This window comes from Methylobacterium sp. Leaf89 (genome assembly GCF_001422215.1).
GTDB lineage: Bacteria > Pseudomonadota > Alphaproteobacteria > Rhizobiales > Beijerinckiaceae > Methylobacterium.
On record NZ_LMML01000028.1, the window covers coordinates 249,850 to 305,840 of the forward strand.

Annotated in this window: 54 protein-coding genes and 1 pseudogene (1 of these 55 running past the window's edge); 38 read left to right on the top strand and 17 right to left on the bottom strand. The window is 70.2% G+C overall.

Features of this window, described 5'->3' with window-relative positions; genetic code table 11:
• Positions 1-218: 218 nt before the first annotated feature.
• Together ASF18_RS12440 and ASF18_RS12445 are read right to left on the bottom strand one after the other, a co-directional pair.
• Positions 219-497, bottom strand: coding sequence for a hypothetical protein (locus ASF18_RS12440; RefSeq protein WP_056351965.1), 279 nt, complete (start codon positions 495-497; stop codon positions 219-221).
• 194 nt (positions 498-691) lie between these two features.
• Positions 692-1,711, bottom strand: coding sequence for a gamma carbonic anhydrase family protein (locus ASF18_RS12445; RefSeq protein ID WP_056351972.1), 1,020 nt, complete (start codon positions 1,709-1,711; stop codon positions 692-694).
• 240 nt (positions 1,712-1,951) lie between these two features.
• Between ASF18_RS12445 and ASF18_RS12450 the strand changes: the two genes are divergently transcribed.
• Positions 1,952-2,428 (top strand): molybdenum cofactor biosynthesis protein MoaE, encoded by a 477-nt coding sequence (locus ASF18_RS12450; RefSeq protein ID WP_056211581.1) that lies wholly within the window; start codon positions 1,952-1,954, stop codon positions 2,426-2,428.
• A gap of 163 nt (positions 2,429-2,591) precedes the next feature.
• A complete protein-coding gene (locus ASF18_RS12455) occupies positions 2,592-3,848 on the top strand; it encodes an AI-2E family transporter (protein ID WP_056351975.1) in 1,257 nt (418 codons plus the stop codon).
• Between the two features lie 66 nt (positions 3,849-3,914).
• Here ASF18_RS12455 and ASF18_RS12460 read toward each other — a convergent pair whose 3' ends face one another.
• Together ASF18_RS12460 and ASF18_RS12465 are read right to left on the bottom strand one after the other, a co-directional pair.
• Positions 3,915-4,856, bottom strand: coding sequence for a site-specific tyrosine recombinase XerD (locus ASF18_RS12460; RefSeq protein ID WP_056352788.1), 942 nt, complete (start codon positions 4,854-4,856; stop codon positions 3,915-3,917).
• Between the two features lie 83 nt (positions 4,857-4,939).
• A complete protein-coding gene (locus ASF18_RS12465) occupies positions 4,940-5,092 on the bottom strand; it encodes a hypothetical protein (protein ID WP_055946764.1) in 153 nt (50 codons plus the stop codon).
• A gap of 235 nt (positions 5,093-5,327) precedes the next feature.
• Between ASF18_RS12465 and ASF18_RS12470 the strand changes: the two genes are divergently transcribed.
• From ASF18_RS12470 to ASF18_RS12495, 7 genes and pseudogenes are all read left to right on the top strand, one after another.
• Entirely contained in the window at positions 5,328-5,972 is a 645-nt protein-coding gene (locus ASF18_RS12470) for a shikimate kinase (RefSeq protein WP_056211803.1), read from the top strand.
• A complete protein-coding gene (gene aroB, locus ASF18_RS12475; protein WP_056276207.1) occupies positions 5,969-7,087 on the top strand; it encodes a 3-dehydroquinate synthase in 1,119 nt (372 codons plus the stop codon). The genes ASF18_RS12470 and aroB overlap by 4 nt, the downstream gene beginning before the upstream one ends.
• Positions 7,084-7,242, top strand: coding sequence for a hypothetical protein (locus ASF18_RS23700; RefSeq protein WP_156394042.1), 159 nt, complete (start codon positions 7,084-7,086; stop codon positions 7,240-7,242). The genes aroB and ASF18_RS23700 overlap by 4 nt, the downstream gene beginning before the upstream one ends.
• Positions 7,243-7,362: 120 nt before the next feature.
• Positions 7,363-7,704: a PAS domain-containing protein gene (locus ASF18_RS12480; RefSeq protein ID WP_056351976.1), complete on the top strand. Its 342-nt coding sequence runs from the start codon at positions 7,363-7,365 to the stop codon at positions 7,702-7,704.
• An 86-nt stretch (positions 7,705-7,790) separates the two neighbouring features.
• Positions 7,791-9,966 (top strand): annotated as a pseudogene (locus ASF18_RS24275) (PAS domain S-box protein); the annotation flags it as partial.
• A gap of 64 nt (positions 9,967-10,030) precedes the next feature.
• Positions 10,031-11,326: an HlyC/CorC family transporter gene (locus tag ASF18_RS12490; protein ID WP_056276201.1), complete on the top strand. Its 1,296-nt coding sequence runs from the start codon at positions 10,031-10,033 to the stop codon at positions 11,324-11,326.
• 152 nt (positions 11,327-11,478) lie between these two features.
• A complete protein-coding gene (locus tag ASF18_RS12495; RefSeq protein WP_056351979.1) occupies positions 11,479-12,654 on the top strand; it encodes a GGDEF domain-containing protein in 1,176 nt (391 codons plus the stop codon).
• A 44-nt stretch (positions 12,655-12,698) separates the two neighbouring features.
• Here the strand turns inward: ASF18_RS12495 and ASF18_RS12500 are convergent, their stop codons facing one another.
• Entirely contained in the window at positions 12,699-13,628 is a 930-nt protein-coding gene (locus ASF18_RS12500) for a peptidylprolyl isomerase (protein ID WP_056352789.1), read from the bottom strand.
• Positions 13,629-14,246: 618 nt separating this feature from the next.
• Here ASF18_RS12500 and secA point away from each other — a divergent pair.
• The 3 genes from secA (at position 14,247) to ASF18_RS12515 (ending at position 18,499) form a co-directional block, all read left to right on the top strand.
• Positions 14,247-17,141, top strand: a complete 2,895-nt coding sequence (gene secA, locus ASF18_RS12505) for a preprotein translocase subunit SecA (protein ID WP_056351982.1) — start codon at positions 14,247-14,249, stop codon at positions 17,139-17,141.
• Positions 17,138-17,551 carry a GNAT family N-acetyltransferase gene (locus ASF18_RS12510; protein WP_056352791.1) on the top strand — a complete coding sequence of 138 codons (414 nt, stop codon included), beginning with the start codon at positions 17,138-17,140 and terminating at the stop codon, positions 17,549-17,551. Before secA ends, ASF18_RS12510 begins: the two co-directional genes overlap by 4 nt.
• Positions 17,552-17,743: 192 nt before the next feature.
• Complete coding sequence (locus ASF18_RS12515) at positions 17,744-18,499, top strand: cell wall hydrolase (RefSeq protein ID WP_348271399.1); 756 nt, start codon at positions 17,744-17,746, stop codon at positions 18,497-18,499.
• Between the two features lie 576 nt (positions 18,500-19,075).
• Here ASF18_RS12515 and ASF18_RS12525 read toward each other — a convergent pair.
• Positions 19,076-21,025, bottom strand: coding sequence for a potassium transporter Kup (locus ASF18_RS12525; RefSeq protein WP_056211597.1), 1,950 nt, complete (start codon positions 21,023-21,025; stop codon positions 19,076-19,078).
• A gap of 215 nt (positions 21,026-21,240) precedes the next feature.
• Complete coding sequence (ispG, locus tag ASF18_RS12530) at positions 21,241-22,548, bottom strand: flavodoxin-dependent (E)-4-hydroxy-3-methylbut-2-enyl-diphosphate synthase (RefSeq protein WP_056351993.1); 1,308 nt, start codon at positions 22,546-22,548, stop codon at positions 21,241-21,243.
• Between the two features lie 353 nt (positions 22,549-22,901).
• Between ispG and ASF18_RS12535 the strand changes: the two genes are divergently transcribed.
• The 6 genes from ASF18_RS12535 (at position 22,902) to ASF18_RS24150 (ending at position 27,627) form a co-directional block, all read left to right on the top strand.
• Positions 22,902-24,014 (top strand): patatin-like phospholipase family protein, encoded by a 1,113-nt coding sequence (locus tag ASF18_RS12535; protein WP_056351996.1) that lies wholly within the window; start codon positions 22,902-22,904, stop codon positions 24,012-24,014.
• 57 nt (positions 24,015-24,071) lie between these two features.
• Positions 24,072-24,692 carry a sigma-70 family RNA polymerase sigma factor gene (locus tag ASF18_RS12540; protein WP_056276178.1) on the top strand — a complete coding sequence of 207 codons (621 nt, stop codon included), beginning with the start codon at positions 24,072-24,074 and terminating at the stop codon, positions 24,690-24,692.
• A 111-nt stretch (positions 24,693-24,803) separates the two neighbouring features.
• Positions 24,804-25,598, top strand: coding sequence for an anti-sigma factor (locus ASF18_RS12545; protein WP_244472684.1), 795 nt, complete (start codon positions 24,804-24,806; stop codon positions 25,596-25,598).
• 257 nt (positions 25,599-25,855) lie between these two features.
• Positions 25,856-26,716, top strand: a complete 861-nt coding sequence (locus ASF18_RS12550; protein ID WP_056352001.1) for a phosphatase PAP2 family protein — start codon at positions 25,856-25,858, stop codon at positions 26,714-26,716.
• Between the two features lie 436 nt (positions 26,717-27,152).
• Positions 27,153-27,428: a hypothetical protein gene (locus ASF18_RS24145; RefSeq protein ID WP_162239173.1), complete on the top strand. Its 276-nt coding sequence runs from the start codon at positions 27,153-27,155 to the stop codon at positions 27,426-27,428.
• Positions 27,429-27,456: 28 nt separating this feature from the next.
• Positions 27,457-27,627, top strand: a complete 171-nt coding sequence (locus ASF18_RS24150) for a hypothetical protein (protein ID WP_162239174.1) — start codon at positions 27,457-27,459, stop codon at positions 27,625-27,627.
• 161 nt (positions 27,628-27,788) lie between these two features.
• Here ASF18_RS24150 and ASF18_RS12560 read toward each other — a convergent pair whose 3' ends face one another.
• Together ASF18_RS12560 and ASF18_RS12565 are read right to left on the bottom strand one after the other, a co-directional pair.
• On the bottom strand, positions 27,789-28,538 hold the full coding sequence (locus ASF18_RS12560) for a TerC family protein (protein WP_056352008.1): 750 nt from the start codon (positions 28,536-28,538) through the stop codon (positions 27,789-27,791).
• A gap of 103 nt (positions 28,539-28,641) precedes the next feature.
• Complete coding sequence (locus ASF18_RS12565; RefSeq protein ID WP_056352011.1) at positions 28,642-29,565, bottom strand: lipid kinase; 924 nt, start codon at positions 29,563-29,565, stop codon at positions 28,642-28,644.
• 562 nt (positions 29,566-30,127) lie between these two features.
• On the opposite strand from ASF18_RS12565, the gene ASF18_RS12570 reads away from it, so the two are divergent.
• The 5 genes from ASF18_RS12570 to ASF18_RS12590 all read left to right on the top strand — a co-directional run bounded on the left by ASF18_RS12570 (position 30,128) and on the right by ASF18_RS12590 (position 35,283).
• Positions 30,128-30,895, top strand: a complete 768-nt coding sequence (locus tag ASF18_RS12570) for a hypothetical protein (RefSeq protein WP_244472685.1) — start codon at positions 30,128-30,130, stop codon at positions 30,893-30,895.
• 122 nt (positions 30,896-31,017) lie between these two features.
• On the top strand, positions 31,018-32,169 hold the full coding sequence (locus tag ASF18_RS12575; protein WP_056352017.1) for a hypothetical protein: 1,152 nt from the start codon (positions 31,018-31,020) through the stop codon (positions 32,167-32,169).
• Between the two features lie 103 nt (positions 32,170-32,272).
• Positions 32,273-33,253 (top strand): SPFH domain-containing protein, encoded by a 981-nt coding sequence (locus tag ASF18_RS12580; RefSeq protein ID WP_056211619.1) that lies wholly within the window; start codon positions 32,273-32,275, stop codon positions 33,251-33,253.
• Positions 33,250-33,684 (top strand): NfeD family protein, encoded by a 435-nt coding sequence (locus tag ASF18_RS12585; RefSeq protein WP_056211621.1) that lies wholly within the window; start codon positions 33,250-33,252, stop codon positions 33,682-33,684. Before ASF18_RS12580 ends, ASF18_RS12585 begins: the two co-directional genes overlap by 4 nt.
• 135 nt (positions 33,685-33,819) lie before the next feature.
• On the top strand, positions 33,820-35,283 hold the full coding sequence (locus ASF18_RS12590; RefSeq protein WP_056352018.1) for a phosphomannomutase: 1,464 nt from the start codon (positions 33,820-33,822) through the stop codon (positions 35,281-35,283).
• 61 nt (positions 35,284-35,344) lie between these two features.
• On the opposite strand, the gene ASF18_RS12595 is transcribed toward ASF18_RS12590, so the two are convergent.
• On the bottom strand, positions 35,345-38,260 hold the full coding sequence (locus tag ASF18_RS12595) for a phosphoenolpyruvate carboxylase (protein ID WP_056352793.1): 2,916 nt from the start codon (positions 38,258-38,260) through the stop codon (positions 35,345-35,347).
• Between the two features lie 330 nt (positions 38,261-38,590).
• Here ASF18_RS12595 and ASF18_RS12600 point away from each other — a divergent pair, with 330 nt between their 5' ends.
• From ASF18_RS12600 to ASF18_RS12610, 3 genes are read left to right on the top strand one after another with little or no spacing between them, the layout of a single operon-like run.
• Entirely contained in the window at positions 38,591-38,902 is a 312-nt protein-coding gene (locus ASF18_RS12600; protein WP_056352021.1) for a hypothetical protein, read from the top strand.
• Positions 38,902-39,720: a hypothetical protein gene (locus ASF18_RS12605; RefSeq protein WP_156649790.1), complete on the top strand. Its 819-nt coding sequence runs from the start codon at positions 38,902-38,904 to the stop codon at positions 39,718-39,720. Before ASF18_RS12600 ends, ASF18_RS12605 begins: the two co-directional genes overlap by 1 nt.
• 22 nt (positions 39,721-39,742) lie before the next feature.
• Positions 39,743-40,192: a cupin domain-containing protein gene (locus tag ASF18_RS12610; protein ID WP_056211625.1), complete on the top strand. Its 450-nt coding sequence runs from the start codon at positions 39,743-39,745 to the stop codon at positions 40,190-40,192.
• Between the two features lie 3 nt (positions 40,193-40,195).
• On the opposite strand, the gene ASF18_RS12615 is transcribed toward ASF18_RS12610, so the two are convergent.
• Positions 40,196-41,086, bottom strand: a complete 891-nt coding sequence (locus tag ASF18_RS12615; RefSeq protein WP_056352024.1) for an EamA family transporter — start codon at positions 41,084-41,086, stop codon at positions 40,196-40,198.
• A 253-nt stretch (positions 41,087-41,339) separates the two neighbouring features.
• Here ASF18_RS12615 and ASF18_RS12620 point away from each other — a divergent pair, with 253 nt between their 5' ends.
• Positions 41,340-41,900: a c-type cytochrome, methanol metabolism-related gene (locus tag ASF18_RS12620; RefSeq protein WP_056352027.1), complete on the top strand. Its 561-nt coding sequence runs from the start codon at positions 41,340-41,342 to the stop codon at positions 41,898-41,900.
• 91 nt (positions 41,901-41,991) lie between these two features.
• On the opposite strand, the gene phbB is transcribed toward ASF18_RS12620, so the two are convergent.
• A complete protein-coding gene (phbB, locus tag ASF18_RS12625; RefSeq protein WP_056211631.1) occupies positions 41,992-42,720 on the bottom strand; it encodes an acetoacetyl-CoA reductase in 729 nt (242 codons plus the stop codon).
• A 134-nt stretch (positions 42,721-42,854) separates the two neighbouring features.
• On the bottom strand, positions 42,855-44,036 hold the full coding sequence (locus tag ASF18_RS12630; protein WP_056276136.1) for an acetyl-CoA C-acetyltransferase: 1,182 nt from the start codon (positions 44,034-44,036) through the stop codon (positions 42,855-42,857).
• Positions 44,037-44,353: 317 nt separating this feature from the next.
• Between ASF18_RS12630 and phaR the strand changes: the two genes are divergently transcribed.
• Positions 44,354-44,977, top strand: coding sequence for a polyhydroxyalkanoate synthesis repressor PhaR (gene phaR / locus ASF18_RS12635; RefSeq protein WP_056352029.1), 624 nt, complete (start codon positions 44,354-44,356; stop codon positions 44,975-44,977).
• A 157-nt stretch (positions 44,978-45,134) separates the two neighbouring features.
• The gene (locus ASF18_RS12640) at positions 45,135-45,383 is read left to right on the top strand and encodes a hypothetical protein (protein WP_056352032.1); all 249 of its coding nucleotides are present in this window, start codon (positions 45,135-45,137) and stop codon (positions 45,381-45,383) included.
• Positions 45,384-45,513: 130 nt separating this feature from the next.
• On the opposite strand, the gene rpmF is transcribed toward ASF18_RS12640, so the two are convergent.
• On the bottom strand, positions 45,514-45,702 hold the full coding sequence (gene rpmF, locus ASF18_RS12645) for a 50S ribosomal protein L32 (RefSeq protein WP_055946842.1): 189 nt from the start codon (positions 45,700-45,702) through the stop codon (positions 45,514-45,516).
• A gap of 389 nt (positions 45,703-46,091) precedes the next feature.
• Here rpmF and ASF18_RS12650 point away from each other — a divergent pair, with 389 nt between their 5' ends.
• From ASF18_RS12650 to ASF18_RS12690, 9 genes are all read left to right on the top strand, one after another.
• A complete protein-coding gene (locus ASF18_RS12650; RefSeq protein ID WP_056211638.1) occupies positions 46,092-46,454 on the top strand; it encodes a helix-hairpin-helix domain-containing protein in 363 nt (120 codons plus the stop codon).
• A 168-nt stretch (positions 46,455-46,622) separates the two neighbouring features.
• A complete protein-coding gene (locus ASF18_RS12655) occupies positions 46,623-47,249 on the top strand; it encodes a ribonuclease D (RefSeq protein ID WP_056276125.1) in 627 nt (208 codons plus the stop codon).
• A 242-nt stretch (positions 47,250-47,491) separates the two neighbouring features.
• Positions 47,492-48,289: a hypothetical protein gene (locus tag ASF18_RS12660; RefSeq protein WP_056211642.1), complete on the top strand. Its 798-nt coding sequence runs from the start codon at positions 47,492-47,494 to the stop codon at positions 48,287-48,289.
• Positions 48,286-49,059, top strand: a complete 774-nt coding sequence (locus ASF18_RS12665; RefSeq protein ID WP_244472686.1) for an LptA/OstA family protein — start codon at positions 48,286-48,288, stop codon at positions 49,057-49,059. Before ASF18_RS12660 ends, ASF18_RS12665 begins: the two co-directional genes overlap by 4 nt.
• A gap of 83 nt (positions 49,060-49,142) precedes the next feature.
• A complete protein-coding gene (gene lptB / locus ASF18_RS12670; RefSeq protein WP_244472721.1) occupies positions 49,143-49,931 on the top strand; it encodes an LPS export ABC transporter ATP-binding protein in 789 nt (262 codons plus the stop codon).
• 368 nt (positions 49,932-50,299) lie between these two features.
• Positions 50,300-51,862 (top strand): RNA polymerase factor sigma-54, encoded by a 1,563-nt coding sequence (gene rpoN / locus ASF18_RS12675; protein ID WP_082487469.1) that lies wholly within the window; start codon positions 50,300-50,302, stop codon positions 51,860-51,862.
• A 236-nt stretch (positions 51,863-52,098) separates the two neighbouring features.
• Positions 52,099-52,710 carry a ribosome-associated translation inhibitor RaiA gene (gene raiA, locus ASF18_RS12680; protein ID WP_056211646.1) on the top strand — a complete coding sequence of 204 codons (612 nt, stop codon included), beginning with the start codon at positions 52,099-52,101 and terminating at the stop codon, positions 52,708-52,710.
• Between the two features lie 118 nt (positions 52,711-52,828).
• The gene (gene ptsN / locus ASF18_RS12685) at positions 52,829-53,296 is read left to right on the top strand and encodes a PTS IIA-like nitrogen regulatory protein PtsN (protein WP_055946855.1); all 468 of its coding nucleotides are present in this window, start codon (positions 52,829-52,831) and stop codon (positions 53,294-53,296) included.
• 2 nt (positions 53,297-53,298) lie between these two features.
• Positions 53,299-53,637: a hypothetical protein gene (locus ASF18_RS12690; RefSeq protein WP_056352035.1), complete on the top strand. Its 339-nt coding sequence runs from the start codon at positions 53,299-53,301 to the stop codon at positions 53,635-53,637.
• Between the two features lie 27 nt (positions 53,638-53,664).
• Here ASF18_RS12690 and ASF18_RS12695 read toward each other — a convergent pair whose 3' ends face one another.
• The 3 genes from ASF18_RS12695 to ftsE all read right to left on the bottom strand — a co-directional run.
• The gene (locus ASF18_RS12695) at positions 53,665-54,474 is read right to left on the bottom strand and encodes a YdcF family protein (protein WP_244472687.1); all 810 of its coding nucleotides are present in this window, start codon (positions 54,472-54,474) and stop codon (positions 53,665-53,667) included.
• Between the two features lie 142 nt (positions 54,475-54,616).
• Positions 54,617-55,630, bottom strand: coding sequence for an ABC transporter permease (locus ASF18_RS12700; protein ID WP_082487473.1), 1,014 nt, complete (start codon positions 55,628-55,630; stop codon positions 54,617-54,619).
• Positions 55,630-55,991 carry the 3' portion of a cell division ATP-binding protein FtsE gene (gene ftsE / locus ASF18_RS12705; protein ID WP_156394047.1) on the bottom strand. Its footprint extends 337 nt past the window's final position, so 362 of the gene's 699 nt are visible here — the last part of the coding sequence; its start codon lies off the right edge, out of view; the stop codon is at positions 55,630-55,632. Before ftsE ends, ASF18_RS12700 begins: the two co-directional genes overlap by 1 nt.

Sequence of the window (55,991 nt, forward strand, 5' to 3'; positions counted from 1 at the left end):
CATCAGCCAGATCCAGGGCTCGACGGGCCAGGCGGTGGGAAGAGACCGGCGCGGCCGCCGCCCAGGTGCTGGGCGCCGCCTCCGAGCTCTCGCGCCAGTCCGAGCACCTCAGCGCCGAGGTCCAGCGCTTCCTGGCCACCGTGCGCGCCACCTGAGCGGTGCCCACGATCGCCAGGACACGAGAAGGGGCGCGTTCCGGGCCCTTCCCGATTTCAGAGTCAGCGGCTGCCGGCGCCGGACTTCATGCCGGTGCTGCCCGACGCGGTGCTGGCCCCGGTTTCATGGGACCCCATGCCCGAGTGGCTGGTCGAGCCCGTGGTCGCGCCCTTCTCCTGGCCGGGCGCGTAACCCGAGGCACCGGGGGAGCCGTACTGAGACCCGTTCTGCTGCATCTCCTGTCCCGGTGCGTTGTTCGCGGATCCCGGACCACTGCCGGCAGCGAAAGCGATCGTGGTCAGGGCGAACGTGCTGGCGAGGGCGAGCGTGACGGCTTTCATGAAGAACTCCTTGCACCACTGCAACTGGGGCCGAACAACGTCGGCTCGGTGCAAGGCGTTCCCAAAAACTTCGATGCGTCCCTGTACCCATTTTTCATGTGATGCAGGGATGAGACCGGTCGCCGATCTTGTCGCGGCGGCCTGAGCACCGCGGCAATACCTGCCACGGTGCCGATCTTCTCGGCCTGGAGGGGCTATGGCAGCGCCGCTTCCGCCTGCCGATAGGCCACGCCGTGGGCCACATAGCCCTCGACCACCCGGGCCATCATGGCGCGCTTCTCGGCATCGAGGGGCCCGAGGATGCGGGCCGGGCGCCCGCCCCAGAGATGGCCGCCCTCCAGGAGCTGGCCCGGGTCGGTGGTGGCGCCGGCGGCCAGCAGCACGTCGTCGGCGATCACGGTGCCGGGGGCGACGACGCAGCCGATGCCGATGAGGCCGCGCGCGCCGATGCGGCAGTCGGACAGGCGGACATTGTGCCCGACCGTGGTGTCGCGTCCCAGGACGACGCCCTCGCCCCGGGTCCGGATGACCGTGTTGTCCTGGATGTTGGTGTTGGCTCCGACCACGATGGGACCGACCTCGGCGTGGAGGTCGCAGGAGAACAGCACCGTGGAGCCGGCCCCGAGGGCGATCCGGCCGCGCAGGCGCGCGGTGCGGGCGACGTAGACGCTGGGATCGTGTTCCGGCTCATCGGCGGCCGGCGGGGCCGGCAGGTCGCCGGAGGCCTCGCGCAGGCGCTCCGCCTGCTCGGCGATCTCCGGCAGGCTGATCGCCCGCACCGGCTTGGCGGGGCTGCCCGCATAGGCGAAGCCGGCGGCGAGGTGCGCCCGCGGGAAGACGGTGGCCCCCGCCTCGATCAGCACGCCACTCTCCACGCTCGCCCCGTCGAGCACGATGGCGTCGTCCTCGATCACCACGTCCGAGCCGACGGTGCAGGCATGCACCACGGCATTGCGGCCCACCGTCACCCGGTCGCCGATCAGGGTCGGATGGGTGTTGGTGGCGATGTGGACGGTGGAGCGGTGGCCGAGCCAGAAGCGCTCGCCGATGACGATCCGGTCGCCGTCGGCGCGGATCACGCTGTGGTCGCCGAGCCAGGCCTGGGCGCCGAGGGTGGCGTCGCCGATCACCGTGCTCGCGCGGCCGCACCAGACCGGACGGGCCGAGAACACCGGCAGGACGCCGTCATGGGGCAGGATCAGCTCTGGGGTCACAGCGAAAATGTCCTTCGCATCCCGGTGGTGTCGCCGGGCGTTCGGGGGCATAGAGCGCCCGTGCCCGTGAGGGCAGGTTCGCCGGGCCTCGTCAAGGGTGTACCGCCCGAACGCGGTCCGCCCAAGCCCCGGTTCCCGACCCCTGGTTTCGACCGCCTGTTTCCACCTCCCTTCTTCACTCTCCTTGTACCCACCCGCTCTGTTCCCACCCGCCGTTCCGAGACCAGCCCGGGGAAGCCCATGTCCGATGTCAGCATCCAGAGCGCACCCTTCGACGCGAGCGCCGAGATCGCCCGGCTCACCCGCGATCTCGGCGGCAGCGCCGGAGCCATCGTCACCTTCACGGGCCTGTGCCGCGACGAGGGCGGTCGCCTCACGGGACTCGAGCTCGAGCACTATCCCGGGATGGCCGAGGCGGAGATCGGCCGGGTGGTCGAGACCGCCCGCGCGCGCTGGCCGCTCCAGGGCGTGTGCGTGATCCACCGCCACGGCCTCGTCGCCCCGGGGGAGGGCATCGTCCTCGTGGTCACCGCGTCCAGCCACCGGATCGCCGCCTTCGAGGCCGCGAGTTTCCTGATGGATTACCTCAAGACGCGGGCCCCGTTCTGGAAGCGCGAGCACCTCGCCGACGGCACCACGGGCGGCTGGGTCGAGGCGACGGAGGCCGACGACCACGCCGCCGCGCGCTGGGATCAGGAAGCCGGCGCCCCGCGCTAGCGGTGCGCGGATGCCGGCCGGTCGCGGCACCAAGCGGCGGAACCCAAGCTGAACTGGCGACATCCTCCCGCAGGATGGGCCGGGCGCAGCGCGGCCGGGCCTGCCCGGAGACCCGTCCGACATCCGCGTGCCAGACCCGGCATGCCAGGAGCTCACACCGTTCATGGCCATTCCCTTCCTCAGCGAGGAGCCCGCCCGCCCGCGCCCGCGCCGCTGGTCCCTCGCCGTCTCCGGCATCGCCGTCGTGGCCTTCATCGCCGTCCTGGCGCTCGCCTGGATGGCGGCCTCGACGCTGCTCCTCGTCTTCGCCGGCATCCTGCTCGGCGTCTTCCTCGACGGCCTGACGCGGCTTCTCGGCAAGGTCCTGCCGGGAAGCCGGGGCCTGCGCCTCAGCCTCGTCAGCCTCGTGCTCGCCGGCCTGACCCTCGCCCTCATCGCCTTCGGGGGCGCCACGATCGTGCAGCAGGGGCGGGATCTCGGCCAGACCGTGGCGTCCCAGGCCGGCACCGTGCGCGACCGGCTGAAGGATTACGGCATCGACGTGCCCGAGATCGCCCCGGGCAAGGGCGGCGAAAACAAGGGCGGCGAAAACAAGAGCGGTGAAAACAAGGGCGGCGAGAGCAAGGCCGTCGCCCCCGGCGGCGGTGATGCGAAATCCGGCGGCGGAGGGGATTCGGGCCCTCAGCGCAACGACGATTCCGTGGCCTCCGGCCAGAAGTCGGGCGGCCTCGCAGGCCTCGCCTCGGGGGCGATGAAGAGCCCCGGCTCGCTGCTGTCGGATGCCGGCAGCGTGCTCGGGCCGGCGGCCACCGTGGTGATCGGCCTGTTCAGCGCGCTGGGCAACGCCCTCGTCATCATCTTCCTCGGCCTCTCGGTGGCGGCGGATCCGGGCGCCTACCGGGACGGGCTCGTGCGCTTCGTGCCGCCGCCGCACCGGGACCGCGCCACCGCCCTCCTCGACGGCATGGGCGAGACCCTGCGCCACTGGCTGTTCGGCCAGCTCATCACCATGGCGGTGATCTTCGTCTGCACCTGGGCGGGCCTCGCCTTCCTGGGCATCGGCGGCGCCCTCATCCTCGGCCTCCAGGCCGGGCTGCTCGCCTTCATCCCGACCATCGGACCGCTGATCGCCGGCGTCGTGATCCTGCTGGCCTCCCTGGCCTCGGGAACCACCGCGCTCCTCGGGGCCCTCGGCGTCTACCTGGCGGTGCAGACCCTGGAGAGCTACGGGCTGACGCCCTTCATCCAGAAGCAGGCCCTCGACATCCCCCCGGCCACGATCTTCGCCGGGCAGCTCGTGCTCGGCGTGATCTTCGGCCTGTGGGGCATCGCCCTGGCTCTGCCGCTGATGGCGGTGGCCAAGGTGCTGCTGGCGCAGCTCTATATCGAGGACACCCTGCATGAGGAGGCGGAGGGCTGAGGCGCCCTTCCGGGTCGTCAGCCAGGCCTGGGGTGTCCGGCGACGGCCCCGTGCCGCCGCCGGGTCTCACGCGTCCATCAGCGGATGCAGGTCGCGGACCATGCTCTTCAGGCGCTCGTCGAGGACGTGGGTGTAGATCTGCGTCGTCGAGATGTCGGCGTGGCCGAGAAGCTCCTGGACGATGCGCAGGTCCGCGCCGTTCTGCAGGAGGTGGCTCGCGAAGGCGTGGCGCAGCACGTGCGGGCTGACCCGGTCCGCCCGGAGGCCGGCCGCCGTCGCCACCGTCTTCAGATCGCGGGCGAACGACTGCCGGGTCAGGTGCCCGCTCTCGCTGTCGGCGGGGAACAGCCAGGGGCCATCGGCGCGCAGGTGGGCGAGGTGGTCGCGCATGGCGCTCCGGGCGATCTCCGTGAGGGGCACCAGCCGCTCGCGTCCGCCCTTGCCCTTGACCACCAGGTAGCGCTCCTTCGTGGAGGCCGCCGCCCGGGGCAGGGCGACGAGTTCCGAGACGCGCAGGCCCGTCGCGTAGAGGAGCTCGATCAGGCAAAGCAGGCGCGTGCCCCGCGCACGCGCCGCCGCCCAATCACCGGCCGCGCCATCTTCTGTCGTCCCTTGGCCGGTCGCCCCTTGGCGCGCCACCGCCAGCAGCCGGTCGACCTCCGCCACCGAGAGCACCTTGGGCAGGGCCCGGACCCGGCGCGGGCCGCCGATCGGGGCGCTGGGATCGTCCTCGGCCAAGCCCTCGGCGTAGAGGAAGCGGTGGAAGCCCCGGATGCAGGACAGGCGTCGGGCCGCCGAGGCGGCCGAGAGGCCGCGCGTCTCGAGGTCGGCGAGGTAGGCCCGCACGGGAGCCGCCTCCATCGCGACGGGGTCGTGCCCGCCCCGCGCCAGGGCGGAGAGGTAGTCGGCGAGGTCGCGCCGGTAGGCCGCGAGGGTGTTGGCGGCCGCGCCCCGCTCGGCGGCGAGCATATCGAGGTAATCGCGGATCAGGACGTCGCCCGCGGACATTTCGCCCGCGGGGATCTCGCCCGCAGGCATCTCGGCCGCAGGAATCTTGGCGGCCCGGTTCGGAAGAGGGGTCGGTGCCCGCGTCACCGGTTCGGCGGCTGGAGCTTCGAGGCGGGGATGGTCACGCTCATCTCGCGCGGCGTCGGCACCACGAAGGTCGCCAGCGCGAACATCCCCGCGAAGGCGAGCCCGGCCAGGATGGCGAGGGTGGCGAGGAAACGGAACAGGGTCGGCACTCGGACGAACCTCGATCGTGCGGCGCTGGGAACGTGAGCGCGCCTCGGGGGCCAGACGGCTTCAGGTGCCGGATGTGGCTGACGACAAGCTTGGGGTTGCATCACGGGCCGACGCCGAAGGCAATGACTTCGCGGCCACAGGCGGCGCGGCATTCCGGTGCGCGCGCCGTCCCGGGTGCTTCGCCCCCACCGGAAAACACGCTAAGACCCGCCCAACGATGTGTAGATGTCCCTGATGACCGAAGTCCCTCCTCAGGGCGGCGTCCCGCCCCCGGGTGAACCGCCGGCCGCCGCCGCCGGCGAGCCGATCGAACTGCGCCTGCGCCGGGCCCTCGGTCACCGGTCGATCGTGCTCGTCGGCCTCATGGGCGCCGGCAAGAGCACCGTCGGCCGGCGCCTGGCCACGCGCCTCGGCCTGATGTTCAAGGACGCCGACAACGAGATCGAGACGGCGGCCAAACTGACGATCCCGGACATCTTCGCGATCTACGGCGAGCCGAGCTTTCGCGATGGCGAGGAGCGGGTCATCGCCCGCCTGATGCGCGAGGGGCCCCTGGTGCTCGCCACCGGCGGCGGCGCCTTCATGCGTGAAACCACCCGCGCCCGCATCGCCGAGGGCGGCGTCTCGATCTGGCTCAAGGCCGAGCTCGACGTGCTGATGCGCCGGGTGCGCAAGCGCGGCGGGCGCCCGCTGCTCCAGACCGAGGACCCGGAGGAGACCCTGCGCCAGCTCATGGCCCAGCGCCATCCGGTCTACGCCACGGCCGACGTGGAGGTGATCTCCCGCGACGTCGCCCACGACCGGGTCGTGCAGGACGTCATGGAAGCACTCGACGCCTACCTGAACCGCCCCTCGCAGACCGGGATCGCAGCCCAGTGACCGACCGCCTCACCGTGGCCGTTCCCCTCGACCAGGGGCGCGCCTACGACATCCTGATCGGACGCGGCCTCCTCGACGAAGCCGGCCGGCACGTGGCCGCCCTCGGGGCGAAGGCGGCGGTGATCGTCTCCGACACCAACGTGGCCGCCCTCTACGGCGCGCGCCTGCAGGACGGCCTCGCGGCGGCGGGCCTGCGCTCGGGCCTCGTGACCGTCGCCCCGGGCGAGGCCTCGAAATCCTACGCCACCTACGCGGCGGTCTGCGACGGGCTCCTCGCCCACAAGGTCGAGCGCAACGACCTCGTGGTGGCCCTCGGCGGCGGCGTCGTCGGCGACCTCGCGGGCTTCGCGGCCGCCACCCTGCGCCGCGGCGTGCGCTTCGTGCAGGCGCCCACGAGCCTCCTCGCCCAGGTCGATTCCTCAGTCGGTGGCAAGACCGGGATCAACTCGCCCCACGGCAAGAACCTCATCGGCGCCTTCCACCAGCCCCGCCTGGTGCTCGCCGACACCGCCACCCTCGACACCCTGTCGGAGCGGGAGATGCGGGCGGGCTACGCCGAGGTGGCCAAGTACGGCCTCATCAACGACGCCGCCTTCTTCGACTGGTGCGAGGCGCACTGGGCCGGCATCTTCGCGGGCGGGCCGGAGCGCGACGAGGCGGTGGCGATCTGCTGCCGCTCCAAGGCCGGCGTGGTGGTGCGCGACGAGCGCGAGGACGGCGAGCGGGCCCTGCTCAACCTCGGCCACACCTTCGCGCACGCCCTGGAGCGCCTGACCGGCTACGAGTCCGCCCGCCTCGTCCACGGCGAGGCGGTGGCGATCGGACTGGCGCTGGCCTTCCGCTTCTCCGCCCGCCTCGGCCTGTGCCCGGGCCAGGACGCGGGCCGGGTCGCCAACCACCTGGCCCTGGCCGGTCTGCCGACCCGGCTTCAGGCGGTGCCCGGCGGCTGCGGCGACGCCGACGCCCTCGTGGCGGCGATGGCGCAGGACAAGAAGGTCCGCGACGGCGCGCTGACCTTCATCCTGGCGCGCGGCATCGGCCAGAGCTTCATTGCGCCCGGCATCGACGGCGCCGAGGTCCGCGCCTTCCTGAGTGCCGAACTGAGCGCCGCTTGAGCGATCCCGGGACCGAGGACCTGCATCGCCGTATCGCCGCGCTGGAGGCCGAGCTCGCCCGCCTGCGCGGCGCGCCGGCGGCACAGCGCGAGGCGGAGCTGCGCCTCATCACCGACGCGCTGCCGGTGCTCGTGGCCTATCTCGACCGCGACTAAACCCACCGGTTCAACAACCGCGCCTACAAGACCTGGTTCGGGCGCGGCGTCGACACCCTGGTCGGTCGCCCCGCCCGCGAGGTGCTCGGCCCCGAGATCTTCGCGTAGCACCGCTCCGACATGGACCGGGCGCTGGCCGGCGAGACCATCGCCCGCGACGGCGTCCTGCCGGACGGCCACGGTCGCCTCCGAGCCTGCGCCATCCAGTACATCCCGCGCCGGACCGAGGGCGGCGCGGTGGAGGGCTTCTTCGTCCTCGCCATCGACGTCGAGGAGCGCCGCGCCGCCGAGGCCCGGCGGATCGCGGTGGCCGAGTTCGGAGACCGCCTGCGCGACCTCGACGACACCGCCCCCATCGCGTACGTGGCCGCGGAAATCCTCGGAACCACCCTCGGCGTCAGCCGGGCCGGCTACGGCACCATCGACGCCGTGGCGGAGACCATCCTGATCGAGCGCGACTGAACGCCCCCGGCATCCGGAGCCTCGCCGGGACCCTGCACTTTCGCGATTACGGCTCCTACATCGAGGATCTGAAGCGCGGCGAGACCGTGATCTGCAGCGATGCCGACGCCGACTCGCGCACCGCCTCCGGCGCCGAGGCCTTGAAGGCGATCAGCGCGCACTCTTTCGTCAACATGCCGCTGACCGAGCACGGCGGCTTCGTCGCGCTTCTCTATCTGAACCATGCCACCGCCCGGTCCTGGTCGCCCGAAGAGCTCGCCTTCATGCGCAATGTCGCCGAGCGCGTGCGGGCGGCCACCGAGCGCAGCCGCGCGACCTCCGCGCGACCTCCGCGCGACGGGCGAGCGACGCGCAGTTCCACGCCTTCGCACAGGCGGTCCCGATCCACGTCTGGGCGGTCTCCGCCACCGGTGCCCTTGATTGGTTCAACGCCGCCTGCGCCGCCTATTGCGGTCCCGCCCTCGACGGGGTCCGGAGCGCGGCCTGGGCCGCCCTCGTCCACCCCGCGGACCGCGCGGCGGCGGAGGCCTGGGAGGCCTGCCTCGAAGACGGCCGGCCCTACGCCGACGAGTTCCGCATCCGCCGCGACGACGACGCCTATCGCTGGTTCCTGGTGCGGGCCGAGCCGATCCGGGCGGCCGACGGCACCATCCTGCGCTGGGTCGGCACCAGCACCGACATCGACGACCAGAAGGTCACGAGCGCCGAACTGGCGCGCCTGAACAGCAGCCTGGAGCGCCAGGTCGAGAGCCGCACCCGCGAGCGCGAGCGCATCTGGGAGACCACCACCGACCTGATGGGGACCGCCGGGCTCGACGGCTACCTGAAGACCATTAACCCGGCCTGGGGCCGCACCCTCGGCTGGGACGAGGACGCCCTGCTCGGCCGGCCCTTCGCGGCGCTGATCGATCCGGCCGACCATGCCGAGACGGCCGAGGTGGTCCGCCGTCTCGCGCGGGGCGAGACCGTGACCGGCTTCGTCGACCGCGTCTTCACGAAGGCGGGTGACCGGCGCACGGTGATGTGGACGGCGGCTCCCGACGGAGAGACCTTCACCGTCATCGGACGGGACATCACCGACCAGCGCCGGACCGAGGAGGCCCTGCGCCAGGCGCAGAAGATGGAGGCGGTGGGCCAGCTCACCGGCGGACTGGTCCACGACTTCAACAACCTGCTCACGGGGATCTCCGGCAGCCTCGAACTGCTTCAGGTCCGCATGGCGCAGGGACGGATCACACAGACCTCGATCGCTACATCAACGCGGCGCAGGGCGCGGCCAAGCGTGCCGCCGCCCTGACGCACCGCCTCCTCGCCTTCTCGCGCCGGCAGACCCTCGACCCCAGGCCCACCAGCGTGAACGGCCTCATCGCCGGCATGGAGGAGCTGGTGCGCCGCACGGTCGGGCCGGCGGTGACCATCGAGATGGTCGGCGCAGCCGGTCTCTGGACCGCCCTGGTCGATCCGAACCAGCTCGAGAACGCCCTCCTCAACCTCTGCATCAACGCCCGCGATGCCATGCCGGAGGGCGGCCGCATCACCATCGAGACGGCCAACAAGTGGCTCGATCTCCGCGCGGCCCGCGAGCGGGACCTGGAGCCGGGGCAATTCCTCTCCCTGTGCGTCACCGATACCGGCACCGGCATGACGCCGGAGGTGATCGCCCGCGCCTTCGATCCGTTCTTCACGACGAAGCCCCTGGGCGAGGGGACCGGCCTCGGCCTGTCGATGATCTACGGCTTCGCCCGTCAGTCGGGCGGCCAGGTGCGGATCTATTCGGAGGTCGGCCAGGGCACGACGGTGTGCCTCTACCTGCCCCGCCACTACGGGGAGGCCGAGGCCCGCGACGGCGAGGCCGACCTCGCCTACGCACCCCGGGCCGAGCAGGGCCAGACCGTTCTCATCGTCGACGACGAGCCCACCGTGCGGATGCTCGTGACCGAGGTGCTGGAGGATCTCGGCTACACCGCCATCGAGGCGGCGGACGGGGCGGCGGGCCTTAAGGTGCTCGAATCGGACGTGCGGCTCGACCTCCTGGTGACGGATGTCGGCCTGCCCGGCGGCATGGACGGCCGCCAGATGGCCGATGCAGGCCGGGTCGTACGCCCTGGCCTGAAGGTGCTGTTCATCACCGGCTACGCCGAGAACGCCGTGCTGGGCAACGGATACCTCGCGCCCGGCATGCAGGTGCTGACCAAGCCCTTCTTGATGGAGTCGCTCGCCGGACGCATCAAGGAACTCATCGCCGGGACCGACGGGGCGTGAACGGCCCGGCCCGCGCCGTGGTAAGCACCGGCTCGACCTGACGACATCCTCCGGCATCGCACGCATGGAACCCCATACCGATCTCTGGCTGGCCGCGAGCATCGTGGTCATCTCGCTCCTGCTCTCGGCCTTCTTCGCCGGCGCCGAGACCGCCTTCACGGCGGCGTCCCGGGCCCGCATGCTGGCCCTGGAGAATGCCGGCGACGCGCGCGCGCGCCTCGTCAACGCCATCATGGCGAGCCGCGAGCGCTTCATCGGCGCCATGCTCATCGGCTACAACATCGTGGCGATCGGCGCCTCGGCCTTCACCACCGGCGTGCTCACCACCCTCTTCGGCAAGAGCGGCATCCTCTACGCCACCGGGGTGATGTCGGTCCTGGTCATCATCTTCGCCGAGGTGCTGCCCAAGACCCTCGCGATCAACAAGCCGGACAGCGCCGCCCTGGTCATGGCCCGGCCGGTGGCCTTCGCGGTGGCCCTGCTCGGGCCGGCGGCGCTCGCCATCGAGGCCCTGGTGCGCGGCATGCTCCGTCCCTTCGGCGTCCGGATCGGCGAGCGCCAGACCATCCTGTCGGCCACCGACGAGATCCGCGGCCAGGTCGCCCTGCTCCATCGCGAGGGTGGCGTGGCCAAGGCCGAGCGCGACATGCTCGGCGGTCTCCTCGACCTGTCGGACCTCACCGTCTCGGAGGTGATGGTCCACCGCACCAAGATGCGCACCATCGATGTCGACCTGCCCTCGGAGGAGATCGTGCGCGCAGTGCTGGCCTCGCCCTACACGCGCATGCCCCTCTGGCGCGGCACGACGGAGAACATCGTGGGCGTGCTGCACGCCAAGGATCTCCTCCGGGCGCTGGACGCCGCTGGCGGCGACGCCGCCGGTCTCAAGGTCGAGGCCCTGGCGTTGGAGACCTGGTTCGTGCCGGACACCACCTCCCTGCGCAACCAGCTCAAGGCCTTCCTCGCCAAGAAGACCCACTTCGCCCTGGTGGTCGACGAGTACGGCGAGGTGATGGGCCTCGTGACCCTGGAAGATATCCTCGAAGAGATCGTGGGCGACATCGCCGACGAGCACGACGTCACCGTCTCCGGGGTGCGGGCCCAGGGCGACGGCTCGGTGCATGCCGACGGCAGCGTGCCGATCCGCGACCTCAACCGGGCCATGGACTGGGACCTGCCCGACGACGAGGCCACCACCATCGCGGGGCTCGTCATTCACGAGGCCCGGGCGATTCCCGACACCGGGACAGCTTTCAACTTCCACGGCTTCCGCTTCCAGGTCCTGCGCAAGGCCCGCAACCGGATCACCGCCCTTCGGATCACGCCGCTCGGTCCCGGTCTGCGCAAGGTGGAGCCGTGACGACCCGCCATCCGCGGAGGTCGTCGACGGGCCTCGGACGTCCAGATCTGGGTAACCATGATCGTATAGAATAGCTTCGGACGCTGGGCCGCCGTCCCGAAGGGGCGAGCGGCTTCTGGATCATCGAACGAGCGAGGGGGCGGAACCGATCGATGCTGCTCGATGCCTCGACCCTTCTGCTCGTGACCGTGATCCTGACCTTCATGGTCGGCAGCCTGTTTCTGCTGTCCTGGAGCCAGGCCCGCCACGTCCACGCCCTGGCGATCTGGGGCATCGCCCACATCACCGGCGCGATGGCCTCGGCCTTGCTGTCCCTGCGCGGGATGATTCCGGACTGGGTCTCGATCGGGGTCGCCAACGGCGTGATGATCGGGGCCTACGGCCTGATCTGGACCGGGACCCGCGCGTTCGAGGGACGGCGCGCCCGCTTCGCACCGATCGCAGTGGCGATCGCGCTCTGGGGGACGAGTTGCCTGGTCCCGGCGTTCTTCGCCTCGGTTCCCGCCCGGGTGATGCTGGCCTCGAGCCTCGCGGGAGGTTTCTGCCTGCTGGCCGCTCGCGAGATCTGGCGGGCCCGGGCCGAACCTCTGGTGTCGCGCTATCCCGGCGTCGCCCTGCTGCTGATCTACACCTTCGCCTATTGGATCCGCGTGCCCCTCGCACTCGTCGCGCCGCCGCAGACCAAACCGAATCCGCTGCAGACGCCCTGGCTGACCATCCTGTGCCTCGCCGGCATGCTCTTCACCCTGGCGATCGCCTTCGTGTTCATGTCGCTGACGAAGGAGCGCGCGGAGCGCCTGCAGCGCCTCGCTGCCGACACCGACGCGCTCACCGGCATCCTCAGCCGGCGCGCCTTCGTGGCCCGGGCCGAGGCTGCGCTGGGGGAGGGCGGTACATTCACCCTGCTTCTGTTCGACCTCGACCACTTCAAGCGCATCAACGACCGGCACGGCCACGCGGTGGGCGATGGCGTCCTCGTCGGATTTTGCCACGCCGTGTCGGCGCTGCTGCCGGGCTCCGCGATCTTCGGTCGGATGGGCGGCGAGGAATTCGCCTGCCTCCTGCGCGGACTCACCCCGGAGGAGGCCTTGACCAAGGCCGAGTTCCTGCGTCGCGCCGTGGCCCGGATCGCCGTGCCGGAATTGCCGCACCTTGCGATCGGCGTCAGCATCGGTCTGGCGGTGCCGGAGGAGGGCTCCGCCGCCGTGGCGTCGGGACGCCGGCTCGATGCCCTGCTCAGCCGGGCGGATGCAGCGCTCTACCAAGCCAAGCGCAACGGGCGCGGGCGGACCGAGCCCGCACCGCACCCGCTGCTCCGAGTCGCCTGAGGCAGGGCAAGTCGCCTTAGGCAGGGCGAGTCGCCTGAGGCGGGTTACGGCGCCTTCTGAGCCGGGGCGGGCGCCACGGCCGGAGCGGCCGCCGTGCGCTCGATCTTGGCCCCCTCGCGCAGTTTCAGGATCATATCCTGCTGCGCCTTGCGGGTCAGGTACTGGTCCACCTGCTCCTTCATCTCATCGAAGGTCGGGACCGGCTTGGTGCGCTTCTCCTCGAGCTTGATCACGTGCCAGCCGAACTGGGTCTTGACCGGATCGGACACCTGCCCCGGGCTCATCTTGAAGGCGGCCTCGGCGAAGGGAGCGACCATGCGCTCCTTGGTGAACCAGCCGAGGTCGCCGCCCTCGGTCTTCGAACCGGGATCCTTCGACACCTCGGCCGCGACCCGGGCGAAGTCCTCGCCGCCCTTGATCCGCGCCGCGATCTTCTTGGCCTCGTCCTCGCTCTCCACGAGGATGTGGCGGGCGTGGGCCTCCTCCTCGGGCTTCATCGCCTTGACGGTCTGGTCGTAGAGGGCCTTGGCCGCCTCCGGCGTCGCCGCCTTCTTGGCCTCGCGCTCCAGGTACTCGTCGAGGAGGAGCTTGTCCTTGAAGTAGGCGAGCTTGCGCTGGAAATCCGGCGAATCACCGATCTTGGCGGCTTCGGCCGCCTGGGCCCCGACCTTGAGGTCGATCATGTAGTCGACGAGGAGAGCTTTCTTCTGGGCGTCGTCGACGCCGGGCAGAGAGAGGGCGGGATCTTCGGCCGCGATGGCGAGGTCTCCCGCGGTGATCGGCGCCCCGTTCACCTTCGCCACCACGGTCTCGGGAGCGACGGGTGCTGCGGCCGGTGCCGGGGCGGCCGGCGCCTGTGCCCGGGCCGAGGCCAGCGGCAGGCCGAGCGCCAGGGCGACGGCGCCCGTGCGCAGGAGGCCCGTGCGCAGGAGGCCCGTGCGCAGGAGTCCGGAGCGCGAAAGGGACTTGATCATCGTCATGGAGGCGTCCTTGGGAGCGCCGCCCACGTCCCGGCACGGGGCCGGTCGGAGGTCGTCGCAGGGGGCTGTCGAGCGAGGTGCGGCCGGGGGCCGCGGATTGGCCGCGTCATCAGGTGGCGCGTGCACCCCCCGATGGCAAGCACGGCCGCAGCGTCGAGCGGCCGAATCCAGGCGCCCGTTCGCCGCCCACGCGACGCACCCTCACGCCGTTCCCTCTCCCGTCGCTGCGACCGGTGCGTCGGGCGATCACGATGCGGGGAGATCCCGCGAGCGGCCCGGACACGCGCGCCCGCATCCTTCGTATGAGGACTGAGACCATGAGAACCGGGGCAGCGGCACCCCGGCGCCGAATCCGGCCCACGGGGGTCGCGCGGGCGAATCACGCCCCGGATCGAAACGCGGCGCGTCCGCGTTGGCCGGGTCAAAGCCGGCTCAGCGCCCCTCCGGGCATGCGGCCACTCGGCGTCCTCCGCTTGCCCCGCGCCGACCCGGCCCCACCCGATACCCCGGTGTGGACGCGGGCCGGCTCTTTCGGATGCGCCGGCCCGTGTTTACCTCTATAAGCCCGGCCAACATTCGCCTTCAGACTTTTCGATCGACCGTAGGTTCACGATGCTCGGTGCCCTCGCCAAGAAGATTTTCGGCTCGTCCAACGACCGGCGCGTGAAGGGCTATCGTCCCCGTGTGGCCGAGATCAACGCCCTGGAGCCGCAGGTCGCTGCGCTCTCGGACGACCAGCTCCGCGCCCGCACCGACATGCTGAAGGCCGAGCTCGCCGCCGGCAAGACGCTCGATGACATCCTCGTGCCCGCCTTCGCCACCGTGCGCGAGGCGGCCAAGCGCGTGCTCGGCCAGCGCCACTTCGACGTGCAGCTCATCGGCGGCATGGTGCTCCACGAGAGCGGAATCGCCGAGATGCGCACCGGCGAGGGCAAGACCCTGGTGGCGACCCTGCCGGTCTACCTCAATGCCCTCTCGGGGCTGGGCGTCCACGTGGTCACGGTGAACGACTACCTGGCCGCCCGCGACGCGGAGTGGATGGGCCGGGTCTACCGCTTCCTCGGCCTCACCGTCGGCACCATCGTGCACGGGCTCGACGACGGCCAGCGGAAGGAGGCCTACGCCGCCGACATCACCTACGGCACGAACAACGAGTTCGGGTTCGACTACCTGCGCGACAACATGAAGTACGAGCTCAGCCAGCTGTCCCAGCGCGGGCACAACTTCGCGATCGTCGACGAGGTCGATTCGATCCTAATCGACGAGGCCCGGACCCCGCTGATCATCTCCGGCCCGGTCGACGACCGCTCCGAGCTCTACGTCTCGGTCGATGCGCTGATGCCGCATCTCGAGCGGGAGCATTACGATCTCGACGAGAAGCAGCGCACGGTCTCGCTGACCGAGAGCGGCAACGAGTTCGTTGAGGACCTTCTGCGCGGGGCTGATCTCCTTAAGGATGGCGACCTCTACGACGCGCACAACGTCAGCCTCGTCCACCACGTGAACCTGGCCCTGCGCGCCCACACCCTGTTCACCCTGGACAAGGACTACATCGTCAAGAACGACGAGGTGGTGATCATCGACGAGTTCACCGGCCGCATGATGCAGGGCCGGCGCTACTCGGAAGGCCTGCACCAGGCGCTCGAGGCCAAGGAGCGGGTGACGATCCAGCCCGAGAACCAGACGCTGGCCTCGATCACCTTCCAGAACTACTTCCGCCTCTATTCCAAGCTCGCCGGCATGACCGGTACGGCCTCCACCGAGGCCGACGAGTTCGCCGAGATCTACAAGCTTGAGGTCGTCGACATCCCGACCAACAAAGAGGTCGAGCGCATCGACGAGGACGACGAGGTCTACCGGACGGTGGCCGAGAAGTACGACGGCATCATTGCCGAGATCGAGAAGGCGCATGCGCGCCACCAGCCGATTCTGGTCGGCACCGGCTCGATCGAGAAGTCGCAGCACCTGGCCGAGATGCTGGTCAAGGCAGGCTTCCGCCAGCTCGACTACTCGGACCCCAACGCCCTCACGGACGTCTACGCCGCTGCCCGCGAAGGCCGGGTGACGAAGCGCTTCGCCGTGCTCAACGCCCGCTTCCACGAGCAGGAAGCCTACATCGTCGCCGAGGCCGGCGTGCCCGGCGCCATCACCATCGCCACCAACATGGCCGGGCGCGGCACCGACATCAAGCTCGGCGGCAACGTCGAGATGCGCGTGGAGAAGGAGCTTGCCAGCGTGCCCGAGGGGCCGGAGCGCAACGCGAAGATCGAGGCGATCAAGGCGGAGATCGCGGAGAACCGCGACAAGGTGCTGGCCTCGGGCGAGGCGGCCGACCCGGCTGCGGGCCGCAAGGTCGCCCTGCCGGGCGGCCTCTACATCATCGGCACCGAGCGCCACGAATCCCGCCGAATCGACAACCAGCTGCGTGGCCGCTCCGGTCGCCAGGGCGATCCCGGCCGCTCGAAGTTCTACCTGTCGCTCCAGGACGACCTGATGCGGATCTTCGGGTCCGACCGCATGGACGGCATGCTGACCCGCCTCGGCCTGGAGCAGGGCGAGGCGATCATCCATCCCTGGATCAACAAGGCCATCGAGAAGGCGCAGCAGAAGGTCGAGGCGCGCAACTTCGACATGCGCAAGAACGTGCTCAAGTACGACAACGTCATGAACGACCAGCGCAAGGTCGTGTTCGAGCAGCGCCGCGACTTCATGGGCCAGGACAGCGTGCGCGAGACCGTGGACGAGATGCGCCACGGCGTCGTCGACGACCTCGTGGCGGTGCACGTGCCCGAGAACGCCTACGCCGAGCAGTGGGACATCGAGGGCCTGCGCGAGCGGGTCCAGACGGTGCTCAACCTCGACGTTCCGGTGGAGGACTGGGCCAAGGAGGAGGGCATCGCCGACGAGGAGATGCGCGACCGCCTGCGCCAGGCCGCTGACGAGGCCTATGCCGGGCGCACCGAGAAGAATACGCCCGAGGTGATGACCTATGTCGAGAAGCAGGTGCTCCTGCAGACTCTCGACCACCTCTGGCGCGAGCACCTCGTCACCCTCGACCACCTGCGCCAGGTGGTGGGCTGGCGCGGCGTCGCCCAGCGCGATCCCCTCAACGAGTACAAGTCCGAGGCGTTCGAGCTGTTCAACAGCCTGGTCGCCGCCCTGCGCGAGCAGGTGACGCAGCAGCTCTCGCGCATCGAGATCATGTACGAGGAGCCGCCCGTGGAGGGCGCCGACAACCCCTTCGCCCCACCCGGCCTGCCGCCGATGTTCGCCCAACACCTCGATCCCGTCACCGGTGAGAACGAGATGGCGGGCACCGGTACGGGCAGCGACGGCGGCGCGGGTCCCGCCTACGGCTACGCCGCACGCGAGATGGCCACGGACACCGCCGTTCTCGAGCGCAACCCGGACGATTCCTCCACCTGGGGCCGCGTCGGGCGCAACGAACCTTGTCCCTGCGGCTCGGGCAAGAAGTACAAGCACTGCCATGGGACGCTGACGGCCTGAGCGTGCCGGCGGTCGCCTACGGCATCGAGCCGGACCTCGACGCGGCGGAGTTCCGGCGCGTCCTGATCGAGTCCGGACTCGCCGTGCGCCGCCCGACCGACGACCTACCGCGCCTGGCCCGGATGCTGGCGCAGGCCGATCTCGTCGTCACCGCCCGGCGGGACGACGACCTCGTCGGCGTCGCGCGCACGCTCACGGACTTCGTGTTCGGCGCCTATCTCTCGGACCTCGCGGTGAGCCGCTCCGCGCAGGGGCTCGGGATCGGCCGCGGCCTCCTCGCCGCCACCCGAGCGGCAGTCGGGCCGCAGGCCTCGCTCCTGCTGACGGCCGCCCCCGGGGCCGTCAGCTTCTACGATCGGATCGGGATGCCGCGGGTGGCGGATGCCTTCCGCTACGACCGCGAGGCCTGACCCGCCGCCTCGAAATCGCCGTCCCTGCCCAGAAACGAACCCATTTGGTGGTCAAGCCATATGGATACGCTTGAGGGAGTGGAGCGAGACGGCATGCAGGAAACCCGATCGGCGACGACGCTGCCTCTACTTGGTCTCCTCCTAGCGGTTCCTGGTCTCGGTGGTTGCAATACCTATGCGGGTGCACCCACGGTGACGGGTTCGACGCTCGCAGCCAAGCCGGTGTCCGTCACCGATGAAGAGCGCGACTGTCTCGGTCGGGCGATGTACTTCGAGTCGAATCGCAGCGACGCCGAAGGCCTGCTCGCCGTCGGCACGGTGGTCATGAACCGGCTGGAGGCCGCCGCCTTCCCGAATGGTGGGATCTGCTCGGTGGTCGGCCAGCCCCGGCAATTCGCCCCCGGTGTCCTGACGAAGAAGATGGACGACAAGAGCCTGCAGAAGGTCGCCGAGGTGACCGATGCCGTCCTCGATGGCCAGCGCCACCCGAAGGTCGGGCGAGCGATGTACTTCCACACGGCCGGCCTGCGCTTCCCCTACAACAACATGCACTACGTGGCGGTGGCCGGCGGCAACGCCTTCTACGAGAAGCGCAAGCCCGGCGCCGTGGAGCAGGCCACGCCGCCCGCGCCCGCCACCGCGCTCGCCTTCGCCTCGGCCGAGGCCCCCGCGGCGCCGACGATGCCCGTGGTCGCGGCTTCGGTTTCCCCCGCGGCCGCCCCCATCCCCGCCCCGGTCGAGACCGCGGCTGCCCGCGCGACCCCGGCCGCCTCGGTGCCGGACCATCGTGCGGCCCCGATCCGTACGGTGCGGGCCACCGTCGACGAGAAGCCCGCACCCGCGGCCAGGGCACCGAAGGCCGCCCACAGCCGCGTCGCCCTGACGCCGGCCGCCCTGGCTCCTGAGCCGCTGATCCCGCCGCCCGTCCTCAACCTGCCAAGGCCGTGAGCCGGCCCCCGGGGAACCGCCGCGAGCCGCGAGCCGCGGGCCGATTCCCGACGGGCCTCGGTTCCGGCGCTCTGCGTGCCGCTTTCGGTCGCGGAGACTAACGGGGCCGCCACCCTAGCTGAAATCGCACCTTTTCCTTACCGCAGGTCGCGATGAACATGGTTCGGCCGATCGCCCATCTCACAAAGGCGGGCACGCGTGCGATCGTCCGTGCCCTCACTGGGGGCTTCGATGCGCTGACGGGTCCGGTCGGACGCCTGAACGATCGCGTCGAAGCGCACCTGCGCGATCGGACACCGCTGCTCAGGGCCTATTATGCGCGTCCCGCGCCTCGGCTCGCCGCGCCGTTGCCCGTCCTCGACGGGCCCATCGATCTGGCGCTTCGTGGTGGAATCCGCGAGACCGCGCCGAGCCGACCAGCGGAGACGACGGCGCCGCAGCCATCCGCCATGGCATGAGCCAGGTGCCGCCCTCCGAAGCCACCTGATCCGCTCACTGCGGTGGCGCTTCGCCCGAATGTCGGAAAACCCGCCCGTCGCGGCCCTTCGGACCGGGAGGCCGCCTTCGGCACGGTCCCTACACGGTCACTTGGGTCCCGACCTCGACCACGCGGCCGGTGGGGATCTGGAAGAAGTCCGTGGCGTCGTTGGCGTTCTTGGCCAGGGTGATGAAGATTCGGTCCTGCCACAGGGGCATGCCCGAATGGGCGGCCGGGCGGATCGAGCGGCGGGACAGGAAGAACGACGTCGCCATGATGTCGAACTTGAAGCCCTGCTTGCGCAGCAGCGTCAGGGTCCGGGGGATGTTCGGCGTCTCCATGTAGCCGAACTTCATCACCACCTTGTGGAAGTGCGGGCCGATCGGCTCGATGTGAATACGGTCGACCTCGGCGGCGCGGGGCGTATCCACGGTCTCCACGGTGAGCACCACGTTCTTCTCGTGCAGCACCTTGTTGTGCTTCAGGTTGTGCAGCAGGGCGGCCGGGGCGATGTAGGGGTCGCTGGTCAGGAACACCGCGGTGCCGCGGACGTGATGCGGCGGGCTCTTCTCCAGCATGCTGACGAGCTCGGTGAGCGGTACGTCGGTCTTGCGCGTCTTGTTGATCAGGATCCCGACGCCGCGCACCCAGGTCCACATCATGACGATCAGGGCACCGGCGAACAGCAGGGGTACGTAGCCGCCCTCGAACACCTTCAGCATGTTCGACAGGAGGAACAGGAACTCCACCGCCGCGAAGGGCAGGATCGCGAGGCCGGCGGCCCAGGGCGACCATTTCCAGGTCTTCCACAGCACCAGGAAGGCGAGGCTGGCGGTGATCAGCATCGTGCCCGTCACGGCGATGCCGTAGGCCGAGGCCAGGGCCGCAGAGGAGCGGAACAGAACCGCCAGGATCACCACGCCGACCATCAGCAGCGCGTTGATCTGCGGCAGGTAGATCTGGCCCGAATGCGATTCGGAGGTGTGGCGGATCTCCAGGCGCGGCAGCAGGCCGAGCTGGATCGCCTGGCGCGACAGGGAGAAGGCGCCGGTGATGACGGCCTGGCTCGCCGTGACGGTGGCGGCGGTGGCGAGAAGCACCATCGGCAGCAGGCCCCATTCGGGCACGAGCTGGAAGAACGGATCGGTGGTGTCGGGCTTCGACAGCACCAGGGCCGCCTGACCGAAATAGTTCAGGACGAGGCAGGGGCCGACGAGGCCGAGCCAGGCGATCTGGATCGGCCGGCGTCCGAAATGGCCGAGATCGGCGAACAGGGCCTCGGCCCCCGTCACCGCCAGGAACACCGCGCCGAGCGCCACCAGGGCGCCGGTGCCGTGCCCGAGGAGGTAATGCACCGCGTAGTACGGGTTGAGGGCCCAGAACACGTCGGTGTTGGCAGCGATGTGGGGCAGGGCGGCGAGCGCCATCGCGGCGAACCACACCACCATCACGGGGCCGAAGAAGGAGGCCACCTTGCTGGTGCCGCGCACCTGGATGAGGAACAGCGGCACGATGATCGCGATGGTGATCGGCAGCACGTACGAATCGAAGGCCGGGGTGACGAGCTTCAGGCCCTCCACCGCCGAGAGCACCGAGATCGCCGGCGTGATGATGGCGTCGCCGTAGAACAGCGAGGCGCCGAGCAGACCGAACATGAACACCACGCGGGAGCCGCCGAGCGCCGTGCGGGCCAGTGCCATCAGCGAGAGGATGCCGCCCTCGCCGTTGTTGTCCATCCGCAGCAGGATGACGACGTACTTGATGGTGACGATGAGGACGAGGGCCCACAGGATCAGCGAGGCGACGCCCAGCACCTCCTCGCGCAGCAGGATGCCGTCGGCCCGCGCCGAGACCAGGGCCTCGCGGAAGGCGTAGAGCGGGCTCGTCCCGATGTCGCCGTAGACAACCCCGACGGAACCGAGGACCAGCGTCCACAGGCCCGCCGGGCCGTGGGCCCGGGCGGTCTCGGGCGAGGCCTCGGCGGCCGGAGGTGCACCGGCGCCGTCGGGTTTGGCGGCGGGCGCGCTCGAAGGGGCGGTTTGCGTCATTCGGCTCGATCGAGGCTCGTGGCGAGCCCAACGTCTCGCGGCGCGGGTTTGCTCGCGCGCGAGAACGCCGGGGCCGTCCCGACGGGGTCGGGTGGCGGGGGACGGTCGCGTTCACGCTATCATGCGGCGCAGGACGCGAGAACGGCAACCTGGTCGCGGTTGCCGCTCATCGGGGTTCGAGTCCGGATCGCGTCCGGCAGCTGCGCGTCAGGAGGCTACTCGGCGGCGGTGCGGGTACCCGTGCCGAAGCGCCGCTCGATGTAGTCGGTCACCACGGTCTCGAAATCCTTGGCGAGGGTCGGTCCGCGCAGGGTCATGGCCTTCTTGCCGTCGATGAAGACCGGCGCCGTGGGGGTCTCGCCGGTGCCCGGCAGGGAGATGCCGATATCGGCGTGCTTCGATTCGCCGGGGCCGTTCACGATGCAGCCCATCACCGCGACGTTGAGGCCTTCGACGCCCGGATAGGCCTTCTTCCATTCCGGCATCGAGTTGACGATCCAGCTCTGGATGTCGCGGGCGAGTTCCTGGAACGTGGTCGAGGTGGTGCGGCCGCAGCCCGGGCAGGCGGCGACGAGGGGCACGAAGGTGCGGAAGCCCATGGTCTGCAGGAGTTCCTGCGCGGCCTTAACCTCCACGGTGCGGTCGCCGCCCGGCTCGGGGGTCAGCGAGTAGCGGATGGTGTCGCCGATGCCTTCCTGCAGCAGCACGCCGATGGCGGCGGAGGCGGCCACCAGGCCCTTCGAGCCCATGCCGGCCTCGGTGAGACCCAGATGGATGGCGAAGTCGGAGCGGCGCGCCACCTCGCGATAGACCGCGATGAGATCCTGCACCGCCGAGACCTTGGCCGACAGGATGATCTTGTCCTGGGACAGGCCGAGTTCCACCGCGCGCTCGGCCGAGCTGAGGGCCGATTGCACCATGGCCTCGCGCATCACCGCGCGGGCGTCGATCGGCCGGGCCGAGCGGGCGTTCTCGTCCATCAGGTGCGTGAGCAGCGCCTCGTCGAGGGAGCCCCAGTTCGCGCCGATGCGGACGGTCTTATCGTAGCGGATCGCCTGCTCGATGATGGTCGAGAACTGCGTGTCCTTCTTCTCCTTGAAGCCGACATTGCCCGGGTTGATCCGGTACTTGGCCAGCGCCTCGGCGCAGGCCGGATGGTCGGACAGGAGCTTGTGGCCGATATAGTGGAAGTCGCCCACCAGCGGCACGTGCACGCCGATGCGGTCCAGACGCTCGCGGATCTTCGGCACGGCGGCAGCCGCCTCGTCCCGGTCGACGGTGATGCGCACGAGCTCCGAGCCGGCCCGGGCGAGCTGGGCCACCTGGGCCACGGTGCCGTCGATGTCGGCGGTGTCGGTGTTGGTCATCGACTGGACGACGATCGGTGCACCGCCGCCCACCGTGACCGCGCCCTCACCGGATCCGATGGTGACGCCGACCGTGCGGTGGCGTGGGCTCGGGCCTGCGATCTCGGGGCCGGTGCCGCTGATCGGGTTGACGGGGGTCGCGTCCATGATGTCCATCGTTGACTGTGCGCTCCGAGGAACGTCCGCCGCCGACCGGGAGCCTCCGATCGGGCCGGTCCGGACCGGGGGCGGCGTTCCGATGCCGCAAACTCTACGCCCTCGATCGTTTAGCTGAGATGACGGCGGGCGGGCGTCAAGTCCGCTGCGTCACCGGGCGTTCCGGATGGCACAGCGAACACGCTGATCGTATTCGGCTTCTCCCATGTCCCATCCGGGCGGCGATGTCGAGTTTCCGGACCGGACCGGGTGGCAGGGCTGCGTCGCGGACAGGGAACCGCTGCATCTTCCCGCCTGTTTGTGGCCTTGCGGCATCATATATTGCGCTGCAGCATAAACGTTGGGAGATCCGCATGCTTGATCCGCATCAGCAGCCGACGGTCGATTCGCTCATCGACGTCCCGGTCGAACGGGACCTGCGGATGCAGCCCGCCGCCAAGACCCGTGTGATGGCGGGTCCGCATGCGGAGAAGACCGTCGCCCTCGCCCTTCAGGGCGGCGGCGCGCACGGCGCCTTCACCTGGGGCGTGCTCGATGCGCTGATCGAGGACGGGCGCCTCGGTTTCGAGGCGATCACCGGGGCGAGCGCCGGGGCGATGAATGCCGTCGTGATGGTCGATGGCTGGCTCGAGGACGGGCCCGGGGGCGCTCGCCGGGCCCTGGAGCGGTTCTGGCGCGAGGTCAGCCTCGATGGCGACTTCTGGCCGGCTCAGCGCCGCGCCTTCAGCGGTCTGTTCGAGTTCTGGTCGAACAATCCGATCGCGGAGTTCTGGAGCCGGGCCCTGAAGACCAGCCCCTACACCTCGAACCCGCTGAACTACAATCCGCTCCGCAAGGTGCTCGCCGCCCAGGTGGATTTCGAGCGCCTGCGCGCCGCTGAGACCGCTGCGGTGTTCGTCTCCGCCACCAATGTCTGGACGGGCAAGCTCGCGGTGTTCGAGCGCGAGGCGCTGAACGTCGATCACCTCATGGCCTCCGCCTGCCTGCCGACCGTGTTCCAGGCGGTGGAGATCGACGGCGTGCCCTACTGGGATGGCGGCTATCTCGGTAACCCGCCGCTCTATCCCCTCTATCGCGGGGCCGAGACCCGCGACATCGTCCTGGTGCAGATCAACCCGGTGGAGCGCCGCGAGACCCCGCGCACGCCGCAGGAGATCCAGGACCGGCTCAACGAGATCACCTTCAACGCCAACCTCATGCGCGAACTGCGCGCGATCGACTTCGTCGACCACCTCATCGCCGAGGGCGTGCTCGGCCGGGGCGAGTACCAGTCGCAGTACGTCCACCGCATCGACGGCACGGGCGCCCTCGACGAGTACCAGGCCTCCTCGCGCCTCGATGCCCGCTGGCGGGTGTTCGAGCGCCTGCGAGACAAGGGCCGCGGTGCGGCTCAGGCCTGGATCGCCGAGAATTACGAGCAAATCGGCCGAACCTGCACCCTCGATCTCGAGGCGACCTACCGCTGATGCGCGTCCACACGCCGCGGCTGGATTAAGAGCAGCGGTTCGTGCGTTGATGCTCTTATGACGACCGAACCAAACCGGCCCGGCCCCGCTGCCATCGTCGACCTGCTCGTGCCGCTCCGGCGCTACGCGCGGGCCCTAACGCGCGACACGCTGCGGGCCGATGACCTCGTGCACGATGCGCTGGTGCGGGCCCTGGAATCGGGCCAGGCGGCGCGGCCGAACACCAACCTGCGCACCTGGATGATGACGGTGCTGCACAACGTCTTCATCGACGAGCAGCGCCGGAAGCGGGTCGAGGCCCGCCACGCCGATACCCTCGTGCAGATGAGCGAGGAGATGGCGCCCCCGGCCCAGGAGGCGCAAGTCCGCCTTGCGCAGATCCGGCGCGCCTTCCTCACGCTGCCGGAAGAGCAGCGCGCCGCCCTTCACCTCGTTACCCTGGAAGGTATGGCCTATGCCGATGCGGCGGCCGTCCTCGGCATCCCCATCGGCACACTGATGTCGCGCCTCGGGCGGGGCCGCGCCGCCCTGCGGGCCTTCGAGGAAGGTGAGCGCCAGGGGAGCGGTGTCGCCGAGCGGCGCCAGCGCCTCGCGGCCGAGCGGCCGCGCCTGCGCCTCGTCGCCCAGGACGAGGACGACGCATCGCACCGAACGGGCCGCGCCGTCGGCGACACCTGAGACGTTTTCGAAGACCGGGACGGAGCGCCATAGGCAGGCCGATCCGTTCTCAGCGCGGCCGGGACTCCTCGTCCGGGGACGCGCCCCCTGTATCCGACCGGAGCCGACGCCATGGACCAGACCGCGATGATCGATCCGATCACCGAGAATGACCTCACCGCCTTCGTGGATGGGCAGCTCGATGGCCTGCGCCGCCTCGACGTGGAGGCGCACCTGGCGCGCAATCCCGAGACCGCCGCGCAGATCATGGCCGAGCTGCACGACCGGGACGCGCTCCGGCAGGCCTTCGCCATTCTTCCCGGCCCCGGACCGGAGCGTAACCGGGCCGCCGCACGGCGCCTCGACCGGACTCTGGCCTGGCGCCGGTTCGGTGACCGCCTGCGTCGCGCCGCGGTGATCGCGCTCCTCGTTGGCACCGGCTGGCTGGCCCATTCCGACGGGCCTTTCCTCGGCGTGCCGGACACGTTCGCCTCCCCCGTCGATCCGGCCCTGGTCGCCGATGCCCGCCACGCCCGCGAGGCGGCGCAGGTCCGCGCCCGCATTGCCGCGCAGCGGGGCGATCAGGCCCAGGCTTATGATCGCGCCGGCATTGCCGCAGCTACCGGCATCGCGTTGCCCGACCTGCCGGCGGACTGGACGGTGCGCGACGTGCAGATCGTGCCGGCCCGCAACGGCACCGGCATTGAGGTGGTGATTGACGCCGGCAAGCTCGGCGAAGTCTCCCTGTTTGCCACCCGCAGCCTCGACGGCCACGTCGCTCCGAGCGAGGTCACGAGCCCCGGCGACGGCGAGACCGCCTACTGGACCGCCGGTCACTCGGCCTACGCCCTCAGCGGAGGTCACGACCACGTCGGTCTCGAATCCGCAGCACGCAACCTCGCCGGCCGGACCGCAACGAAGCTCTGATCGGTCGTCGCGTCGGTCCGGCGCCTGCATTGCCCGGTTTCCGCGACGCGGCGCTCTCCCGGCGCGTCGATCGCCTGTGTCGATGCAGGACGACCAAGTCCGGTCATTCGCCTCTTCCGACGTTTTCCGGGAGCCCGAAAGAAACATCGAAAGCGATTTCGTCAGCGTTCAGACGAGCCGTGCCATAGGCCTGTTGTATAGAAACCCTATACTCCGATGGCACTCGCTCTGTGCCGACCTCTGACGCCGAGACGCCGATGGCCCGCCTGCTCCCGACCCTGATGTTCCTGGCCGCCCTGCCGGTGGGGATTGCCCCTACGGCGGTTCGGGCGGAGGAGACTGCGCAGAAACCGGCCTCGGCCCCCGCCGTCGGTGTCACGCCCCTGACACCCGGCAAGGCAGCCCGGGCACCCTACCTCTCCGAGGCACAGGCGCCCGACACCGTCGCGATCCTCGGAGCCCCGCCGCGGGGCCAGTCGGCGGCCGAGTCGGCGGACAAAGCCGCGTTCGTCGCAACTCGGGCCCTCAAGGGAACGCCGCGCTGGACCCTGGCCACCACCGATGTGGCCGATGGCGCCTCGGCGATCCTTGACGACTTCGCCTGCGTCATCGGCCAGCGTATCGAGCAGTCCCGGGCGCCTGCCCTGATGACCCTTCTGGAACGCGCGCGCCTCGACATCGCCCAGGCCACACGTGGTCCGAAGCTGCATTACCGCCGCCTGCGCCCCTTCGTCGGCAACGACGCGGAGATCTGCGTGATGCGGACCTCCGACCTCGGCAATGCCTTCAGCTTCCCGTCAAGCCATGCGACCCAGGCCTGGACCTACGCGGCGATCATGGCGGCCCTGATGCCCGAGAAGGCGACGCAGTTCTTCGTCCGGGCCCGCTCCTACGGCGAGAGCCGTGTCGTCTGCGGTCTGCACTGGGCGAGCGATATCGAGGCCGGGCGCACGGCTGCCAGCGCCGTCTTCGCCGCCCTTCAGGGCGACGCCGGCTTTCGGGCCGATCTGGAGAAGGCTCGCGTCGAACTCGGCAAGCTCAGGGCCGCCGGCGGTCCGGCTCCCGACCAATCCGTCTGTGCCCGCGAGGAGGCCGCCGCCCGTGAGCCGATCCTGTAGTGTTTGACCGGCGACCCAGCGTTCCAGAACTTCATCACTGAGCAGTACCGGATCGGTTACGCCTTCGAGCATCGCTTCGGCCCCGCCCCGATCTTCCGGTAGAACTTCCGCTACCAGCATGTCGACGCGGACCTACGCTAGACCCAGATCGACGCCCTGAGCGACGATCTCACCCGGGCCCTGCGCTCCACGGGCCGGATCACCAACGTCCTCGACGCGTTCGCGGTCGACAACCAGATCGAGGCGCACGTTGCCACCGGTCCCGTGCAGCGCACCCTGCTCACCGACGAACTCATGCCCTCTGTGAGCTTCGCGCCCTCCTTCGCACCACACTTGGGCTCGATCGCGACGGGACACCGTTCCAGTCGACGGAAGTCCAGCAGATGGCGGCATCAAGTTCAACGTGCCGGGCACCAACGTCGTCCCGAACACCGCCATGTTCGACACCACCCAGACCAACGTGCTGCGGCCCGACCCCGTCAATCCGTTGGTCTTTCAGGCCGCCGTCGGAGAGGCGCAGGCGCGCGGCGCGGAACCGGAGGCCGTCGCCAATCTCGGACCCGGCTTCAACATCCTGGCTGCCTACAGCCACGTGGACATCCGAACGACCCGGAGCCTGGGCAGCCCGGAGACGGTCGGGCTCGCCCTTTCGGGCATTCCCGGCAACCCCTTAAAGATGCGCGCGACCTCCGCGCTAAGCCCCGAGTCTTGACCTCTACGGTCTCGGGGTCGGCGGCGGCATGCGCGACGTTGGCACCGGCCCCGGCAACCACGTGCCGGGCAGCTTCCGCAACGCCACCGTGACTCTGTTCGATGCCGTACTCGGCTACGAGTTCGCACGGATCGATCCGAAGCTGCAGGGCATGAAACTGCAGGCCACCGTCCACAACCCGTTCGATCGCAACTATTAGACCTGCTGCCAGGCGGGCTTCTGCTATCGCGGTCAGCCGCGCCGGTTCGTCGCGAGCCTGATCGATCTCTGAGAACGCGCCGCCCGCCGGAGGGAGGCCCGGCCGATCACCCCGGCCGAGCCTCCTCGAGGGTTTTCCCGTGAAACGTTAACGACGTTTCCTCAGGGTTTGGTGATCGTTCCGGTCTGGGCACGCCTGCGGCGTCGGGCCAGCATGTTCAGCCCCTCCACACCCGCCGAGAAGGCCATGGCAGTGTAGATGTACCCCTTCGACACGTGAGCACCGAAGCCTTCGGCGATCAGCGTCATGCCGATCATGATCAGGAAGCCCAGCGCCAACATCACCACCGTCGGGTTGGCGGCGATGAAGCGCGACAACGGGTCGGCAGCCAGCAGCATCACGGTCACGGCGGTGACGACGGCGATCACCATGATGGGCACGTGCTCCGTCATGCCCACCGCCGTGATGATGCTGTCGATGGAAAATACGAGATCGAGGACGAGGATCTGGCCGATGGCCGCGGTGAAGCCGAGCCGCACAGCGCTGCTCCCGACCGTTTCCGGCTCCGGATCGACGGTGTGATGGATCTCCTTCGTGGCCTTCCACAGCAGGAACAGGCCGCCGGCGATGAGGATCAGATCGCGCCAGGAAAAGCCCTTGCCGAACACCTCGAAGACGGGCTGCGTCAGTGCGACGATGTACGCGATGGTGGCGAGGAGGCCGAGGCGCAGGATCAGCGCGAGGCCGATGCCGATGCGCCGTGCCTTCTGCTGGTGCTCGGGCGGAAGCTTGTTGGTCAGGATCGAGATGAAGATGAGGTTGTCGATGCCGAGCACGACCTCCATCACCACCAGGGTGGCGAGGGCCGCCCAGGCGGTGGGGTCGCTGGCGAGTTGAAGCAGGCTGTCCACGGTGGCCTCGTCGAGTCAGTCAGGGCCGCTCCCCCGGACGGCGTCGCGCCGGGAGCGGGGATGGAGAGGGGCGGGGCCGGTCCCGGCCCCGAATTCGGCTCGGTCAGGCCGTCGGGCCGGGGCTGCTCGCGGCCACGCCCGGCCGTTCGGCCGGGGCCGGGCTGAAGATCCGCACCGCCTTCGGCACCACCTTGAAATGGGCGGGGGTGTAGGTCGACAATTCGCCATCGGTGTTCACGGGGCGCGGCTTCTTGGTCTTCACCACGATCTCGGTGGTGCTGAAGGCCCGCACGTCGGCCGCCTTGCCCTGAGTGCCCTTGCGCAGGGCCGGCAGGAGCATCAGCAGCCGCCACCAATGGGCGACCTCGAGGCTGTAGAAGTCGAGCTTGCCGTCGTCGACGGTGGCCGTCTCCTCCACGGTCATGCCGCCGCCGTAGTGACGTCCGTTGCCCACCGAGACCTGGATGGTGCGCACCGTCTCGGTCTGACCGTCATGCTCGATGTAGACGGTGAAGGGCCGCATCCGCCGAAGCACGCGGACCGCCGCGATGCCGTAGCCGAGGGTGCCCCAGGTCTTCTTCGATTCCGCCGTGAGGTCGCCGGCGAGGTCCGCCGAGAAGCCGATGCTGGCGACGTTGAAGTAGTAGTGCCCGTTGACGCAGCCGAGATCAGCCGGGCGTGCCTCCGCGCTGGTGATGAGGCGAGCGGCCTCCACCGGGTCGACGGGCAGGCCGAGGGAGCGGGCGAGATCGTTGGCCGTGCCGAGGGGCAGGATGCCCAGAGGTAATCCCGTCTCGACCAGAGCGGGCGCGGCCGCGTTGAGGGTGCCGTCACCGCCACCGAGGATGACGAGATCGCAACCCTGCGCGTGACGCTTGATGACCGCGGTGCAGTCGGCGTCACCCGGCGGCTCGAAGGGTTCGATCCCTCCGGCGCGGAGGACGTCGCGGACCTCGTCGAGGGAAAAGCTGCCGTTGCGGGCCTTCGGATTGACGAGGAGAAGCGCCTTGCGGGAGGGCGCGCTCATCGGGGGGCTCCGGTCTGGCACGGATCAGGCTGACGATGTGGGAACGGGAGACAACGAGGGACCATGAGGCTCGACACCCTCCGGTGCGTTCGCGCCGCGTCAGCGCAAAAGCATGGAAGGGTCCGACATCACGGTCAACGCCTCGACCGCCAGAGGGGCCCGGACCCGATCCACAAGGTGGGTTCAGGCTTGGCAATGACAAGAGCCCCTCGGCACAAGAGTCGGTGCCGCGGCGCCTGGGTCCGTGCGCGACGCATCCCCGCAATCCTCGCACCCGTCCACACTTCCGAACCTGGGCCGAACCGTTGCGTGCGCATTCAGGGAAACTTAGCGGCCGCACCCGACGTTTCATTCCGGTCGATCGGTCCCGCACGCGCTTTTCCGAAACCCCGGCCGCGACCCCGGTGATGATGCCATGCGCCACGGTCCAAGCTCCAACGGAACCGGTCTCATCCGACTTGGCTTCGCCTCGTCCGTCGCGCTGATGAGCGCGGCTCTATCCGTAGGAACGGCGCAGGCCCAGACGCGCCCAGGTTGGGTCGATCCGCCGGCTCGACAGGCGGTGCAACCCGGCGCGGACAAGGCCGTCGGTGAGAAGCTGTCGCTCGAAAAATCTGCGTCCGAGAAGCCGGCGTCCGAGAAGCCCTTAGCCGAGACGCCTGCGACGGCCAAGGCGCAGGCGGATGGCTCGTCGGCTCAGGACGCGGCGAGCGCCGAGCGGACGCCGATGGCCGCGCACCGGCGGCGCGTGGCAGGATCCGCCGACGGCCGCCGTGCGGCGACCCGCGAGGGACGCGCCGCGCCGGAGCGCCTGCATATCCGCCCGCGCCTAGCCGACACGCCCACCCCGATGGCATCACCGGCGGCGGCCTCGGACGCACGCTTCCCCGAATGGGCCGCCGCCGCGACGCGCCTGACCGACCGGTACCTGGACAACGTCTCGGCCTCCGGGGACGCGATGGTGGTGAACGCGCCGCGATTCTACGCCGAGCGGGTCCGTTTCCACGGCCGCACCCTGTCACTGGCGGCCCTCATCGCCGAGAAGCGCCGCTTCGTCCGGCGCTGGCCCGAGCGTCACTACGAGGCACAGGGCGGAGCGACCCGAACGGCCTGCAACGCGGCGAGCGCGACCTGCATCGTCCACACCACCTTCAATTTCCGCGCCGACAACCCGGGGCGCGGCGTGCGTTCGCAGGGCGTATCCGAACTCACTCTGACCATCAGCTTCGCCGGGGAGCGCCCGCTGATCGTCGCCGAGTCGAGCCGCGTGCTGCGCCGCTATGGTGCGGGGCCGCAGAGCGCTATAGCGAATGCGCAGCGCGGTGCCTGAGGCCGGCCCGTCGCGATCGGTGCGTCATACCCGGAGTTCTGCGCATCTTGGATGATCGAAATCCACCCTCGCCGGGACTGGGTGAGGCGCGACGGGACGGGGCGGCCTCGGAGCGTGAAGCCTTGCGCCTGCGTATCGCCCGAGCCGTCACGCAGGCAGGCGCCTATCCGGTGGCAGAGCGCACGCTCGCGCTCCTGGCGGAAGCGGCCCTCGCGCCGAGCCCGGAGCCGCCCGGCTACCGCGTGATCGATCGGACGGGCGCACCGCGTCACGTCACCGAGGCGGACGGGGCCCTGGTTCCGATGGATTTGCCGGCCCTCCTCGCGGAGCTCCGAGACCGGCACCCCGCCCTGTTCCGGCCGATTCCCGCGCAGGAACCCGAGTCCGCGCCGGAACCCGTTCCGACGGAGGATTTCCGAATGGCGACGGCGCGGTTCGTCGAGGCGCAGTCGGTTCTGGCACGGTCCCTGGTCACGCGCTCGGCCACCCGAAGCCGTGCCCTTGCCACCTCCCTGTCCAGTCGCTTCGCGACGCTCCGGCGCAGCCGGGTCGCGTCTTCGCCGGCTGAGGCGGTCGCGCCGGGACCCGCGGCCGACCCCGCGGAACCGAGCCGGGCCGGCCTCGTCGCCGGCCGCGTCCGAGAGGGGGCGCAGCGCGTCGGCGGCTATGCCCGCGGTCGCCTCGCCGACAGCGCCTCGCGTCTTGGCGAAGTCGCCCGCGACCGCAACGTGATGCGCGATGCCCTATCCCGGCGCGCCCTCCCGATCGGACTCGGCGCCGCTGCGCTCGTGGCCCTCCTCGCCGTCTTCGGAGGGCGGACGCCACAGGAGACCGCTTCGCCCGATACGGGGGGACCGGCTCAATCCCCGCCGCAGGCCTCGTCCACAGCGGCGCCGCCGAGCGCGCCCGACATGAGTCCCGCTCTGCCGGAGGAAACGCCTCCGAAACCGGCCTCGGCCAACGAGATCCGTGGTCCGGTGGAGGTCATCGATACCGCGACCCTGCGGGTCGGCGGCAAGCTCGTGCGCCTTTTCGGGGTGGAGTGGGTGCGCGGCGGACAGGCTGACGAACTCACCCGCTACCTGGCCGGCCGTACCGTGACCTGCCAGCCGGTGGCCGGCAGCGAGGCCCGCCTGTGCGCGGTGGACGGGCGCGACCTCTCCGAGGTGGTGCTGTTCAACGGCGGCGGCCGCGCCTCACCCGAGGCGACGCCAGACCTCGTGGCCGCCGAGGACCATGCCCGCGCCGAGCGCCTCGGAGTCTGGGGACGCTGACACCCTGACCTTGGTCGCCTCCGCGCCCAGGACGCACCCGACACCCTTGCGTCGCACGATCCGGCCGGTCTCAATGCCGGCGGGATCGTCGGGGGAATGGGGCATGGATTTCTCTGTGGGCGTGAGCGTCGCGGCGGTGGTGCTCGTGGCGCTCGTCGTCGTGACCCTCGGGATCGGCATCAACATCGTCCCCCAGGGGCACGTCTACACCGTGGAGCGGTTCGGCAAGTACCACCGCAGCCTGGAATCCGGCCTCGGCCTCATCGCCCCCTACGTCGAGCGAATCGGCCGGCGGGTGAACGTGATGGAGCAGGTCATCGACGTGCCGAGCCAAGAGGCCTTCACCCGTGACAATGCCGGGGTGCGGATCGATGCCGTGGTGTTCTACCAGGTGCTCGATGCAGCCCGAGCCTCCTACGAGGTCTCCAACCTCGAGGTCGCGATGATGACTCTGACGATGACCAACATCCGCACGGTGGTCGGCTCCATGGATCTCGACCAACTCCTGTCCCATCGCGACGAGATCAACGAGCGCCTGCTGCGGGTGATGGATGCCGCCGCCTCACCCTGGGGCGTGAAGATGACCCGCATCGAGATCAAGGACATCGTGCCGCCCGCCGACCTCGCCGGCGCGATGGCGCGGCAGATGAAGGCCGAGCGCGAGAAGCGCGCCTCTGTGCTGGAGGCGGAGGGGCACCGGCAAGCCGAGATCCTGCGTGCGGAGGGGCGCAAGCAATCGGCGATCCTGGAGGCGGAAGGGCGCAAGGAGGCGGCCTTTCGCGATGCGGAGGCGCGGGAGCGCGGAGCGGAGGCCGAGGCGCGGGCGACCCAGCTCGTCAGCGAGGCCATCGCCAAGGGCGACCTCGCGGCAGCGAATTTCCTCGTGGCCGAGAAGTATGTCGAGGCGGTCAAGGCCATCGCCACCGCGCCGAACCAGCGCGTGGTGGTGGTCCCGATCGAGGCGGCGGCCCTCGCGGGCACCCTGGGCGGCATCGCCGAGATCACCCGCAGCGTCTTTGGCGAGGGGGCTCCTGCCCGGAAGAGTGCGGGCCTGCCTCCGAATGTCGGCGGGTCGGCGCGATGATCGCGTCGTTCGTCGACGCGATCGGCCCGGCCTGGACCTGGATCCTCGTCGGCCTCGTGCTGATGGGAACCGAACTCGTCGCCTCGGGGGTGTTCCTGCTCTGGCTCGGTCTCGCAGCCGTGGTCACGGGGCTGCAAAGTCTCCTCGTGCCGATGCCCTGGCAGGGACAGCTGCTGCTGTTCGCCGTCCTGTCGGTGGCCTTCGCGGTGGTCGCAAGCCGCCGGAACAAGGACGGTCCGAGCGCCCTGAACCAGGGCGCCCAGGGCCTCGTCGGGCGGGACTATTCCCTCGTGGCACCGATCGTCGCCGGCGAGGGTCGGATCCGCGTCAACGACACCCTCTGGCGCGTCACCGGCCCGGATGCGCCCATGGGCGCCCGGGTGCGGGTGACGGGGGTGGAAGGCACGCTGCTCACGGTCGTGCCGGTATAGGCACCGGCACCCCCTCGGGGATCGCGCCCCTGGCCTCCACGAATCGGCATGCGATTGAGACGGGGAACCACTTCTCCTAGAAGCAGCGCTGTCGTCTTGCCGGCGCCGCGTCGCGCCCCTGTGATGGGAGTTCTCATGAGCAGCTTGAAGTTCGGGACGAGCGGTCTGCGTGGGCTGGTCACCGACCTGGTGGGCTGGCCGAGCTACGCCTATGCGAGGGCCTTCTTCCGCTCCGTCGCCGAGACGACCGGCACCGGTCGAACCGTCGTGATCGGGCGAGACCTGCGCGACAGCAGCCCCGGCATCGCCGCCACGGTGGCGGCCGCCGCCACGGGCGCCGGCTTCACGGCCATCGATTGCGGCGCGCTGCCGACGCCGGCCCTGGCTCTGGAAGCGCTTCGGCGCGGCGTCTGTGCCGTGATGGTCACCGGCAGCCACATTCCGGAGGACCGGAACGGTCTGAAATTCTACCGGCCCGACGGTGAGATCACCAAGACCGATGAGGCTGCGATCCTGGCGGCCCTCGGCGACATCACCACGGAAGGCGCCATGGCGGCGGCCGATCCCGCTGCGCCGGAGCCCGGCGCGACGGACCGTTACCGTCAGCGCTATTGCGGAACGTTCCCGTCCGACATCCTGGCCGGCCTCAGGATCGCGGTCTACCAGCAGAGCTCCGTGGCGCGCGACCTGCTCGTGGAACTGCTGACGGCGTTGGGCGCGGACGTGACCTCGATCGGGCGCGCGGACCGCTTCGTTCCCATCGACACGGAGGCCCATCGCCCTGAGGACATCGCCTTCATCCGCGATGCCACGGCGTCGGGCGATTTCGACGCCCTGGTGACGACGGATGGCGACGCGGACCGGCCACTGGTCGCGGATGCCGCCGGACGAATCCTGCGGGGGGATGTTCTCGGGCTGATCACGGCGCGGTATCTCGGCGTCGATACCGTCGTCGTGCCGGTCACGGCGGGCTCGGCCATCGAGCATGCGGGCGGGTTCCGGCAGGTGCTGCGCACCAGGGTCGGCTCGCCCTACGTCATCGCCGGCATGGCCCAGGCGGAGACGGAGGGCGCCGACGCCGTTGTCGGCTTTGAGGCGAATGGTGGCTTCCTGCTCGGTTCGGACGTGACCCTCGATGGCCGAACCCTGCCCGCGCTGCCGACCCGCGATGCGATGCTGCCGATTCTGGCGACCCTGGCCGCGGCGCGCAAAGCCGGACTGTCGCTCGCGGACCTCGTCGCATCCCTCTCCGTGGGCGAGACCGCCAGCGACCGCCTGCCCAATACGCCGGCCGAGAAGAGCGGCGCCTTCCTGCGGCAACTCGGCGAGGAGACGTATCGGCGGGATTTCGTTCGGCCGATCGGTGAGCCGCGCGCCATCGACGAGCAGGATGGCGTGAGGATGGAGCTCGATGGCGGACGCACCATTCACTTCCGCGCCTCCGGCAACGCGCCCGAACTGCGCTGCTACGCCGAGGCGGGAACGGCCGGAGAGGCGGAGGACCTGGTCCGCTGGGGATTGGCGGCCGCGGCGGCCGCGATGACGATGGGCGCGCCGGGCTCGGACGCCGCGCCGGACGGATCGGCGTTCGGCCCCTGAACTTGAGGAGCCGCCGGCGTAACCCGGCGGCCTCGGCGCGCCGGGGCCGTGAGGCTCGGCCTCATCCGAACGCGCCCACCTCGTGCTGGATCATGCCCGAGATCTCGCGCACCCGCTGGAAGCTGCGCCGGATCGGCTCGAACAGCGTCTTGTGCTCGGCCTCGTAGGTGCCGACGTCGCGCGGGCCCGCCGGTTCGCCGAAGTTCAGGCCGAGGGTCGGATCCGGGGTGATCGGGAAGATGTCCTCCAGCAGCGTGAGGCAGCCGTCGATGTCGAGGCGCAGGAAGCGCTCGATCAGCGCTTCGCGGCTCACGCCCGATTGCGGTCGGAAACCCGGAATGTGCACGGCCAGGAACCAGATCCGGTGGATCAGCGCGAGGCGGATCGCGTGCAGCAGGGTCAGGCGGGCCGACATCCGGCCGAGGTCGGGAGCGGCGACCTGCAGGTTGAGCCAGTCGCAGGTGAGGCGGCCGAAGAGGTGGCGCAGGTCGGGGGCGAGCCGCAGCCGGTCGAGGGCGTTGGCGATCACCACGAGTTCCTCGCGCCGGCCGTCGCGCTGGGTGCGCCGGGCCCGCTCCAGCCACACCGCCGGGTCGAGCGTGTCGATATACGCGCGCAGCACGTCGAGGTCGGAGACGCTGGCCGCGTGCTGCACGAGTCGGAAGGCCCGGGAGAAGCGTACGGAATCCCGGCGCATGTCACGGAACAGGTCCGGGGTCCGGCCGGCCGCCCGGCCGACGCCGTGCAGGGAATTGGCCAGGAAGCCGAGCTGCTGCAGGATCGCGTTGTTGGGAATCGCCCGCATCTGGCGCGGATGGGTGATCATGGTCGGGCCGCCGCCATCGGTCTGGCGGGCGACGGGCCGGGAGCCCGTGCGGTCGAGGAGGCTCGGACCGAAGGTCCCCAGCAGGGCGGCGTAGCCGGGATCGTCCACCAGCGCCTCCATGTCCTGGCGCACCACGGTGAAGAACTCGGCGGCGAAATCCGGCTCGGCGTAGATCGGGTCGTCGGTCTCATCGGCCCCGCTGGCGGGATCGGAGAGGACATAGTCGGCGAAGCTGTCGTCGTCGGCGGTGTCGAAGGCGAAGACGTGCTCGGCGATGCGCTCCACCGTGGCCTCGGCCAGGGGCAGGGTGCCGAACATCAGGTAGCCGTCCGAGCCCTGGAAGCTCGATTCGAGGCGTACCCGGATTCCGGCATTCCGGTTGCGCCGACGCGAATCCTCCGGGGCGAGATAGGCGAGGCGGTCGCGCAGGGAGCTGGGATGCGCGCCCCGGCCGATGGATTCGCCGTGGGTGTCGAAGATCGCGAGTTCCACGCCCGTGAGATCGTTCTGCACCATCAGCTCGGTGATGCGCAGGCGCAGACGCTCGATCCAGAAGCTCGCCGCGAGCTGGCCGACATAGCGCCCGGAATCGGAATAGCCGAACTGTACCGTCAGTCGGCCGATGCGCTTGAGATATTGCCGCCAATGCGGGTTGCGGAGCGCATCGTCGAGGACCCGGATGCCCTGTTCGAGGGCGCTGGCCGTCTCGAACAGCGGCGTGATCTCGACCCTGTCGGCGATGCCGTAGTGCCGCGCCAGCCAGAGGGCGGCCAGCAGCGTGTAGCCGGTCTCGGTCTCGGCGATCAGGAAGCGGACCGGGTGGGTGCCGTCCACGTGCTTGAGGATCTGGGTGATCGTCATCATCAGCCGGGCGGCCGAGGCCCGCTCGGCGGCGAGCGCGCCGAAATCCACGTCCACCGCCTGCACGTCGTTGAGCAGCGCGTGGATGGTGGCGAGGTGCGAACGGCGCTGGGCGGCGTCCGTGGGTTCACCCTCGAGATCGGTGACGCGCCGCACCGCGTTGTGGATCTGGCTGGCGTTCAGCCGGAAATGCGGCAGGGCGTTCGAGAGACCGTGGGTGGCGATGCCGGACCGCAGCAGGGCGATGCTGCGCTGGTCGGCCTCGGATTCGGCCGCCCCGAGGGCGCCCGCGAGTCCGGCCAGGATCGCGCTGGCATCGGTCTGGGCCCGTTCGCGCTCGATGATCAGGGCGAGGGCGAAGCGATGCACCGCCTCCAGGGACGGCTTGGTTCCGAGCCGGGGCGCGACGGCGAGCTGGCGGTTCACGGCGGCGAGGGCGTTCCCCGTGAGGTCGCGCACCACCTGGGTCGCGGGCACCTGGGGGAGGTGGCGCATGACCCGATCGAGCTGCATCCGCTTGGATTCGAGGCGATAGCGCAGGGTGTCCCACCAGCCGATATCGGTGCGCCCGTCGGTGTCGCACCCGACCCAGCTCGCGATCGCGAAGGGTTTCGGGACGAGCTCCGTCCAGCGGTCGGGCCAGCGCGCCCGGGCCGCATCGAGGAGCATGGCGTTGAAGCCGTCGACGGCGGTGCGGCCGTGATTGGCCGCGATGCAGGCCTGCTCGAACTCGTCGTCGAGGCTGATGTTCGGGTCGGGCCGGGTCGAGAGGGCGGCCGCGCGCGCGACCAGCGGCGCGCGGGCGGCGCCCTCGGCCTGGCTCGCCGCCTGGGCGATCAGGGCGGCGACGGCGCGCGGCATCCCGAAGGTCGGATGGGCGGTGAAGACCACGGCGAAGCCCGTGCGGCCCACGAGGTCCCGGAAGGTCTCGAAATCGCCCTGGCGCGCGGGGACCGCCGCCACGAGACGGGCGGCCATCCGGCTGTCGGGCGCCGACACCGCGTCCCGGTCCAGCCCCACATAGGCGCGCAGGCGCTCGGCGCGGGACGCCAGGGACTGGGATCGCAGCCGGGGAAACAGGTCGTCCAAGTCGTCCTCGCCGATCTCGCCCCGGTCGAAGCGCCGGGTGATGGCGAGCGTGACCGCGAGCACGGGATTGCGGAACGGATCCTCCGCCGCCTGCTCGCGGGATTCCTCGATCAGCCGCAGGAGGTCGCGCTCCAGGCTCTCCGCCCCCTGCGGATCAGGGCCGGGGTCGTGGGCGGCATCGGCCGGATGGAGGTCATGCATGCGCATCGATCGACCTTGAGGTTCGGGAGCGGGCTAGGGCGTCATACGGCATGCGGACGCCGCCGGTGCGTCGGAACTGCGCGAAATCCCCGGCCATCGACACGGAAAGAGGGCCATCTCCGGGGTCGCATGGTCCATCCCTGCGCAGTTCCTGTCTGCACGGCTCATGCCTGACCGCCCCGGAACCGGGGATATCGAGCCGGGGTCGAGCCGTTCCTTCTGACATCGTCGCTCGACGACGCAAGGACCGTTCCGGCGTGGGGCGGCGGCCCGCGAACGTGCCGGGAGAGGATGCAACGCGGCGCGTCCTGGGCTAACGCTGGACCCGGCATGGAAACACTCCTGATCCTGGGGGCCCTGGGCGTCCTCCTGTTCTCCGGCTTCCTCGTGGCCCTTCAGCTCAGGCGGGGGCGTCGGCCCGAACTGCGCATGGCGCGCGAGGAAGACCTCGTGGACGAGGCCGATGGCGAGGATCTGCTGATCCGCAGCCTCGAGCCGCTGCGCCCCAGTCCCATCGATCGCAGCGCGACCGTCCTGGACATCGAGCCGGAGCGGCCGCTCGGGGTTTCGGACGAGGAGCCGGCCCGTAAGTTGCCGTCGCCGCCCCGTCCAGACCCGCATCGAGAACGAGAGCTTCGCTGATGGTGTGCTCCCGCACGCGCCGGTGGCCGACCCTCCAGCCCGCGGCCTTCCTGTCGCTGGCCTCCCTGTCCCTGGTTGCCCTGATCCTGGCGGGAGCGGCCCAGGCTCAGGTGTCCGAGCCGGCTCCCGAGACCGAGCGACCGGCCGCGGCGCCGACCCCGCGCCGGCTTGCCCCGAAGCCCAAACCCAAGCTCGCGCCCAAACCTGCGGTGAAACCGGCGGCCGAGGCCCCCGCGACCACCCCCATCGACCCGGAGCCCGCGCCCGTCGCCGCTCCCGCGCCGATGCCAGCCGCTAACCTGCCCGGCCTGACCGTGCAGTGCGAGGCCCGGGCGGCGGTCTACGAGGGACAGAAGGACTTTGTGGTCTGGGTGACCCGCACGGGGGCCGTCGTCGTCGAGAATCCGCTGCGCCCGCTCACGCCGGAGACGACCCGGGTCCTGGAGGTCGTCATCGCCGGCAAGGCCGCCACGGCATACGGCCCCGACCTGTTCGCCCTGCGGCGCGGCGGCAGCCCGGCGGCCCTCGGGGCGCTGCTCGGCGCCCCGGTCCGCTGGGATGCCGTGCCGGCGCCCCTGCCCGACACGCTCAACATCGTCTCCGACACCGGAAAGAGTCTGGCGCAGCTCGGGTTTCGGGAATGCGGGGAGGCTCCAGCCGTGACGCGTGCGCCGGTGGCCGCCGGGAACGAGGCGGCCAAGCCGAGCAAGACCCCGGTGAAGAAGGTCCGGCCGAAGGTGGCCAAGGAGTCGGGGAGCGGATCGTCCGGCGCCAAGGCCCCCCCCGGCCTCAGCCTGCCGCAGGGTGCCATCGAGTGACGCCATCTGCAGGAGTTCGCCCATGAGTGCCGGATCCCAGGGACCGACCGCCGCCGAGGTGATCGCCCGCCTCGGCCTCGCGCCGCACCCGGAGGGCGGGCATTACCGCGAGACCTTCCGGGATCCCCGCACCGTCGAGGGGCGCTCGGTGGGCAGCGCGATCTACTACCTCCTCGATCTCGGTGAGGTCTCCGAATGGCACCGGGTGGATGCGGCCGAGATCTGGCACTGGCACGCGGGTGCCCCCCTCGTCCTGACGGTGAGCCCCAACGGTCACGATGCCAGCGCGGCCTATCTCGGCCCCGACCTCGCGCGGGGTCAGCAGCCGCAGATCGTCGTCCCGGCCGGCCACTGGCAGACCGCCACCAGCCTCGGGGCCTGGACGCTGGTGGGCTGCACGGTCTCACCGGCCTTCGAATTCGCCGGCTTCGAGATGGCGCCGCCGGACTGGCGCCCGATGCCCAGGTCGTGAGGTTCAGGTCCCGTTGCGGAGGCGCTCGCGCGTCCCGGCCCGGGAGGCCCGCACCGCCACCCCGGCGCCGAGGACGATGAGGAGGCAGGCGAACGCCAGGGCCGGGCTCGGCTCGGCATAGCCGGCGAGCACCAGGGTCAGGGTCGACAGGATCGGGGCGGCGTAGGCCGCGACCCCGAGAAGGCGCAGGTCGCCCCGCTTCACCCCAATGTCCCAGAGATAGAACGCGGCGCCTACCGGCCCCAGGCCGAGGGCGACGACCGCCCCCCACTGCACCGTGCCCGCCGGCCACAGCGTCGTCTCGAAGGCGCGATGGCAGGCGAAGCTAAGAGCCGCTGTGGCGAGGCAGAAGCCCGCCACCGCATCGGTCGGCACCGCCCCGACCCGGGACGAGAGCACGGAATAGCCCGACCAGACGAAGGCGGCCGCCAGGGCCGCGAGATAGCCGGGCAGGGCTCCGGCGGCGAAGTCGATCCCGCCGCGGCCGGCGAACAGCACCATGACGCCGGCGAGTCCGAGGGCGGCCCCGCCGAGATGGCCGGCGTGCAGGCCCGCCGCCCCGGGAAGCCGGGCCGACAGCAGCACGATCAGGAGGGGCCAAAGATAATTGAGCAGGCCCGCCTCCGCCGGTGGGGCGAGGCGCAGGGCGGCGAAGTACAGGGCGTGGTATCCGAACAGGCCGCCGACGCCGAGGAGCCAGACCGGCCAGGGCTGGCGCAGGGTTTGGAGCCCCTCGCGCCTCAGGGGCCAACTCGCGCAGCCCACCAGGCCGCCCACCGCGAAGGTCATGGCGGCGAGCTGGAACGGGGGTATCGCGCCGGACAATGCGGTCAGCAGCGCGAGTTGCGACCACAGCAGGATCGCGCCGAAACCGAGGAGGGTCGGGGTGGGCATGGCAGGACCGAAGCGGATGGCAGGGGGCTCCTGTCCCATGGAGACCTGCCGGATGGCAACCGGGGACGATCCCGGATCCGACACGAGGCGCACCGACGCGCGGACCAGGGGCGATACGGACCGTACCGCGGCGCGACGCACCCGATGGCGAGGCGCTAGCGCGCATGATCTCACAACTGGGGGATGTTTTCCCTTGCGGACGGTTGTTTCCGGGCGTTTCTACCCTCGTCGCCCCAGACCCGGAGTTTTCAGGATGCGTCGGTCCCGTTCGTCCACTGCTACGCTGTTCGCCTCGACCCTGCTCGTCCTCGGTGCCAGTCCCGGCCGGGCGAATCCGACCCCGCCCGCGCCCGATCCGACCCTGAAGAGCGAGGGGCCGACCCAACCGGCCAAGGTCGACGACGGAAGTTACGTCGACAGGGACGGCACGCCGACCTACCACGTGACCCAGGGCGGCAAGATGGTCGATTGGCCGGCCATGTCCGGTTACGTGCGCTACAATGCCAACTGCATCGTCTGCCACGGCCCCGACGGGGCCGGTTCGACCTATGCGCCATCGCTGGTCGAGGCCCTGAAGCGCGACGATTACGCGACCTTCGTGGGCATCGTCGCGGGCGGCAAGAAGGACGTCAATTCCGCGCAGCAGCTGGTGATGCCGGCCTTCGGCGACAACCGGAACGTGATGTGCTACATCGACGACATCTACGTCTACCTGCGGGCGCGGGCAGACGGCGTCATCGGTCGCGGCCGGCCGGCCGAGCACGAACCGAAATCCGAATCGTTCAAGAAGCGCGAGGACGCCTGCATGGGCTGAAGCGCATCCTCGGATGGAGCGGTATCCCCCGAGAGGGACCCAATCCCGCCGCAGCGGGGGCGACGCGCGCCGCCCTCGCTGGTTCTAGAGATCAGGCGATGTACTGGGCGCCGTTGATCGTCAGGGTCGAGCCGGTGATGAAGCCGGAATCGTCGGCGGCGAGATACTCCACCGCGCGGGCGATCTCCTCGGCCTCACCGAGGCGACCCACCGGGATCGTCGAGATGATCTTGTTGCGCACCTCCTCCGGCACCGCCATGACCATGTCGGTGGCGATGTAGCCCGGCGCGATCACGTTGACGGTGATGCCCTTGGAGGCGCTCTCCTGGGCCAGGGCCTTGGCGAAGCCGATCACGCCGGCCTTGGCGGCCGAGTAATTGGTCTGGCCGACTTGGCCCTTCTGGCCGTTGATCGACGAGATCAGGATAATGCGGCCGAAGCCCCGGTTGCGCATGCCCTCGATCACCGGCCGGGTGACCGTGAAGGCGGAGTCGAGGTTGGTCTTGATGACCGCCTGCCACTTCTCGAAGGTCATCTTGTGGAACAGGCCGTCACGGGTGATGCCGGCATTGTTGACCAGGATATCGACCGGGCCGACCTCGGCCTCGACCGCCTTGATGCCGGCCTCGCAGGCCGCGTAGTCGCCGACGTCGAACTTGAAGACCGGGATGCCGGTCTCGTCCTTGAAGGCATTGGCCGCCTCGTCGTTGCCACCGTAATTGGCCGCGACCTTGTAGCCCTTGGCCTTCAGGCCCTTCGCGATGGCGGCGCCGATGCCGCGGGTGCCGCCGGTGACGAGGGCGACGCGTTCCTGAGCCATGGTTTCCTCCGAGATCTGGTTTCTTGTGATTGTCTTTGGCCGGTCGCGCTTTAGCGGAGGGTCCACGTCGGGCGCGACCGATTTAAATTTGCGGCGCCGTCAAGAATTCATGCGGCGCCCCTCAAGGCTCGGGCTCAGACGCGCTCGACGCAGAGGGCGACGCCCATGCCGCCGCCGATGCACAGGGTGGCGAGGCCGCGCTTGGCGTCACGGCGCTTCAGCTCGTGCAGGAGGGTGACGAGGACGCGGGCGCCCGAGGCCCCGATCGGGTGGCCGATGGCGATGGCGCCGCCATTGACGTTCACCTTGTCGGTGTCCCAGCCCATGTCCTTGTTCACGGCGAGCGCCTGGGCGGCGAAGGCCTCGTTGGCCTCGATCAGGTCGAGGTCGGAAGCCTTCCAGCCGGCCTTGTCCAGGGCCTTGCGCGAGGCCGGGATCGGGCCGGTGCCCATCACCTTGGGGTCGACGCCGGCCGTGGCCCAGGAGACGATCCGGGCCAGGGGCTTGATGCCCCGGCGCTCGGCCTCGGAAGCCGACATCAGCACGATGGCGGCCGCGCCGTCGTTGAGGCCGGAGGCGTTGGCGGCGGTGACGGTGCCGTCCTTGGCGAAGGCGGGCTTGAGCTTGGCCATGGCCTCGACGGTGGCACCGTCGCGGATGTACTCGTCGGTATCGACCACGACGTCGCCCTTGCGGCCCGGCACGGTGACGGCGGCGATCTCCTCCTTGAAGCGGCCCTCCTTGCGGGCGGCCTCGGCCTTGTTCTGCGAGGCGGTGGCGAACTGGTCCTGCTGCTCGCGGGTCAGCTGGAAGGCCTGTGCCACGTTCTCGGCCGTCTGGCCCATGTGGTAGCCGTTGAAGGCGTCCCAGAGGCCGTCCTTGATCATGGTGTCGACGAGCTTGACGTCGCCCATCTTCTGGCCGCCGCGCAGGTACTGCGCGTGGGGGGAGAGCGACATCGATTCCTGGCCGCCGGCCACGATCACGGTGGCGTCGCCGTTGGCAATCTGCTGCATGCCGATGGCGACCGTGCGCAGGCCCGAGCCGCAGACCTGATTGACGCCCCAGGCGGTGGCCTTCTCGGGGATGCCAGCCTTGATGGCGGCTTGGCGGGCGGGGTTCTGGCCGGCGCCGGCGGTGAGGACCTGGCCGAAGATCACCTCGTCCACGTCGTCGGCCGGGACGCCGGCGCGCTCGAGGGCGGCCTTGATCGCCACGGCGCCGAGATCGTGCGCGGGGACGGTGTTGAATACGCCGCCGAACGAACCCACCGCGGTGCGCGCCGCACCGACGATGACGATATCTTCTGCTGCCATGGTGACGTTCTCCTCATTCCGGCGGGCGCTCCCTTGACGCTCTGAATGCAATCGAGCGTGGGCGCCTTTGTGCCGTTCCCTCGGATGAAAGCCGTCGACCCTGCGAAGTCAAGGCATCCGAAGGTTGTTTGCGGCCCCGCCCGTGACAGGACGCGCTCCCTTGCGTGGTATTCCGCGGGATGGGCGATAAATTGCTGTTTTCGTCGGCACGGGAACGTCTTAAGGTGCACTTGTGCGGCGCGGGATCGAGCAGCGGTCCTTGGCGCCGCGGTAAGAAGATCGCGCGGCTACGAACGCGCCGGGAGAGGCCCCCAGAAATGGCGGATAACGGTAAGTCCACCCACACCGTCATCAAGAAATACGCCAACCGGCGCCTCTATCACACCGGGACGTCGACCTACGTCACCCTCGAGGACTTGGCGACGATGGTGCAGAACGGCGAGGACTTCCTCGTCTACGACGCGCGCTCGGGCGACGACATCACCCGGTCGGTGCTGACGCAGATCATCTTCGAGCAGGAGAACAAGGCCGGCGAGGACAACCTGCTGCCGGTGGCTTTCCTGCGCCAGCTGATCCGCTTCTACGGTGACAGCATGCGCACCATGGTTCCGAGCTTCCTGGAATTCTCGATGGCGAACTTCGCCCGGGACCAGGAGGGCCTGCGCGAGAAGATGACGCAGAGCTTCGCGCCCACCGCGTTCCAGAGTGCGATGGAGGAGCAGGTCCGGGCGAACATGAGCTTCTTCGGCGACGCGATGAAGATGTTCACCACCTTCGGCACCGGCCCGCTCTCCGGCATGGGGGCGCATCCCTCCTCGGCGGGCAAGTCCGCCGGCGTTCCCGCCCCGGTCCAGCACGGCTCGGCCGGAAGCGACCTCGACGACCTCAAGCGCCAGATGGCCGAGATGCAGTCCCGCCTCGAGGACCTGGCCAAGAAGTAGGCCCGCGGCGTCGGTGGAAATCTCCCGTGTGCGGGAATCGCCCGAGACCCTCAACGGGTAACCTTGCTGCGCGAGAGGCGCCGGATCAAAGGTTGACGAACCGTTAACGCGGGCCAATTCTGTTCCCACGGGCCATCCGGGCGCTGGGAGCGAGGGCATGGAGCGTGCCGAGACGGAGCGGGACGACCGAGGAGGTGCACCGCCTGAAGCGGTTCCCATCGCGCGCCATGACCTCGTGGTCATTTCCGGCAGCGAGGCGTCCGGGTTTCGGCCGGTTCCGGCCCGTCCCCTGTCCGGCTTCCTGGCCCAGCTCATCGTCAGCACCGAGCCGACCCTGCGGCCGTCCCGCATCGAGCGCACGCGCTCGGCCGCGGCGCGCTACGCCGAGGCTGCGCGCCGCGCCTGACGGACGCTGACATCACCCTCGGATGGTGGCGATCGGCCAACGAAAAAAGCCGGGCCCCTGCGGGGCCTCGGCTCGGAATCTCGGGCGTGCGGTGCGGTCCGGGGCGGCCGTACGGCGCCCCCGCGAGGACTCAGGCCTCGGTCGACTTCACCTTGAGGACCTGGCGGCCCCGGTACATGCCGGTCTTGAGATCGATGTGATGGGGACGACGCAGCTCGCCCGAATCCTTGTCGGTGACGTAGGTCGGGGCCTTGAGGGCGTCGGCGGAGCGGCGCATGCCGCGACGCGAGGGGGAGGTCTTTCGCTTCGGAACGGCCATCGGAAGAGTCCTGCTACGGCAAAAAAGGCACCGTGGGCGCGACTTCCAGGGGAAGGCCGCCTCGGTACCGTGGTCAAACGGAGATTCGCTGGCGGCTCTATAACGCCACCCGCAGGTTCTGGCTAGAGCGTCCCGCGCAGGAGGTTCGAAGAGGCAGGGCCGACAGGTCCGGCGCGGATCGGACCTCGGCGCGGCAAGGATCCCCGGCCCTCGCCGTGCCGGCCAGGATCCCGCCCTGGACCCGCGGAGGATTCGCTCCCCGCCGAACGGCATCAATCCCGGCGCGGAGACGCGCGAGGACTTTAATCTGCGGTTCAAGTTGGAACTTCTACTCAGGGGACAGGCTCGCCGCCGCATTACGCGGAGGGCGATGCTTTCGGGAGACATCCATGTCCTCATCCCTGCTGCGTACCCTCGCCGTTTTGACCTGCCTCGCCGCCGGCCCCGCCCTGGCCCAGGCGCCGAGCCCGGCCGCCCCCACGCCCTCGACGGCTCCCAAGACCGTGGCGCCGACCGCGCCCGCGGCGCCCAAGGCGCCGACGGTCGAGCCGGCCGCGAAGACGGCCCTAGTCGACATCAACAGCGCCACCGCCGCCGAGCTCGACGCCCTGCCGGGCATCGGTGCCGCCCGCGCCGCCGCGATCATCAAGGGGCGCCCCTATCGAGGCAAGGACGAGCTTCTGTCCAAGAAGATCATCCCGCAGAACGCCTATGACGGCATCAAGGACAAGGTCATCGCCAAGCAGAAGTGAGGCTGGCCAAACGGACATGTAAGGTCTGGCGCGGCGCGCGGGGTGTCCCTGCGCGCCGCGCGGTCTGCCACCCTTGCGGGGGTCCGTGCCGGGTGATAGGCGCCGGAGATCACACGAGAAACGCCGTTCGTGGCCCGTCGTCGATCCCAGCGCGAAAACTCCCCGTCCATGCCGCCGCCCCCCGCCATCCGCCTGCATCGCGGCGACCTGCCCGCCGATTACGTCGCCGGCCCGGCCATCGCCATCGACACCGAGACCCTCGGGCTCAACCCGCATCGCGACCGCCTCTGCGTCGTGCAGATCTCGCGTGGCGACGGCGCTGCCGACGTGGTCCAGATCATCCCTGGCGGACCCGCTCCCGAGACGCTGATGCGCGTGCTGGCCGATCCGGCCACCCTGAAGATCTTCCACTTCGCGCGCTTCGACCTCGCGGTGCTGTTCCAGGGCCTCGGGGTCATGCCGGCGCCGGTCTACTGCACCAAGGTGGCCTCGAAGCTGGCTCGCACCTACACCGACCGGCACGGGCTGAAGGACGTGGTCCGGGAACTCGTGGGCATCGACCTTTCCAAGCAGCAGCAATCCTCGGATTGGGGCGCCGATACCCTGAGCCAGGCCCAGGTCGATTACGCCGCCTCCGATGTGCTCTACCTGCACGCCGCGCGCGCGCGGCTCGACGCGATGCTGGAGCGGGAGGGCCGCACGGATCTCGCGCGGAACTGCTTCGACTTCCTTCCGACCCGCGCCCGGCTCGACCTCGCCGGCTGGCCGGACACCGACATCTTCGCGCATGCCTAGGGGCGGCCTCCCTCGCATGGGCCCCCGTCACGCCAGCCTTCCTGTCCCCGGCCTCCGTGCGCCGTCGCACATCCCCGCGCCCGCGCCTGCGCCATTCCGCCCTCGGGTGAACCGGAGGCTTGATGCTTTCTCAAGCTTCCCGTCATAACTTCGCCACTGCCCCCGGCCATCCGGCGGTCGACCCAGCCGTGGCGCGCTCCTCGCGTGCGCCGACGCCGCCGGGGCACGATGTTGGAAAGATCATGCACCTGGGCGCGGCGATCGAGACGGGGCAGACGAGCGACGGCCGCGTCGATGCACGCCGGACCCGCGCCCATGCGCGGGCGCGCAACCACAGCAGCCACGTGCGCGCCCTGCGCCGGCTGATCCCCCTCGCCGCCGGAACCGCCGTCATCGCACTCGCGGTCGTGACCCTGTTCAATCCCTTCGGAGCCGGCCTCCCCGACGTGTCGGTGGGCCAGCTCAGCCTGTCGGGCAGCAGGGTGAAGATGGAGAATCCCCGCCTGTCCGGCTTTCGGAAGGGCGACCGGGGCTACGAGGTCACCGCCATCGCCGCTTTCCAGGACGTTCGCAAGCCGAGCGTGATCGAATTGCAGGCCATGAAGGGCCAGCTCAACACCGACGACAAGGGCGGCCTCGTCCACCTCGAAGCCGCCTCCGGCGTGTTCGATTCCGCGCGCGAATCCCTGAACCTCGACCGCGACATCCGGCTCTGGACGGACAAGGGGGAGGAGGTCCGCCTGAAGACGGCCGCCGTCGACTTCAAGGCCGGCAGCGTCCGGTCGAGCGAGACCGTCGCCGTCTCCATGCCGAGCGGCACCATCGTGGCCGACACCCTGGAGGTGATCGACAGCGGCCACGTCATCTCCTTCGTCGGCAACGTCCATACGGTCCTGCACGGTCGGGATCCGTCGGGAGGGGATCCGCAGGACAAGTCCGAGGCCGGGGCCGACAAGGCTCAGGTCGCCGGGCTGACCGACAAGCCGACGCGCATCCGGACCACGGCGGCCGAGCCCGAGGACGGGGAGCGCCGCCGGTGACGCGGCCCACGGTGAAGGACGTCGTCCCGCATCGGTGCCTGACGGCCCTCGTGCTCGCGCTGGCGAGCGTGATCGCGGCCGGGCCCGCCGCGGCACAGACGGCGCCCGCGGCCCCGCGCAAGGAGAAGGCCGCTTCGCCCCTGGGCAACCTCGGCGGCGGCGGCAAGGAGCCGATCAAGATCGACGCCGATCGTCTCGACGTGTTCGACCGCGAGAACAAGGCCGTCTTCGCCGGCAACGTCGTCGCCGTGCAGGGCGACAGCACGATCCGCTGCTCCAGCATGACGGTGCGCTACAAGCGCGGCAAGGACAAGAAAGAGCCAGCGGCGGGCGGCGAGCCGGCCAGCCAGGCGGAGCGGGCCGCCGGCCTGAACGAGAACGGCATCCAGCGCGTGGAATGTGCCGGCCCGGTGACCGTGGTGCAGAAGGACCAGATCGCCACCGGCGACAACGCCGTGTTCGATCAGGAGGCCAAGCGCATCGTGGTCACCGGCAACGTCATCCTGAGCCAGTGCCAGAACGTCACCCGCGGCTCCCGCCTCGTCTACGACATGAACACCGGCCGGGCGAACATGGACCCAGTGGCGGGCGGGCGCGTCTCCGCCCTCCTCGTGCCGCAGAAGGAGGACGGGGCCAAGGGCAAGGGCTGCACGCCGGCGTCCATCGCCGGACGCGCGGCCAAGCCGCCGGCCGACAAGCCCGCAGCGGACAAGCCCACCGAAGCCTCCGCCGAGAAGCCTGCCGGCAAGACCCGGGCCCAGACGAATTGAGTGCCGCAGCGCCGGCGCCCGCCCTGGCGGAGCGCTCCTCCGATCGTGCCGGCGCGCCGCCTGCGCCCTCCCTGCTCCGGCGGTTGTTCGGAGGGCGCGCCCGTCGTCGCGCGGCCGAGGCGGCCGCCATCGTCGATGAGGGCGGCGGGCCGGGCATCCTCTGCGTGCGCGGCCTGCGCAAGAGCTACGGCGCCCGCACCGTCGTGCACGAGGCCGGCCTCACCGTGCGCAACGGCGAGGCGGTCGGTCTCCTCGGCCCCAACGGCGCCGGCAAGACCACCATCTTCTACATGATCACCGGCCTCGTCACGGCCGATCGCGGGACCATCACCCTCGACGGCCTGCCGATCACCCAACTGCCGATGTACCAGCGGGCCCGCCTCGGCATCGGCTATCTGCCCCAGGAGGCCTCGATCTTCCGTGGCCTCACCGTGGAGGACAACATCCGTGCGGTTCTCGAGGTGGCCGAGCCCGACCGCAAGGAGCGCGCCCGCAAGCTCGAATCGCTGCTCGAGGAGTTCGATATCGCGCGCCTGCGCAAGTCGCCGTCCATCGCCCTCTCCGGAGGCGAGCGCCGTCGCTGCGAGATCGCCCGGGCGCTCGCTTCCTCGCCGAGCTTCATGCTTCTCGACGAGCCCTTCGCGGGGATCGACCCCATCGCGGTCGGCGACATCCAGGACCTGGTGAAGCACCTGAAGCAGCGCGGGATCGGCGTGCTCATCACCGACCACAACGTGCGCGAGACCCTTGGGCTCATCGATCGCGCCTACATCGCCCATTCGGGTCGCATCCTCACCGAGGGAACGCCCGAGGAGATCGTGGCCAATCCGGAGGCCCGCCGCCTCTATCTCGGCGAGGATTTCCGCCTCTAGGGGCCGGTCTCGTTCGAACCCTGCAGCGTCAGCTCTGCATCCGGGTCACAGCCCACGGATTTTTTCAGCCGGCGTCCAGTCCGATCCGAACCGCACGCCAATGGTGCAATGCGGGAATTTCGGCTGATTTTCCAAGCTTTTGTTAGCGTCCAAGATGCGACGCAGGGGTCTCCGCGGGAGTGCCCGCCCCCGTGCTGCTTTCATGGCCTGCTCAATTTGCGTGCAATCCTGGTCCGCCACGCTTTGACGCGGGATCGGGTTGGCGTTAGACCTGGGGGCAGACGACAGGAAGCAAGATTTGTGCCGAGGTTCGGTTCACGGCGACGTGGGCCGCTGATCCGAGGTGCGACTCACCCGGGGCGACAACCATGAGTCTGCTGCAACGGCTGGAAATGCGCCAGGGCCAAGCCCTGGTGATGACGCCTCAGCTTCTCCAGGCGATCAAGCTCCTCCAGCTCTCCCAGCTCGACCTCGCCGCCTACGTCGATGCCGAACTCGAGCGCAATCCGTTGCTGGAGCGCGCCGACGGCGAGAGCGAGATCGAACGCGCGCCGGCCGAGACACCTTCCGAATCCTCGGTCGATCGCGACGGGGACGGCGAGGGGGGCGACTACGACGGGAGCGACGAGCCCTGGATCGCCACCACGCTGACGGCGAGCGGCGCCGACATGGAGAGCGCCCTCGACACGCGCCTCGACAACGTGTTCTCGGACGAGAACCCGACCCATGCCCGCGAGGCGGCTTCCGGGGACATGCTCTCGCTGACGCCGGCGCCCTACGGCAATACCGGCGGCAGCTTCGACGGCGAGGCCCCGGACTTCGAGGCGAGCCTCACCGCCGAGGTTTCCCTGCGCGAGCATCTCGGCGCCCAGCTCGACCTCGCCACCCGCGATCCCCTGGACCGGCTGATCGGCGGCTTCCTCATCGATGCCGTCGACGATGCCGGTTACCTGCGCGAATCGATCGACGCGGTGGCCGAGCGCCTCGGCGCCTCCCTCGACCGGGTCGCCCGGGTGCTGAAGCTTGTCCAGAGCTTCGAGCCCGCCGGCATCGCCGCGCGCGACCTCGCCGAGTGCCTCGCCCTGCAGCTGCGCGACCGAGACCGGTTCGATCCGGCCATGCAGGCGCTGGTGTCGCGCCTCGACCTCGTGGCCAAGCGCGATTTCGCGGCGCTGCGCCGGCTCTGCGGCGTCGACGACGAGGATCTCGTCGACATGCTGGCCGAGCTGCGCCGGCTCGATCCGAAGCCCGGCCGCGCCTTCGGAACCCGGGCCGTCGAGGTGCTGATCCCCGACGTGTTCGTGCGCGCGGCGCCCGACGGCTCGTGGCTGGTGGAGCTCAACGCCGAGGCCCTGCCGCGGGTGCTGGTCAATCAGAGCTACTATGCCCGCGTCTCCCGCGGCGCGGCGGCCGAGGGCGACAAGGCCTTCCTGTCGGAATGCCTGCAGACCGCCAATTGGCTCACCCGCAGCCTGGAGCAGCGGGCCCGCACCATCCTCAAGGTCGCCTCCGAGATCGTGCGCCAGCAGGACGCCTTCTTCCTGCACGGCGTCGCTCACCTGCGCCCGCTCAACCTGAAGACCGTGGCCGAGGCGATCGGCATGCATGAATCCACCGTCTCGCGGGTCACCTCGAACAAGTCGATCGGCACCAGCCGCGGCACGCTGGAGATGAAGTACTTCTTCACCGCCGCGATCCCGGGCGCCGCCGGCACCGCCTCGCATTCGTCCGAGGCCGTCCGCCACCGCATCAAGCAGCTCGTCGACGGCGAGGCGCCGAGCGACGTGCTCTCCGACGACGCCCTGGTGCAGCGCCTGCGTGACGAGGGCATCGACATCGCACGCCGCACCGTCGCCAAGTACCGGGAATCCCTGCGCATTCCCTCCTCGATCGAGCGCCGTCGCGAGCATTTCGCCTATGCGGGGCGGTGAGACCCCTCGGCGGGGCGTCCCCTTCGGCGACGAACGGGGCGGGCCGGCAAGATGCACAGCGGCCCGCCTTCCGCAGCCCCAGGGGCTCGCGCGAGGCCAGGGGCCGGGCTGCGAATGACGGATCGGCGGCCGGGACAAGGCCTCGGCCCGGCCTCGCGTTGACTTCTCCGAGAGAGGCTCCTTAACTCAGGTTGCGCCTTACCCAGGGCGTGTCCACAACGAAAATCGGAGGGATCATGGGGTCATTGCGCGTGACGGGCCACGGCCTGGACCTTGGCGAAGCCCTTCGGGGGCGGGTCGAGGAGCGAATGGCTGCCACGCTCTCGAAATATCTCGACAGCCACATGAGCGGGACCTGCTCCGGCCACGTCACCCTCCGGCGGGACGGGACCGCCTACCGCACCGATTGCGTGCTCCACCTCGTCTCCGGCCTGACCCTGGAGGCCTCCGGCGCCGCCCACGACGCCCATGCGAGCTTCGAGCAGACGGCGGACCGCCTGGAAAAGCGCCTGCGGCGCTACAAGCACAGGCTGAAGGACCATGGCGCGGCCGGCCATGACGGCGCGACGGTGCAAGCGGCCTACGCGGTGTTCGCCGCCCCGAGCGAGGCCGACGCCATCGACCTCGACGAGGATGATGACGACGGGGAGGCGGCGCACCCGCCGGTGGTGGCGGAGAGTACCAAGACCCTGAAGCGCCACTCGGTCAGCGAGGCGGTCACCGCCCTCGACCTCACGGGCGCGCCGGTCATCGTGTTCGTTCACGCTGGCACCGGACGCATCAACGTCGTATACCGCCGCACGGACGGGGCCATCGGCTGGGTCGATCCGGCCGAGACAGCCTCGTAGGCGCGGGTCGGGAACAGAGCCTGAACCCGCTCGATTGAGTTCAAGGGCCGCCTGGGTGGCCCGACCTTTCATGGAGTGGCGGCCGGATCGGCCGCCGCCGACGGGGCGACGGTCCTTCATGCCAGTGCTGGAATTCCTCTCTCCGGATTCCGTGGTGCCGTCCCTGCGTGTCCGCGCGAAGAAATCGATGCTGCAGGAGCTCAGCGCGCACGCGGTGCGTCAGCTTCCGGCCCTGGACGAGCGCGAGGTGTTCGAGACCCTGCTGCAGCGCGAGCGCCTGGGGTCCACCGGCATCGGCGACGGCGTCGCCATCCCGCATGGCAAGCTGCCCGGCCTCGACCGGCTGTTCGGCCTCGTCGCCCGGCTGGAGAAGCCGGTGGATTTCGATGCCCTCGACGGCCAACCCGTCGACATCGCCTTCCTGCTCCTGGCGCCCGAGGGCGCCGGTGCCGACCACCTGAAGGCCCTGGCCCAGGTCGCACGCCTCCTGCGCGAGCCCGGCATCCTCGAGCGCATCCGCGCCGCCCGCGACGCCAGTGCCCTCTACGCGTTGCTCACCCACACCTCGGCCTCGCAGGCCGCATGATCATGCGGATCCTGCCCTGCGCGCCCGTGGTGGTCGCGCTCCTGCTCGCCGCCGCGCCTGCCCGCGCACAACAGCGTGGCGCCACCGATACCGCTTGCGCCCGCGATGTCCTCGTGGCGAATTCCATGCAGCGACAGGCGATCGACCAGCTCGAACAGGCCGGCAGCGAGGCGGCCGACCAGTGTCGCGTCTGGCGCCGGCACGTGGAGACCATGCGCCGAGCGGCCAGCGTCTATGGCCGCTGCCTCTCGGGGGCCGAGCGCACGGATCGTCTCAACCAGGTCCAGATGTCCGAGAAGGAATTCGCCGGGATGATCCGGAGCCAGTGCAAGGGGCTGTGAGGCCTCGGGCTCCAGGCAGGGCTCGACCTATTCCTGCCCGCGCAGCAGCAGCGGTTCGGCGACCATCTTGATCGGCTTGCCGCGTCCGATCAGGATGGCGGCCCGTGAACGCTCCGGATCGTGCTCGAAGCGGGTCCGGACCCAGGCCACGAGGAATTTCAGGTATTCCGAGGCGAGCAGCTTGGCGGAGGAGGGGTGATGCCACCAGCGGTCGGCATCGAAGCCCTCCGCGATCACCGGATGAGGCACGACGCGGTCGGCACCCATGAGGGCGTGGTCGAGTTCCACCATCGTGCGGGGCATGTGGTAGTTCGAGGTCACCACCGTCACCGTGCTGAAGCGATGCTGGCGCATCCAGCGCCGGGTCTCGATGGCGTTGCCGATGGTGTTGCGCGCCCGATAGTCGAGGTCGACGCAGCAGTCGATCCAGTGGCGCTGCGTCGGGTTGAGGCGGGCGATCTCGTCGCGACTGGTGCGCTCGTTGACGCCGGTGATCAGCAGGCGCCGGCCATAGCCGTTGGCCAGGAGGTCGATGGCGTCGCCGATGCGCTGCGCCCCGCCCGTGAGCGCCACGATGCCGTCGGCCCGACCCTGCGGCACGCGCTCGTCCCGCTCCAGGCAGGCCACGAATGTCAGGAAGCCGCAGAAGAGTGCGACGGTGCCGGTGGCCGCGAGGCCGATGGTGGCCTTGGCGGTCGGGCCGAGCCCACTCCGCGCCCTGGTTCCAGGAGCGGCCGAATCCGGCTGCCGTCGTGCCGGGGCGGGCGCGCGGGATGCGGCGTCGGTCCAGGCCCATCCGAAAGCCTCGGAGGGCCTCATGGTGCCGCTGGCTGACATCCGCCTCGTCATTCCCCCAGAGAGTAGCCCCGATTGGGGCGTTCACGAGGCAAGTATCTCCGCCCGGAAAGGTTCATGGAGGGTTAACGGGATCGTCGGCTTCGGTGACAGGGCGTGCGCGCCTGTCGCCGGCCCACGCCCCTCAGGCCAGGAACCGTCGCACGGTGAGACGCGAGACGATACCGGTCACCACCGATGCGATCACGCCGATGAGGAGCACGGCGGCGTAGCCGCGCCAGCCGATATGGAAGGTGCCGAACAGGGCCTCAATCTCCTCGCCGGCCGGGCCGGAGCGCCAGTTGCGCGCCACAAGCCCGGCCAGCGCGAAGGCCGCGATGGCTGCCCCCGAGCCGATGATGCCGCCGCGCAGGCCGAGGCCGAAGAACCGGCGCTGGAAGGCCCGGGCGATGAAGTCGTCGTTGGCGCCGACGAAGTGCAGGACCTCCACCACCTCCCGGTTGCCCGCCATGGCGCCGCGGGTCGCGAAGACCACGGCGAGGCCCGTCGCCACCAGCACCAGCAGGACGATGCCGATCCCGACGCCCACGAAGGTGTTGGCCGCCGTGGAGAGCCGGCGCAGCCAGAGGGCGTGGTCGTCGAGGCTCGCCACCCCGGGCAGCGCTTCGCTGAGGGAACTGCGCAGCGGCTTGAGGTCCGGGGACGTCTCCGCGAGCTTCAGGGTCACGAGCCGTGGCACCGGCAGGTCCGAGAGGTCGAGGCCGCTGCCGAGCCAGGGCTCGAGCAGCCGCTCGGCATCGGCCTTCGAGAACACCCGCACGGCGGCGATGCCGGGGGTGGCCTTGGCGAGGCCCTCGGCGCGGGCGACGTCGGCATCGATGTCGCGCCCGGGGCTCGGACGCACCTGGATCGTCACCTCCTGGGCCACCGTGTCCTGCCATTGGACGGCGCTGGAGGCCACGATCTCGGCCGCTCCCGCGCAGAGCGCGGCGAGGAAGGTCAGGATCGCGATGACGGCGGCCAGGGCCCGGCTCGCCGCCGAGTCGGTCGGCACCAGGGGAGCATTGCGGCGCAGGGTCGGGGGCAGGGGGGCGGTCCGCGATTCGGGCGGCGCCGGCGGCTTCACCGGTGGCCGGTCGTCGGTGCGGGGCGGCGCACGGTGCGCCGGCGCGGGGGACGGAGTGTCGGTCTCGTCCATCATGCCTCGACCGTCAGGCGCCCTTCGCCGAGGACGAAGCGCCGGGCATCGACGAGGTCCATCAGGGCGAAGTCGTGGGTGGCGATGAGCACCGAGGTGCCCAGCCGGTTGAGCTCGATGAACAATCGCAGCAGGCGGCGGCCGAGGCCGGGGTCGACGTTGCCCGTGGGCTCGTCGGCCAGGAGCAGTTCCGGCCGGGCGATGAGCGCCCGGGCGATGGCGGCCCGCTGCTTCTCTCCGCCCGAGAGCAGGGGCGGCAGCACGTGCATGCGCTCGCCGAGACCGACCCAGCGCAGGAGCTCCACGACCTCGGCCCGGTAACTCGTTTCCGAGCGCCCCTGGACACGCAGGGGCAGCGCGA

Bases quoted from the DNA above. Each gene is read 5' to 3' on its own strand.
- ASF18_RS12695 (WP_244472687.1), bottom strand. From the start codon at position 54,474: ATGTCAGCCAGCGGCACCATGAGGCCCTCCGAGGCTTTCGGATGGGCC.
- ASF18_RS12495 (WP_056351979.1), top strand. From the start codon at position 11,479: ATGCTGCTCGATGCCTCGACCCTTCTGCTCGTGACCGTGATCCTGACC.
- ASF18_RS12565 (WP_056352011.1), bottom strand. From the start codon at position 29,565: ATGAGCGCGCCCTCCCGCAAGGCGCTTCTCCTCGTCAATCCGAAGGCC.
- ASF18_RS12610 (WP_056211625.1), top strand. From the start codon at position 39,743: ATGAGTGCCGGATCCCAGGGACCGACCGCCGCCGAGGTGATCGCCCGC.
- ASF18_RS12455 (WP_056351975.1), top strand. From the start codon at position 2,592: ATGGCCATTCCCTTCCTCAGCGAGGAGCCCGCCCGCCCGCGCCCGCGC.
- ptsN (WP_055946855.1), top strand. From the start codon at position 52,829: ATGCCAGTGCTGGAATTCCTCTCTCCGGATTCCGTGGTGCCGTCCCTG.
- ASF18_RS12580 (WP_056211619.1), top strand. From the start codon at position 32,273: ATGGATTTCTCTGTGGGCGTGAGCGTCGCGGCGGTGGTGCTCGTGGCG.
- ASF18_RS24150 (WP_162239174.1), top strand. From the start codon at position 27,457: ATGCGCGACGTTGGCACCGGCCCCGGCAACCACGTGCCGGGCAGCTTC.
- ASF18_RS12590 (WP_056352018.1), top strand. From the start codon at position 33,820: ATGAGCAGCTTGAAGTTCGGGACGAGCGGTCTGCGTGGGCTGGTCACC.
- ASF18_RS12640 (WP_056352032.1), top strand. From the start codon at position 45,135: ATGGAGCGTGCCGAGACGGAGCGGGACGACCGAGGAGGTGCACCGCCT.
- ASF18_RS12525 (WP_056211597.1), bottom strand. From the start codon at position 21,025: ATGACGCAAACCGCCCCTTCGAGCGCGCCCGCCGCCAAACCCGACGGC.
- ASF18_RS12595 (WP_056352793.1), bottom strand. From the start codon at position 38,260: ATGCATGACCTCCATCCGGCCGATGCCGCCCACGACCCCGGCCCTGAT.
- ASF18_RS12535 (WP_056351996.1), top strand. From the start codon at position 22,902: ATGCTTGATCCGCATCAGCAGCCGACGGTCGATTCGCTCATCGACGTC.
- ASF18_RS12450 (WP_056211581.1), top strand. From the start codon at position 1,952: ATGTCCGATGTCAGCATCCAGAGCGCACCCTTCGACGCGAGCGCCGAG.
- ASF18_RS12615 (WP_056352024.1), bottom strand. From the start codon at position 41,086: ATGCCCACCCCGACCCTCCTCGGTTTCGGCGCGATCCTGCTGTGGTCG.
- ASF18_RS12620 (WP_056352027.1), top strand. From the start codon at position 41,340: ATGCGTCGGTCCCGTTCGTCCACTGCTACGCTGTTCGCCTCGACCCTG.
- ASF18_RS12605 (WP_156649790.1), top strand. From the start codon at position 38,902: ATGGTGTGCTCCCGCACGCGCCGGTGGCCGACCCTCCAGCCCGCGGCC.
- ASF18_RS12655 (WP_056276125.1), top strand. From the start codon at position 46,623: ATGCCGCCGCCCCCCGCCATCCGCCTGCATCGCGGCGACCTGCCCGCC.
- ASF18_RS12500 (WP_056352789.1), bottom strand. From the start codon at position 13,628: ATGATCAAGTCCCTTTCGCGCTCCGGACTCCTGCGCACGGGCCTCCTG.
- ASF18_RS12440 (WP_056351965.1), bottom strand. From the start codon at position 497: ATGAAAGCCGTCACGCTCGCCCTCGCCAGCACGTTCGCCCTGACCACG.
- ASF18_RS12550 (WP_056352001.1), top strand. From the start codon at position 25,856: ATGGCCCGCCTGCTCCCGACCCTGATGTTCCTGGCCGCCCTGCCGGTG.
- ASF18_RS12600 (WP_056352021.1), top strand. From the start codon at position 38,591: ATGGAAACACTCCTGATCCTGGGGGCCCTGGGCGTCCTCCTGTTCTCC.
- ASF18_RS12585 (WP_056211621.1), top strand. From the start codon at position 33,250: ATGATCGCGTCGTTCGTCGACGCGATCGGCCCGGCCTGGACCTGGATC.
- ASF18_RS12460 (WP_056352788.1), bottom strand. From the start codon at position 4,856: ATGTCCGCGGGCGACGTCCTGATCCGCGATTACCTCGATATGCTCGCC.
- phaR (WP_056352029.1), top strand. From the start codon at position 44,354: ATGGCGGATAACGGTAAGTCCACCCACACCGTCATCAAGAAATACGCC.
- rpoN (WP_082487469.1), top strand. From the start codon at position 50,300: ATGAGTCTGCTGCAACGGCTGGAAATGCGCCAGGGCCAAGCCCTGGTG.
- ASF18_RS24145 (WP_162239173.1), top strand. From the start codon at position 27,153: ATGTTCGACACCACCCAGACCAACGTGCTGCGGCCCGACCCCGTCAAT.
- ASF18_RS12690 (WP_056352035.1), top strand. From the start codon at position 53,299: ATGCGGATCCTGCCCTGCGCGCCCGTGGTGGTCGCGCTCCTGCTCGCC.
- ASF18_RS12490 (WP_056276201.1), top strand. From the start codon at position 10,031: ATGGAACCCCATACCGATCTCTGGCTGGCCGCGAGCATCGTGGTCATC.
- rpmF (WP_055946842.1), bottom strand. From the start codon at position 45,702: ATGGCCGTTCCGAAGCGAAAGACCTCCCCCTCGCGTCGCGGCATGCGC.
- phbB (WP_056211631.1), bottom strand. From the start codon at position 42,720: ATGGCTCAGGAACGCGTCGCCCTCGTCACCGGCGGCACCCGCGGCATC.
- ASF18_RS12660 (WP_056211642.1), top strand. From the start codon at position 47,492: ATGCACCTGGGCGCGGCGATCGAGACGGGGCAGACGAGCGACGGCCGC.
- ASF18_RS12630 (WP_056276136.1), bottom strand. From the start codon at position 44,036: ATGGCAGCAGAAGATATCGTCATCGTCGGTGCGGCGCGCACCGCGGTG.
- ASF18_RS12540 (WP_056276178.1), top strand. From the start codon at position 24,072: ATGACGACCGAACCAAACCGGCCCGGCCCCGCTGCCATCGTCGACCTG.
- ASF18_RS12700 (WP_082487473.1), bottom strand. From the start codon at position 55,630: ATGGACGAGACCGACACTCCGTCCCCCGCGCCGGCGCACCGTGCGCCG.
- ASF18_RS12545 (WP_244472684.1), top strand. From the start codon at position 24,804: ATGGACCAGACCGCGATGATCGATCCGATCACCGAGAATGACCTCACC.
- ASF18_RS12480 (WP_056351976.1), top strand. From the start codon at position 7,363: ATGGACCGGGCGCTGGCCGGCGAGACCATCGCCCGCGACGGCGTCCTG.
- ASF18_RS12650 (WP_056211638.1), top strand. From the start codon at position 46,092: ATGTCCTCATCCCTGCTGCGTACCCTCGCCGTTTTGACCTGCCTCGCC.
- secA (WP_056351982.1), top strand. From the start codon at position 14,247: ATGCTCGGTGCCCTCGCCAAGAAGATTTTCGGCTCGTCCAACGACCGG.
- raiA (WP_056211646.1), top strand. From the start codon at position 52,099: ATGGGGTCATTGCGCGTGACGGGCCACGGCCTGGACCTTGGCGAAGCC.
- ASF18_RS12470 (WP_056211803.1), top strand. From the start codon at position 5,328: ATGACCGAAGTCCCTCCTCAGGGCGGCGTCCCGCCCCCGGGTGAACCG.
- ispG (WP_056351993.1), bottom strand. From the start codon at position 22,548: ATGGACATCATGGACGCGACCCCCGTCAACCCGATCAGCGGCACCGGC.